The 44,571-nt window shown below is 62.8% G+C and carries 32 protein-coding genes; 10 read left to right on the forward strand and 22 right to left on the reverse strand.

Going from position 1 to position 44,571, the window contains the following annotated elements; translation table 11 throughout:
- From ACFMO7_RS09695 to ACFMO7_RS09710, 4 genes are all read right to left on the reverse strand, one after another.
- Positions 1-471 (reverse strand): hypothetical protein (locus ACFMO7_RS09695; protein ID WP_376795285.1); only part of this gene is annotated, 471 nt, incomplete at its 3' end.
- A 27-nt stretch (positions 472-498) separates the two neighbouring features.
- On the reverse strand, positions 499-2,286 hold the full coding sequence (locus ACFMO7_RS09700; protein ID WP_376795286.1) for a hypothetical protein: 1,788 nt from the start codon (positions 2,284-2,286) through the stop codon (positions 499-501).
- A gap of 47 nt (positions 2,287-2,333) precedes the next feature.
- Complete coding sequence (locus tag ACFMO7_RS09705; protein WP_376795287.1) at positions 2,334-2,726, reverse strand: hypothetical protein; 393 nt, start codon at positions 2,724-2,726, stop codon at positions 2,334-2,336.
- A gap of 365 nt (positions 2,727-3,091) precedes the next feature.
- The gene (locus ACFMO7_RS09710) at positions 3,092-3,889 is read right to left on the reverse strand and encodes a hypothetical protein (protein ID WP_376795288.1); all 798 of its coding nucleotides are present in this window, start codon (positions 3,887-3,889) and stop codon (positions 3,092-3,094) included.
- A gap of 518 nt (positions 3,890-4,407) precedes the next feature.
- On the opposite strand from ACFMO7_RS09710, the gene ACFMO7_RS09715 reads away from it, so the two are divergent.
- Complete coding sequence (locus tag ACFMO7_RS09715) at positions 4,408-4,635, forward strand: helix-turn-helix domain-containing protein (protein ID WP_376795316.1); 228 nt, start codon at positions 4,408-4,410, stop codon at positions 4,633-4,635.
- 23 nt (positions 4,636-4,658) lie between these two features.
- Here the strand turns inward: ACFMO7_RS09715 and ACFMO7_RS09720 are convergent, their stop codons facing one another.
- Positions 4,659-8,642, reverse strand: coding sequence for an Eco57I restriction-modification methylase domain-containing protein (locus tag ACFMO7_RS09720; protein ID WP_376795289.1), 3,984 nt, complete (start codon positions 8,640-8,642; stop codon positions 4,659-4,661).
- Between the two features lie 236 nt (positions 8,643-8,878).
- Between ACFMO7_RS09720 and ACFMO7_RS09725 the strand changes: the two genes are divergently transcribed.
- Entirely contained in the window at positions 8,879-9,622 is a 744-nt protein-coding gene (locus ACFMO7_RS09725) for an ABC transporter ATP-binding protein (RefSeq protein WP_376795290.1), read from the forward strand.
- 64 nt (positions 9,623-9,686) lie between these two features.
- Here the strand turns inward: ACFMO7_RS09725 and ACFMO7_RS09730 are convergent, their stop codons facing one another.
- From ACFMO7_RS09730 to ACFMO7_RS09765, 8 genes are all read right to left on the reverse strand, one after another.
- Positions 9,687-10,190, reverse strand: coding sequence for an HIT domain-containing protein (locus tag ACFMO7_RS09730; protein ID WP_376795291.1), 504 nt, complete (start codon positions 10,188-10,190; stop codon positions 9,687-9,689).
- 117 nt (positions 10,191-10,307) lie between these two features.
- Positions 10,308-10,754, reverse strand: coding sequence for a winged helix-turn-helix transcriptional regulator (locus ACFMO7_RS09735; protein WP_376795292.1), 447 nt, complete (start codon positions 10,752-10,754; stop codon positions 10,308-10,310).
- A gap of 572 nt (positions 10,755-11,326) precedes the next feature.
- Positions 11,327-13,894, reverse strand: coding sequence for a tetratricopeptide repeat protein (locus ACFMO7_RS09740; protein WP_376795293.1), 2,568 nt, complete (start codon positions 13,892-13,894; stop codon positions 11,327-11,329).
- A gap of 217 nt (positions 13,895-14,111) precedes the next feature.
- Positions 14,112-16,391, reverse strand: coding sequence for a tetratricopeptide repeat protein (locus tag ACFMO7_RS09745; protein WP_376795294.1), 2,280 nt, complete (start codon positions 16,389-16,391; stop codon positions 14,112-14,114).
- A 211-nt stretch (positions 16,392-16,602) separates the two neighbouring features.
- A complete protein-coding gene (locus ACFMO7_RS09750; RefSeq protein WP_376795295.1) occupies positions 16,603-17,916 on the reverse strand; it encodes a tetratricopeptide repeat protein in 1,314 nt (437 codons plus the stop codon).
- 349 nt (positions 17,917-18,265) lie between these two features.
- Complete coding sequence (locus ACFMO7_RS09755; protein WP_376795296.1) at positions 18,266-20,329, reverse strand: tetratricopeptide repeat protein; 2,064 nt, start codon at positions 20,327-20,329, stop codon at positions 18,266-18,268.
- Positions 20,330-20,659: 330 nt separating this feature from the next.
- A complete protein-coding gene (locus tag ACFMO7_RS09760; protein ID WP_376795297.1) occupies positions 20,660-21,955 on the reverse strand; it encodes an MFS transporter in 1,296 nt (431 codons plus the stop codon).
- 631 nt (positions 21,956-22,586) lie between these two features.
- Positions 22,587-23,807 carry a serine/threonine-protein kinase gene (locus ACFMO7_RS09765; protein ID WP_376795298.1) on the reverse strand — a complete coding sequence of 407 codons (1,221 nt, stop codon included), beginning with the start codon at positions 23,805-23,807 and terminating at the stop codon, positions 22,587-22,589.
- Between the two features lie 48 nt (positions 23,808-23,855).
- Between ACFMO7_RS09765 and ACFMO7_RS09770 the strand changes: the two genes are divergently transcribed.
- Positions 23,856-24,062: a hypothetical protein gene (locus ACFMO7_RS09770; protein ID WP_376795299.1), complete on the forward strand. Its 207-nt coding sequence runs from the start codon at positions 23,856-23,858 to the stop codon at positions 24,060-24,062.
- A gap of 206 nt (positions 24,063-24,268) precedes the next feature.
- On the opposite strand, the gene secG is transcribed toward ACFMO7_RS09770, so the two are convergent.
- Together secG and ACFMO7_RS09780 are read right to left on the reverse strand one after the other, a co-directional pair.
- A complete protein-coding gene (gene secG / locus ACFMO7_RS09775; protein ID WP_376795300.1) occupies positions 24,269-24,514 on the reverse strand; it encodes a preprotein translocase subunit SecG in 246 nt (81 codons plus the stop codon).
- A 190-nt stretch (positions 24,515-24,704) separates the two neighbouring features.
- The gene (locus ACFMO7_RS09780) at positions 24,705-25,280 is read right to left on the reverse strand and encodes a hypothetical protein (protein WP_376795301.1); all 576 of its coding nucleotides are present in this window, start codon (positions 25,278-25,280) and stop codon (positions 24,705-24,707) included.
- Between the two features lie 483 nt (positions 25,281-25,763).
- Here ACFMO7_RS09780 and ACFMO7_RS09785 point away from each other — a divergent pair, with 483 nt between their 5' ends.
- The 3 genes from ACFMO7_RS09785 to ACFMO7_RS09795 all read left to right on the forward strand — a co-directional run bounded on the left by ACFMO7_RS09785 (position 25,764) and on the right by ACFMO7_RS09795 (position 29,926).
- Positions 25,764-26,459, forward strand: coding sequence for an MBL fold metallo-hydrolase (locus ACFMO7_RS09785; protein WP_376795302.1), 696 nt, complete (start codon positions 25,764-25,766; stop codon positions 26,457-26,459).
- 409 nt (positions 26,460-26,868) lie between these two features.
- The gene (locus tag ACFMO7_RS09790; protein ID WP_376795303.1) at positions 26,869-28,578 is read left to right on the forward strand and encodes a CTP synthase; all 1,710 of its coding nucleotides are present in this window, start codon (positions 26,869-26,871) and stop codon (positions 28,576-28,578) included.
- Positions 28,579-28,585: 7 nt separating this feature from the next.
- Positions 28,586-29,926, forward strand: a complete 1,341-nt coding sequence (locus ACFMO7_RS09795) for a magnesium transporter MgtE N-terminal domain-containing protein (RefSeq protein WP_376795304.1) — start codon at positions 28,586-28,588, stop codon at positions 29,924-29,926.
- 186 nt (positions 29,927-30,112) lie between these two features.
- On the opposite strand, the gene ACFMO7_RS09800 is transcribed toward ACFMO7_RS09795, so the two are convergent.
- Positions 30,113-30,853, reverse strand: a complete 741-nt coding sequence (locus tag ACFMO7_RS09800; protein WP_376795305.1) for a hypothetical protein — start codon at positions 30,851-30,853, stop codon at positions 30,113-30,115.
- 98 nt (positions 30,854-30,951) lie between these two features.
- Positions 30,952-31,971 carry a ribose-phosphate diphosphokinase gene (locus tag ACFMO7_RS09805; RefSeq protein ID WP_376795306.1) on the reverse strand — a complete coding sequence of 340 codons (1,020 nt, stop codon included), beginning with the start codon at positions 31,969-31,971 and terminating at the stop codon, positions 30,952-30,954.
- A gap of 743 nt (positions 31,972-32,714) precedes the next feature.
- Here ACFMO7_RS09805 and ACFMO7_RS09810 point away from each other — a divergent pair.
- Both ACFMO7_RS09810 and ACFMO7_RS09815 read left to right on the forward strand, forming a co-directional pair.
- A complete protein-coding gene (locus ACFMO7_RS09810) occupies positions 32,715-34,067 on the forward strand; it encodes an MFS transporter (RefSeq protein ID WP_376795307.1) in 1,353 nt (450 codons plus the stop codon).
- A gap of 27 nt (positions 34,068-34,094) precedes the next feature.
- On the forward strand, positions 34,095-35,222 hold the full coding sequence (locus ACFMO7_RS09815; protein ID WP_376795308.1) for an aminopeptidase: 1,128 nt from the start codon (positions 34,095-34,097) through the stop codon (positions 35,220-35,222).
- 268 nt (positions 35,223-35,490) lie between these two features.
- Here ACFMO7_RS09815 and greA read toward each other — a convergent pair whose 3' ends face one another.
- Both greA and ACFMO7_RS09825 read right to left on the reverse strand, forming a co-directional pair.
- Positions 35,491-36,012: a transcription elongation factor GreA gene (gene greA / locus ACFMO7_RS09820; protein ID WP_376795309.1), complete on the reverse strand. Its 522-nt coding sequence runs from the start codon at positions 36,010-36,012 to the stop codon at positions 35,491-35,493.
- A 1,009-nt stretch (positions 36,013-37,021) separates the two neighbouring features.
- Positions 37,022-38,269 (reverse strand): alpha/beta fold hydrolase, encoded by a 1,248-nt coding sequence (locus ACFMO7_RS09825; RefSeq protein ID WP_376795310.1) that lies wholly within the window; start codon positions 38,267-38,269, stop codon positions 37,022-37,024.
- A gap of 360 nt (positions 38,270-38,629) precedes the next feature.
- On the opposite strand from ACFMO7_RS09825, the gene ACFMO7_RS09830 reads away from it, so the two are divergent.
- Both ACFMO7_RS09830 and plsY read left to right on the forward strand, forming a co-directional pair.
- Positions 38,630-39,502 carry a pantoate--beta-alanine ligase gene (locus ACFMO7_RS09830; protein WP_376795311.1) on the forward strand — a complete coding sequence of 291 codons (873 nt, stop codon included), beginning with the start codon at positions 38,630-38,632 and terminating at the stop codon, positions 39,500-39,502.
- A gap of 573 nt (positions 39,503-40,075) precedes the next feature.
- Positions 40,076-40,777 carry a glycerol-3-phosphate 1-O-acyltransferase PlsY gene (gene plsY / locus ACFMO7_RS09835; RefSeq protein ID WP_376795312.1) on the forward strand — a complete coding sequence of 234 codons (702 nt, stop codon included), beginning with the start codon at positions 40,076-40,078 and terminating at the stop codon, positions 40,775-40,777.
- A gap of 117 nt (positions 40,778-40,894) precedes the next feature.
- Here plsY and pgsA read toward each other — a convergent pair whose 3' ends face one another.
- From pgsA to ACFMO7_RS09850, 3 genes are all read right to left on the reverse strand, one after another.
- A complete protein-coding gene (gene pgsA / locus ACFMO7_RS09840; RefSeq protein ID WP_376795313.1) occupies positions 40,895-41,518 on the reverse strand; it encodes a CDP-diacylglycerol--glycerol-3-phosphate 3-phosphatidyltransferase in 624 nt (207 codons plus the stop codon).
- Between the two features lie 407 nt (positions 41,519-41,925).
- On the reverse strand, positions 41,926-42,993 hold the full coding sequence (locus ACFMO7_RS09845) for a M42 family metallopeptidase (RefSeq protein WP_376795314.1): 1,068 nt from the start codon (positions 42,991-42,993) through the stop codon (positions 41,926-41,928).
- A 218-nt stretch (positions 42,994-43,211) separates the two neighbouring features.
- Positions 43,212-44,528, reverse strand: a complete 1,317-nt coding sequence (locus tag ACFMO7_RS09850) for an NYN domain-containing protein (RefSeq protein ID WP_376795315.1) — start codon at positions 44,526-44,528, stop codon at positions 43,212-43,214.
- Positions 44,529-44,571 lie beyond the last annotated feature (43 nt).

Genomic DNA, 44,571 nt, shown 5'->3' on the forward strand with positions numbered 1-44,571 from the left:
GACGCGCTCAGCGACTTCGGGGATGTGCTCGATCACCACGCTGGAGCTACTCGAACTCTGGACCCAGGCGCAGCTGGCCTGGAGGGCATCGCAGAGCTGGCACCAGGCGGAGGCCCAGGGGTCGAGAGTGAAGGGAGGAACATAGTCATCGCCTCCGAGGGGTCTGCGGGGAGTGCTCAGCCAGAGGAGGTACTCAGGGGGGGAGGAGGCAGGGGAATCGAGCAGGGAGAAGTCAAGGAGAGTGAGTTCGGTGTCGAAGAGACGCAGGCTGAGGTGCTCAAGCAGATCGGAGAGGGAGCCATAGGTCAGGAGGGCGCCTGGCGCGGGGACCTGTAAGAAGCAGCCGATAGAGCGGTGATAGAACATGATGGCGCTGCAGTGGAGCCAGGTGGAGAGCGCGGTGCGCAGGACCTGCTCGCGGCTCTGGTCGCGGGCGGGCAAGAAGATGTAGATGTAGGTGTTACGGATCATAGAGCAACCTCCTGTCAAAAGGGTTGGTCAAGGGAGCAGGAAAGGCGTAGGGACAGCCCTGGGAGTCGGCGAGGGGCTGGGTGTGGGCGTTGGGGTCGGCGGCGGCGAACCGGAGGGGCCAGGGTCATCTCCACCCGAAGGAGGAGTAGGAGTAGACTGACTGGACGGCGATGGGGTCTCCTGCAAAGAGGGATCGCTGCACCAGGTGGTGCTACGGGGATAAGGGGCAGGAGCAGCCACATTGAGATCGATCTTGAAGGGGATGCCAGTCTCGCGGGATTTCTGCTCGATGGCGGCCCGGACGCTGTCGGGGATGCTGTCGGCCTGGAAGTAGAAGTCCACCTCCTTGATGCCGTTCTTTTGGGCGAACTCGAAGAGCTTGGGGATTTTCTTGAGCATATCCCTGATGTCGTGTGGATAGGTCATGCCGCTGGCTTTCAGCTCGACGAGAGTGGTGCCGCCATCGATAGTCAGGTCCAGGTCGGTCGCCGGACCCTCGCTAGCCGAGCTACTGGTATCCGAGCTACTGGTATCCGAGCTACTGATATCCGAGCTACTGATACCATGGGGTCCCTGAGTGAGGCGCCCCTGCATCAGCATCGCTATGACCCAGCTCAGCTCGTACCAGAGTCCCTTGTTACCACCAGCGGCATTCACGATGTCTGTAATCGTCAAGTCCGATCGAAAGAAGTAATTAAGCAGGCGTTCCAGCTGAGCTTGAATTCTTTTCAACAAGCCTGGGCCAATCATTTCTGGTCTGTACTGGTTGGCCAGACTGATGGCTTCCTCCTGCATGGCCTGGATCTGGGACAGGATGTCGAGGTAGTACTTGATCTGACGGACGGTGAGATTGCTGTGAACGTCGAGGAAACGCTCCCAGTTAACTGCCCTACAGTTATAAGATTGAATCAAGTTTTGGATGACCTGGGCGCGCTCCTGTGGGCTGAGCTGGCCACAAGGCTTATTGATGATGTCGGGAGGAAGAGGCTGAGCCGAGGTGAAGGTATCGCGAGAGAGACCGAGGCCGGCGGTGATCCCCAGAGAGGCGATGAGGGCGATCCATATGCCGAAGGAGCTTTGCGGCCCCTTGGGCGAAGGCGGCTCCGGCGGGAGCGGCTCCTGATCGGGGCCATTGTCCATGTCAGAGGTGTAGGCGTTGAAATGCTCCTGCTCTACCTCACTTACACGCTCTGGAGTGATGACGGCAGAGGAAGAGCTGAGCGTGACGGCGGCCGCAAGTCCAAGGGCGATAATGCTCGCCCCCGCGGCAGCAACATCCCAGGGAATGTCTAGACCTCCCTGCATGGCCGCTCCAGCGTCCAGAGTAACTGCTACCCCCTCTGCGCCAGAAGCTACCGCCTGAAGGCTCAAGGTCCCTGCTGCCAGTTGCACTTGCGAGGTCTGCGCCGAGGAGGATGACCGGGCTTGTTGCAAAAGGGTATGGAGGTCCTCCTCCAGGAGATCAGCCCGGCGCTCGCTGATCTGGGCGGCATCGGACAGGCGCCCGTATAGCTCGCCCGGAATGCTGCCACTAAGCTGCTGGGCCGCATCGAAGAATTGGCCGAACGTGTCGGCCAGGGCATCGGCTCCCGCTCCTTGCATGAGGGGCAAGCCATTGCTGCTTCTCCCCGAGAGGAGCGAGGCCAGTGCGCTGGCACAGTTCTGTACACAGGTGGTGTGAGTATGGTTGAGCGGGGCCACCTGCTGACGGAAAGCGCGCAAGGGGGCAATGACCCGCTGCTGCAGGTGCGCGATCAGTTGGGTAGGGTCCCCGTTGGCATTAGCGTGCAGGTAGGTGGGGGAAGGAATATCCATGTAGACCTCCTCGAGAGAGCGCTCAGGCGAGGACATCCAGGCACAGCTTAGGGAACGAGGCCATGATCGGGAAGGCGAGAGCCGCTGGCCGCCGAGGACGACTGGCTGGCCTCCTGGAAAAAGCTGGCCATTTGCCGATCGCTCTCTTCAAGGGCGTCGGCGGCCTGAAGCATGGCGCTGGCCAGGTCCCTGAGCCAGTCGTAGGAGGAGCGCAAACGCCGAACATAGGGGATGAGACAGGCACGCATGACCTCGGCCCAGGCAGGATCAACCTCGTTGTTGAGCCAGTGCTGCACCTGCTGCCAGGCGGCATCGTGTTGCTGATAGGCGAGGCTGACTTCAGCCAGGATGCGCGCCGCCGTCTGCTGCAGATGCTCGGGAGAATAGATAATCAAACTGGAAGAGGTGTCTGCCGGTCCAGTAAGGTTCGTAATACCCATCGATGTCTCTCCTGTTTTGTAGACGTTCAGCAGGGAAAAAAGATCTCCAGTCAGGAACTGTTGTTCAAGGTTCTCCGCTATTCCCAGGGCATCAGATAGCTGCCTGTGTAGATAGTATAAAAATGGATAGAGATGTGTCAATATTACTTATAGATGGAGACGCCCTCAGAGGTCGAAAAAGCTTCGGAGAGAGAAGAGGAGCTGAACAGTTGAGCGGCGCAGCAAGGTAGTTCGACAGCCGGCTCGGTAAGGGAGGCAAAGCAGGGGGGAAGGGAGGAAAAAGGGACGATGGAACAAAGCTGCCCATCGTCCCTTCTCTGCAAGAGGCAGAGATCCGATGACGACAAGAGAGCTCGCGGAATGGCTCAGGAAAGGGGGTCTGCTGATGTAAGCGGAGAAGTCGGGCCGTCTGAACTCCCGACGGAAGAGCGGGCCAGGAAATAGTCGCCTTCGCGGATACTGCCGTCGTCTCGCAGGTGGATCAGGCCACGATAGCGGCCGTGGGGAAGGGTCAGGCCCTCCGGTAAGGGGTGTAAGGCCCGTACCTGGCTGCCGGCCAGCTTCTGGCACAGTTGGGAATGGGCCAGGGCCAGGGCCTCGTCTTCGTTGGCTGCGTAGAAGAGCGAGAGCAGGTCAGCCGGGCCGGCGGCGCTGCAGGCCAGCAGCCAGAGGGTCTTGGGTGGACCCGAGGGATCTTCCGCTGCCTGGCTCTGAACCTCCGGCGGCGCGACCAGCCGGGTCGAGGCCGCTGCCGGGGCTGGCTCGGGAACGGGTAGGGGAAAGCAACTGGCTGCCAGCGGGGGCGTCAACGGCCCTGGCTCCCTCTCTTCTGACCAACCCTCACCCCCAGGCTCGCCCGCTCCCTTCCCAGGACCCGCCACCGACCCCGCCGGCGTCGCTCGCTCTCGCTCGCCTTCCTGGCCCTCTGCCTCCCGCTCTTGCAAGAGGCTGTCACCTCGCTCAAAGACCTGGTAGACCATCTCCAGAGCCTGCTCCGGCCCCACCAGCTCGCAAAGCCGCTGGTGACAGCGCTCCATGTTGCGCAGCCGGGCCTCAATGAAGGCGTGCTTGGCCCAGCCTCCCGCCGGGGCGTATAACGCCCTCCTCCCCGCAATGTATTCCGCTTCCAGCCGCTTGCGTAGCTCCGCTATTTCACTCGCCATCTCAAAAGCTTCTCCTTTCTCTTCTCTCGGCGTTCGCTGACCATCGTGGGCTGCTCCGTTTTCCTGACCCTAGTATAGAACATTTTGGAAATTTTTGCAATGCACAGGAAAGATTAGAAAGGAAAAGGAGATACCAGGAAGGAATAAGCAAGCATACAGTGACGGTTGTCCTGGAGTGGCCTCCTGGCCTATACTTAGGACGAGGTATAGCGATGCACAAGAGTGCAGAGAGCGGAATGTTGATGCAAGTTCGTGCAGGTAGATGAAGAAGTGGTATCTCCAAGAGAGTGAGCGATCAATCAACCTCTGGAAGCGGATAGGGGGAGTATCTGCTGCTCCTTGCGCCGCTCTCCAGCCATCTTACCCTTCGCAGCGGAGAGCGTTCTACTGCTCGCCTGTCATGACGAACGGTCCTGTTCATATCCTGATGAATGATCATGAGCAGGGAGGAGTCGCTCCGCCGCTGAAATGTTCTGCGTCAGGAGGTAGAGATCCCCATGCAACAGAGTGACGGTCTGATGACTGCGAAAGAGGCCGCGGCCTACCTGCGTGTGAGTGTGCGCACGCTACGGGGTTGGGTAAAGAAGGGCTTGATACCCGTGATACCCATTGGAACTCAGGAATATCGACTTGCAAAGAAAGACCTGGATCACTACATTGAAACGCAGCGGCAGATCTGGCAGCCCCGGAAGCGTCGTGGAAGTAATGGTAGAAAGCCTGAACCTGCTGATGGCCCTAATGATTGATATGGCCCCTGCCCGCTGACATCTCACCACTCGCCGTAGCGGTAGCGGGTTTCTGTTTCGATCAGGGAGCGTTCAGCCTTGTTCAGGTCGAAGAGGTCGTAGACGGCGTTATTGAGGTCTGTTTCGAGGCGGACAATCTCCGCCGTGAGCTGTTCGATCTTCTGACGGCTCTCGGAGAGCAGGTTCTCCCACGCGTCGCGCTCCCTGAGGGGGATATCCCGCTTGAAGGAGCGGCGCAGCTCTTCGCGGAAGGCATCGAAGGAAAGCGTCCACCACTCGCTGAGGCGCTCGCTTAGCCTGGCCTGGCCGGCGCCCAGGTCCGTAATGATGCGGTGCGTCGTGCGTTGGCGCAGCTCGTAGCGCTGGCGGGCGACCTCGGTGAGCTGCCGGGCCAGCGCCCCAAGCTGCTGGCGCTGCTCCTCGCTCAGCTCGGGAATGGGCAAACGCTCGATGTATTGTATTTTTTGCTGGTAAATCATTAATCCCTCTCGCTCGGCTAGTGGAGCACAGAGATTGGATATGCAAAACCAGATGACACGAGCCTGAAGGATAGCTAGAAGAGAGATGTCTGCAGCTTTCAGAATAAAGCCCTTATCATTGCAAAAGTAGCTGTGCTCGTCCCAAGAAAACCGTGGATACTTGGCCATGTCAGGCCAGAAGATTTTCGTTTCTTCGAAAGCCTGGTAATAATCGCACGGGCGCAGCTCCCACCAGAACTGGCCCTTGTCATACCGCTTCCGGGCGGCGCTGGCGAACGGCTCCAGATGGGCAGCCAGGTGAGGATAGCGCTCTGCAAACTGCTGCCAGGCAGCAGCTTCGCCCTGACTGGCCCCGGGGAAGGTACTCTGTGTCCAGCCGCTAGGGATACAGATCAGCCAGCGGCCCTCATTCTCCTGGTACCAGGGGCGCAGATCCTCCCCGCGCACCAGCGGCTTCAAGAGGGCCGAGCTGGCCGGGTCGGACTTGATCAGGCGCTCGCGCGTCGCCGTATCCACGATAAAAGCCTCGTTTAGCCCGGTCTTGATCCCGTAGTAAATGTGTCCGGCCACCACCTCCTTCAGCGGCCTGCCGCTGGCCAGCAGGCGGGCGAAGAGGCGGCGCGAGGCGTCGCCGCGCAGTTGCCAGCCGCTATCGGGCTGATCCTGGATCGTCACCGCAAAGCGCAGCTTCTCCAGACGCTCGGTGAAATCCCTGATCCCCTCGCCGCGCGAAAAGACCGCCACCTGCGCCTGTTGTCCTGGGGTGGGCGGCGCCTTGCGCACCACCAGGATCGCCGGACTGAGGTCTGGGGCATCGGCAAAGATGCGCGTATTGCCCAGATCCACGATCTCCTCGACCGTCGTCTGCGTCCGCAAAAACTGGCGCAGGGCCGTCGCATAATTGGCTCGCAGCCAGCTATTGCTACTGATATAGGCCAGGCGGCCCCCCGGGCGCAGCAGGCGCAGACCCTGCCCGAAGAAATAGACGAAGAGGTCGGCCTGGCCGTGGTAGACCGGGTAATGTTCCTGCAAGAAGGGCTTATCTTCCGCCAGCTTCTCCTGACGCACATAGGGCGGATTGCCGATCACCACATCGAAGCCCGCCTCGGCGCCCAGATGGCGGCCATCGGGAGCAAAGAAGACCTCGGGAAACTCCAGCTCCCAATGGAAGAACTGGCGTCCTCTGGCCGTCGTGTTCGCCTCGTCCCGCAGGCGGGCAAACTGTGTCTCAAGAGGGTAGGCTCCTGGCTTCCCCAAAACATAGGCCGCCAGCGAAGGCCAGAGATCTTCCCCGCTCTCCAGCCCGTAGAAGAGGGCCGTCGCCAGATTCAGCACCCCCTGATACCTGGCAATAAAGTGGCCGCGCAGGCGCTCGTAGATCGCCTCCTGATGCTGCACTTCTTCCAGCGAGCGACCCTCAGTCTCCTCGATCTCGCTCACCCACTGCAGGGCCGTCTCCAGATCGCTGCGGAAAGCGGCTTCCTCCAGCAGCACGAGTTGCCTGGGCACCGCCTCTGAGCCTGGGGCCTCGGCGCCGGCCTGGGCCACCTGAGCCGGCTGAGGCGCTGGCGACTGCGGGCGGCCCGCGCGCCCGTTCCCCTTTGTCCCCAGGCCAGTCCTGGTCCGCGCCGCCTGCCCGGCCAGCGGATAGCGGCCCCCCGCCGCCTCGGCCAGCCACGATCCCACCAGCGCATTGCCCGGGCGCAGATGGTGGTCCAGAAAGCTCAGCGGATAGCCGCGAGCCGCCGTCGCCAGCCAGAGCGACAGCTTGGCCAGCTCCACCGCCAGCGGATTCAGATCGACCCCATAGAGGCACTGCTGCGCCACTCGCCGCTTCCAATAGACTACATCCGTCTCGCCCGTACCCGCCTCTGGCAGCGCGCCCAGCTCCACCAGGTAGCGAGCCAGGAACTCCAGCGCCTCCACCAGAAAGTGGCCGCTGCCCATCGCCGGATCAAGCACATTCAGCCGCAGCACCGCCGCCACCCGCTCCTCGGGCGACTGAGCCTGAGCCAGCCGCTCCTCCAGCACCGGCCCCAGCGTACGCTCCACCATATACTTGACCACAAAATCCGGCGTATAGTAGCTGCCCGTCAGCTTGCGCTGGCCGCTATCGGTCACCAGATAGACCTCGCCTGGCTCATAGCGGCGAGCGATCGGGCGGCCATTGACGGCAGAGAGCGGCACCACCTCGCTGGTCGCCTGTAGCTCGGCCATCGGCTCCTCCGCCACATAGAGCGTATACTCCAGCAAGCCCTCGTAGATCGTCCCCAGGTGGCGCTCCGACAGATCGCGATAATCGATCGGCGCCTTGCGGTTGCGATCGGTGGGATCGGGAGCGTAGGCCAGCAGCTCCAGGGCCTCGCAGAGCGCCTTATCACCGACCTTGTAGCGTTCCAGGAATTCCGCCTTCTGCGGATCAAAGAGGCCGCCATCGAAGACGCTCACCCCCATCAAGCTATTCCCCGCATGCAGGCTCTCGAAGAGCGTCTTCAAATGCATCCAGACCAGAGCCACGTTCGGCAGAGCCGTCTTCTCCTGCAGAAGGCGCGCGGCCTGCTGGGCCAGCAGCCGCAGACTAAAGCGCTTGCTATAGACCGTTCCGCTCTCCACTGGGAGCAACTGGCGCGCCTCGGCGTAGAAAATAAAGAGCAGGCGGTAGAGCAAGATCAGAGCATTCTCGTAGACCAGGCGACGATTCTCCGGTGTCGGTGCCAGCTCGTTGCGCGGATACTGGAAGAGGCCCTGAGCGATCAGGCGCAGCGCATCGTAGACCTGCTCGCGCAGATTCTCGCGTACGCGCTGGACCGACTCCCCGCTGGCCGTCAGCAAGCGGTCCAGCGAGAGGGGATCGAAAGCATTGAAAGCTTGCGGGCGGAAGAAAGCGTAGAAATAGAGGAACTGCTCCACCGAGCCGCCCTCGATCAGCTCGGGGAGATCGACCTCGTAGAAGACATCCAGCTTATGGGCCGTTGAGCGATGATAGAGGCGCCACTTGCGCCCATTCGTCAGCAAGCCCCAGGAGAGGCCGCTATGCAACAAGTAGAAGAAGATCTGCCAGGAAGGATTTTTATTACTAAACGACTGCGACGACGAGCGCACCATCTGATCAAGGGGGCGGTCCCAATGCTTGGCATCGCCGATAGCGATCGCCCCACGCTCCGCGGCGTGGTCATCGAGCGGCCGGCCCTGGCTGGCCAGGCGATCCGCCTCCGAGGCGTAAAAGACATAGTCCGGCTGTTGCATCCCGCCGGGCACCTTCAGCGATGGCTGGACCGTGAACGTATGGCCGAGCGTCTCCAGGACCGGCTGAATCCACTCATGTTCTGTCTGGGCCTCATTGGCCGTTTTCTGCAGCGGGCGGAAGCGCTCATAGAGGCGGAGCAGCTTCTCCTGGACGGGCTTCGCCTCGGAGATCAGGTCCCGCCACTCGGCCCGCCGAGGCAGCACCTCATCGAGAAAATAGTCAGAAAAGAGGCTTCGATTATTATGACGAGCGATCAGCGGCAACTGCTTTGCCTCGGACACGTAACCAGACCCCCACTGGTGCAAAACTAACGATAGAGCAGCTCTCTTGTCAGCTAGTCCATCCAGACAGCTCAGTCTTTTACTATAGCACAGGCTGGCCAGGCACACAAGAAGCCAGTGGCACCCCTGCCGGACGCGCCGCTCGTCTTGCATCTGTCGTCGGCCTGGAGGGGGGCCTGTCGCAGGGGGGGCCTGGTCTGGCTCGCAGGTAGCAGTCGACAAAAAGGAGCGAAACGATGGAGCAGTCTCAGCGTGAGGCACATGATCCTGAAGAAGTCATCCTGCAAGTCAGAGACCTGCGAAAGTCGTATCAGACGCCGGAGGGAGCCATTCCCATACTGGGCGGGCTGACCTTGCGGGTCAGACGGGGTGAATTTGTCGCCATCACCGGTCCCTCTGGCTCCGGCAAGACCACCCTCCTCTCGCTCCTGGGGGCGCTGGATAGGCCGGACGCCGGCGAAATCTGGCTGGAGGGCCTGGCCGTCCATCGCCTGCGCGGAGCTGCCGCCGCCGACTTTCGGCGCCAGAGGATCGGCTTTATCTTCCAGCTCTTCTACCTCTTGCCCACCCTGACGGCCCTCGAGAACGTCATGGCGCCTCTGCTGCCCTACCGGCGCCGCCTCGACTTCGACCTGCGCGCGCGAGCCAGGGAGCTACTGGAGCGCGTTGGTCTGGGGGAGCGCCTCAACCATCCCCCGGCGCGCCTCTCGGGCGGAGAGCAGCAGCGCGTTGCCATTGCCCGCGCCCTCATCAACCGTCCGGCGGTGCTGCTGGCCGACGAGCCGACGGGCAACCTTGACCTGGCCAGCGGCGCCCAGGTGCTGGCTCTGCTGCGCGAGCTGCAGCGCAGCGGTCAGCAGACCCTGATCCTGGCCACCCACGACCCGGCCATTGCCGCCCAGGCTGGACGGGTCCTGCTGCTTGGGCCGGGTCCCCAAGACAAAGAGAGGCCAGCCGGGGCCGCTCTCTGGCCAGGCTGACGTTGGGAGCGAGCAAAGTGAAGTGCGCGGCGCGGGCATGAGGCGGCAGATGAGCCGCTGTGGCTCAGCCCTGGCGGACGGCCTCGATGGCCTCCTTGAGCTGGCGATAGACATTATCGAGATGCTCCGGGATCACCTTCACATCGGCGATCACCGGCATAAAATTCGTATCTCCCTGCCAGCGCGGCACAATGTGCAGATGCATATGGTCGGCGAAGCCGGCGCCTGCCACCTTCCCCTCGTTAATGCCCAGATTGAAGCCGTCAGGCTCCATCAGTCGGCGCAGGGCGCGCAAAGCAAGCTGGGCCTGGGCCATCAGCTCGGAGAGCGTCGTCTCCTCCAGCTCCGTGATGCTCGGCACGTGGCGGTAGGGTGCGATCATCAAATGCCCATTATTGTAGGGATAGAGATTGAGCATCATAAAGCAGTGCTCGCCGCGGTAGACGATATGATTGCGAGCATCGTCCTGGGCGGCGGGCTTCGTACAGAAGATACACTCGTCCGACCTGGCCTGTTCCTCCTTGGGCGTGATATAGGCCATACGCCAGGGCGCCCATAGGTTCTTCATGCGTGCAGTCTCCTTGCTTGCTGAGGTCTCCAGGAAGAGAAAGGAAGCGCAGCCGGGGCAGAAAGCGGACCGCTCTGGCGTGCGCGAAGACGAGTATAGCCGACAGAGAGGAAAAGATCAATCGGACTGGTGGTCGGGGCCGGAGCGCTCGGTCTCGCAGGAGGACGAGGGCGGCAGGGTCTCCTCGCAGCCCTCTGCCGCCGCTGTGGCCGCTGGCTGACACTCGCTGGCCTGGGCGTCAGCCGCCGAGCCGTCGGCGGCGCAGGGCAACTCGATCCACTGATTGGCCCAGGTCTGGATCGCCTCAATGACCGGCTTCAGGGCGCGCCCCTTCTCTGTGAGCTGGTACTCCACGCGCACAGGAATCTGTGGATAAACGATGCGCTCGACCAGGCCCTCCTGTTCCAGCTCGCGCAGGCGGTCGGAGAGCACACGATCGGAAAGGCCGCCTACCATAGCGGTCAGCTCGCTGAAGCGGCGGGGCCCTGGCAGGAGCGAAGCAATCAGCAGACCTGTCCAGCGCTTGCCGAGGATCTGCACCGCGTGCTCATAGCGGGGACACATCCGTGCAGCAGCCTTGAGTTGTTGTTGTTGTGCACCTGATGAGGTTGATAGTGACGACGTTGAGGACGCCGACGCACGTGATCTGGCCATGCTTCTCGTATGCTACTTGCTAGTGGCGCTGGCCGGGCCTGGCGGATTGAGGAAGCGGGAGGCACTGTGCGCGTCTGCAAAGGGGCCTATTCCCTTCTTCCCTCGCGCTTTCCTGCCCGGCTGGTGTACAGATAGTAGCCCGACCTGCAAAGGGTCGTAATCTCCGCGTCTACAGTATAGCATGTTCCTCCTGCTGAGGCAAGGGAAGGCTGCTCGCAGAAGGGGAGCGTTCCCTCATGCCGGCTCCCACCCGCTCAGGCGAGGCTCGCGGTTCCGCTGGCCTGCCCGTCCGGGTCGGGGCGAGGCAGCGAGAGACCGCTGATCCCTGCCCTGGGCCCCACCCAGTAGCCGAGGCGTGGAAGAGGGCGGGCCGAGCCTCTCTGGCTCGCTCACGAGCCGCCTGCCTGCCGGGAACGGAACGGGGCAGGGCCAGGGAAGCCAGGTCCAGCGGCCCGCCTCTTCTGCCCAGGGCGCTTCGCTCCTCAGTTCCCGCGCCGTTTCAGTGCCTGGCGGATCCGTTCTAGCTCGAAGCGGGCGCTCTCGCTAAAGTCCCTATTGGTAGGTTCAAGGAGGAGGGCCTGCTCCAGATCTTCGAGAGCTTTACGCAGCTCGCCAAGCTCTGCATAGAGACGGCCACGGTGATAATAGACAATGGCCGCGTAAGGGGCGAGCTGGATGGCCTGGTTGAAGTCGCTGAGGGCCCTGGAGAGATCGCCCAGTTCCTGGTAGACCAGGCCACGGTTGTTGTAAAAGGCTGGGTTATCAGGATCGAGGCGCATTGCCTGTTCATAGCCGGTTAAGGCCTGAGACAGGTTCCCCTGGCGCTTATAGACTATGGCGCGCCTGTTGTAAGCAGGGGCAAAGGTAGGGTTGAGGCGGATGGTCTCATTGAAGTCGGCGAGAGCCAGATCAAGATCGTTCTGCTCCTGATAGAGCAGCCCACGTTCATAGTAGGCCAGGGCATAGCCAGGATCGAGGCGGATAACCTGCTTGTAGTCGGCGAAAGCCTCAGCGCGGTCCCCCCTCTCGCTATGGAGCTGGGCGCGATAGAAGTAGGCTTCTATATTGTCGGGGGAGAGCTGAATAGCCTGGTTGAAGTCGGCCAGGGCCAGATCGTGCTGCCCCATATTCCGGTAGAGGTTGGCACGATGAAGGTAGACCTCGGCGTTGTCGGGAGAGAGCTGGATGGCCTGGTTGAAGTCGGCCAGGGCCTGCTCGTAGTTTCCCCGCTCGAGCAGCAGGAGACCGCGTCGGTAATGGTGATCAGGATCATCGGGGGAGAGCTGGATGGCCTGAGTGAAGTCGGCCAGGGCCAGATCGTGCTGGCCCATCTCCAGATAGAGGTTGGCGCGATGAACGTAGACCCTGGCATTGTCGGGGGAGAGCTGGATGGCCTGGTTGAAGTCGGCCAGGGCCTGCTCGTAGTTTCCCCGCTCGAGCAGCAGGAGACCACGATAGCGACGGGGATCAGGGTCATCGGGAGCGAGCCGGACGGCCTGCTGGAGGTCGGCCAGGGCCAGATCGTGCTGCCCCATACTCCGGTAGAGGGCGGCGCGATGAACGTAGATCTCGGCATTGTCGGGGGAGAGCTGGATGGCCTGAGTGAAGTCGGCCAGGGCCAGATCGTGCTGGCCCATCTCCAGATAGAGGTTGGCGCGATAAGCGTAGACCTCGGCATTGTCGGGGGAGAGCTGGATGGCCTGGTTGAAGTCAGCCAGGGCCTGCTCGTAGTTTCCCTGCGACTGGAGAAGGAAGCCCCGACGAGAGTAGGCGGAATCTAGATCGGGCTGCAGACGGATCGCCTCGCTGAGGTCGGCCAGAGCCAGATCGATCTGGTCCTGGACCTGGTAGATGGCGCTGCGCCAGTAGTATCCCTGGGCCCCAGAAGGATCGAGGCGGACGGTCTCGTTCAGATCAGCCAACGCCTGATCAGGCTCTTCCCGAACCAGGTGGCAGAGGCCGCGGCCCAGATAGGCTTCGGCGTTATACGGCGCCAGGCGGACGGCAGTATTCATGTCGGCCAACGCCAGATCATACTCATCGTACTCCCCGTAGAGGTGTCCGCGGCCCAGATAGGCTTCGGCACTATCTGGCGCGAGGCGAATAGCCTCATTGAAGGTGGCCAGAGCCTGCTCGTAGTCGCCTTGCTCCTGATAGGCTTCCGCGCGTTCGAGCAGCTCCGCGACCTCCGGCCCAGACGCAAGCGAAGCGGCGGCCTCCTGCAGAGCGGTCGCGAAGTCGCTCACGGAAGCGAAGCGCTGCGCCGGCTGGCGGGCCAGGGCGCGCAGCAGCACCTGCTCGATAGCCTCTCCAACTGTCGCATCCCCTTCGTCGAGCAGCAGAGGAGGAAGCCCCCGTCCATGGCGGTCTGGGCCTGCCGAAGGGGAGGGACTGGAAGCGGGCGGCTTGCCGACCAGCCACTCATAGACCATAGCTGCCAGGGCATACTGATCGCTGGCTGGCTCTGCCCGGCCCTGGAACTGCTCGGGAGCCAGGTAAGGCCAGAGAGCAGCAGGGTCGCTCGGCTGAGATGAAGAGACGGCCCGCTGGAGCGACTCCAGCGAGGCAAGACCGACATCGCCGAGCAGCAGCCGACCGTCAGCGTCCAGCAAGACATTCTCCGGCTTCAGGCGAGCGTGCGCCAGGCCAGCATCGTGGAGTTCTTGCAGAGCGGCGGCGAGCGCTTTCAGATAGTCTAGCACGGTTCTCAAGGGCAGACGAGAGCCGTAGGGATGGCGCGCGCGCAGGGAGCCGCCGGGAGCATAAGCCATCACCAGAAAGGGGAGCGAGCGCTCAGAAGCGAGACCAAGATCGAGCCAGGGCAGCGCGTGCGGCAGGGAGAGCTGCAACAGGGGGCGAGCCTCTTCCAGCAGGGCCTGACTCTGCTGCAAGGAAGAGGGCTGGCAGGCGGTGAGCAGCTTCAGGGCCACAGAGCGGGCGGGCTGCTGATCCCTATCCTCGGCCAGATAGACCTGGCCGAGCGGGCCGCTGCCCAACAGGCGGACAAGCTGATAACGGGCGAGGTGCTGGCCGGAGAGATCCGGGAGCATCGAGTAACTTCTCCTTTCCTTGGATACGACCGGGCTGGCGCAGGACGGGCAGGTGCGGAGTCGGAAGGACCAAGTGGAGTCGGTGCTCCGCAGTGTCTCGCGTGAATGGGGATAGCATAGCACACGCGGCCAGCCAGAACAAGTCGGGAGCTGGGCGGCTGGGCCGATCTGGTCGACCGATCGGTGGCGGCTGAGTCCTGAGGGATGGTCGACAGGCTTAGCTGCCGGGCGAGCCTGAGAGCTGGCGCACCCGCTGCAGGGCCTGCCAGATCTCCTCATCATCGGGGGCGTAGCGCCGGGCACGCTCCAGATCGGCCAGCGCATACTGGGGCCGTCCCTGCAGCTCGTAGAGGTGGGCCCGCTCCCTGTAGAAGGCGGCCTCTTCGGGACGGAGGCGGATGGCCTCGCTCAGATCGGCGATGGCCGCTGCCAGCTCGCCGCGGTCGGCGTGCAGCAAACCCCGATAATAGTGGGCCTCCGCCGTCTCGGGAGCCAGGCGGATGGCGGCCTCCAGATCGGCCAGGGCCTGCTCCAACTCGCCCTCTTCCAGCAAGAGCACGGCCCGATACAGGTAGGCCAGCGCCAGGTCAGGGTCAAGATCGAGCGCCCGCTCAAAGTCGGCCAGCGCCTCCTCGCTCTCACCGCGCTGCTGGCGCAGGTGGCCGCGCCTGGCGTAGTAGAGAGCCTGCTCGGGGGCCAGGCGGATGGCGGCCTCCAGATCGGCCAGGGCCCGATCGAAGTCGCCCAGCTCCTCGTAGAGGCTGGCGCGCTCGCTGTAGACCTCGCTTTCGCCGGAAGCCAGGCGGATGGCCTCACTCAGGTCGGCGAGAGCCTGCTCGTACTGGCCCTGACCTCTCAGGAGCTGGCTCCGTTGGCGATAGGCGGCGGCACTGTGAGGATCGAGGCGGATGGCCTGATCAAGGTCGGCGCGCGCCCCCTCCACCTGGCCGAGGGCGGCCCGCACGCTGCCGCGGAGCAGATAGGCCGAAGCGTCGGTCGGATCAAGACGGATGGCCTCATCCAGATCGGCCAGAGCCTGCTCGTACTCGCCGCGTTCCTGGTAAAGCGCGCCGCGATGGAAATAGGCCGGCGCGTGCGAGGGATCACGGTGCAGGGCTGCCGTGTAGTCGGCCAGGGCCTGCTCCGGCTGGCCCAGCTCCTCGTAGGCGTTGCCGCGATTAAAATAGGCCGGGGCATAGTCGGGATCGAGGCGGATGGCCTCATTGAGGTCGGCCAGGGCCTCCCTGGGGCGCCCCAGCTCCAGGTAGATGCGGCCACGGTTATTGTAGCTCACCGCCCGTCCCGGCTCGAGGCTCAGGACTGTCGTATAGTCCTGTAACGCCTCCTCCAGCCGGTCCTGCTGCAGGGCCAGAAAGCCGCGATGGTGGTAGGCTGTCGGATCGGAAGGAGCCAGGCGGATGGCCTGGTTGAAGTCGGCCAGAGCTTCTGCCGGGCGCCCCAGTTCGATGTAGACCAGACCGCGCCGATTCAGAGCGTAGACGTGGCGTGGGTCAAGGCGCAGCGCCTCACTGAAGGCCGTCAGGGCCTCCTGCCAGCGACCAGCGCGCGCCTGCTGGTTGCCTTGCTGGACCCAAAACTCGACCAGCTCGCGCACATTGGGCGCAGCCACCTCCACGGCGTTGGCGGCCCGGCTGAGCGCTTCTGCAAAGGTCCGGACGGAGGGAAAACGCCGGGCAGGGTCGACCTCCAGGGCCTGTGCCAGCACCTCAGCAAGGGCCGCGCTCAGCCCCAGCTCCGACGCCAGTCTCTCCGGCGACCGCCACGCCTGTTCCGCGCTCGCCTCCTGGACTGCCGGGGGCCTGCCCGCCAGCCATGCATAGCACATGGCCGCCAGAGCATATTGATCGCTGGCGGCGACGGGCTGGCCGGCGAGCTGCTCGGGCGCCTGATAAGGCGATCCAGGCAACCCGCCCCCCTCCTCCGTCGCCGCTGACGTCCTCGAACCTCTACTGTGGGAAGAAAAGCGCCGCACCAGAGGCCAGAGGCCCACCTCGCTCAGCAGGAGCTGCTCATTGTCGCCGAGCAGGACATTCTCCGGCTTCAGATTGGCATGCAGCCAGCCAGCCTCATGGGCGGCCTGCAGTCCGGAGGCGAGCTGCATCGCATAGTGCACGACCGTCGGCAGGGGCAGGCGCTCGCCCGGAGCGTGGCGCTGACGCAGGCTGCCGCCAGCACAATAGGGCATCACCACGAAAGGCAGACGCCGCTCGCGCTCGTAGCCGTGGGCCAGCACGGGAAGCAACTGGGCGTGGTGGAGCCGACCCAGGGCCTCTACCTCGCTGAGCCACAGCGGCAGCTCCACCTCACTCAGCGTGAGCGTTGGCAGCGTCTTCAGGGCCAACAGAGGTGAGGGCGATCCCTTCTTGCCCTCGGCGGCTCCCCGGACCAGATAAACCTGACCCAGGCTCCCCTGACCAAGAAGACGCACCACCTGATAGCCCTCAAATCCTGTCCCTGTCAAATCCTGCTCCGGCATAGACATTCCTCTGGTCCCCCCTTCCTGGCAAACGGCCTTAGTCAGCTCCTGCTCGGCAGGCCGGCTTCCCCCAGGCCCTCTCCCGGCCCAGGACGCTTCCGGATAGTCCTCTCCCCAGCATAGTATAGAGAACGTCCATCACCGAGGCAAGCTGGAGCAAAGAGCCTGCCCGGCGGCTTAGCCCCCTCTCCATCCAGCCTTTCGGCCTGCCTTAGCGCTGCTGGCGGCGGCTGGCCTCGCGCACCATCGCCAGGGCCTGTCTGATCTCCGGGTCTTGTGGATTGAGCTGATAGGCATGCTCCACGTCCGCCAGCGCCTCCCGCAAATTGCCGAGCATGGCCTGAGTCAAACCGCGATGCACGTAGGCCGGCGCGTAATTGGGCCAGGAGCGGATCACCTCACTGAAATCGGCCAGCGCCTGTCGAAAGTCCCGTAGCTCGCTGGCAAGCTGCCCGCGCAGGAAAAAGGCCCGCGCGTAGTCTGGGCGCAGGCGGATGGCCTCGTTGAGGTCAGCCAGGGCCCCTTGACGATCCCCCAGGCGCAGCCGCACCTCGCCGCGATTGGCATAGGCCGGAGCGAAGTCCGGGCCCAGACGGATAGCCTCATTGTAGTCAGCCAGGGCGCGCTGCAGGTCGCCCTGCTGAAAGTAGATATCGCCACGATTCAGCCAGGTCGCAGCGTTCGTTGGATCGAGGCGGATGGCCTCATTGAAGTCTGCCAGGGCCCGCCCCAGATCGCCCAGGCGCTTGTACAGATCGCCACGATTGTGATAGGCCGAGGCCGTGCCAGGGGCCAGACGGATGACCTCGTTCAGATCGGCCAGGGCCTGCTGTAGCTGGCCCTGGTAGAGAGCGACCAGAGCGCGCCCCTGATAGCCTCCGGCCTCGTGAGGCGCCAGACGAATGGCCTCGTTGAAATCAGCCAAAGCCCGCGCCAGGTCGCCCTGTTGCAGATAGAGATTGCCGCGGCGCAGATAACTCTCCCCATCCTGGGGATTAAGGCGGATGGCCTCGCTGAAATCGGCCAGCGCCTGGCCTGGGTTCCCTAGCTGCAGAGAGAGCATAGCGCGGTGAACATAGGTCAGCGCCCGCTTCGGCTCCAGGCGAATGGCCTCGTCCAGATCAGCCAACGCCTGCGACAGCTTGCCCTGGTGCATCAAGACCAGCGCACGGCTATGGTAGGCCCGGGTCAGCCCGGGATTGAGGCGGATGGCCTCGTTCAGGTCGGCCAGCGCCTGTGACCAGTTCCGCAACTGAGTATAGAGAAAACCGCGCGCGTAATAGACCTCCGCATAGTCCGGCCGAAGCTCAAGCGCCGCAGCGAAGTCCTTGAGCGCCTCAGTCACATTCCCTTGCTCCGCATAAAGGCGCCCACGTTCAAGGCGCGCCGCCGCATCGGCAGGATCGGCCTGGACCTTCTGCGTCAGCGCCGCCAGACGTTTCTCCGGCGAGGTGGCAGCATGCTCAGGCGGTGCCTGCTTCTCTCGCTCTTCTGGCGAACCGTGACCTGAAGAAGGAAAATTCACCTTATGCTCCTTTCCTGACCTGTATGCTATCGTACTTCACAGTTGACAACGTGAGAGAAGAATAGCGAGCCTGTCGACCCAACACGGGACTACCCTCATGGGAAAGCAAGATCTCCATCGATCGCGCAGCCGCTGGCGGCCTCGGCCTGGACCTCATCGGAATAGGGCGGCCAGGAGCGAGAAACCGGTCGGAGAACGCCAACAGTCGCCGGCCTGACAGCCCGGCCTGTGGCCCAGGGAGAGAAGAGGAAGAGATCGCAGCGCTGCCAAGAGTCGGAGAGAGCAACAGGCGGCCAGCGGCCTGGCGAGGGAGCGACCTCGATGGAAGGCGAGGACCGGACGGACAGGTTCAGCGGGCCTCGCGCCGGCGCTCCTGGTGCAGGCGATAAAGCGCTTCCTCGCGACTGGCGCGCACCAGCCGATTGCCCGGGTCCAGTTGCAGAGCGCGGTCGTAGTCCAGCAGCGCCCGCTGATAATCGCCCAGGCGGAAATAAGCCACACCGCGATGGCGATAGCCCTCCGCATCGTCGGGGCGCAGCTCCAGGGCGCGATCATAGTCCAGAATAGCGCGGCGATAGTTGCCCAGGCCGGCGTAAGCCAGGCCGCGGCAGACATAGGTACGCGCCAGGCAGGGGGCCAGCTCCACAGCGCGATTAAAATCGGCAATCGCCTTCTCATACTCCTGCAGAGCATCGTGAGCCATTCCACGCCTGATATAAGCCTCTACATAGCCCGGATCAAGCTCCAAAGCCCGGTCAAAGTCCACGATAGCCTGCTCGTAGTCCTGCATCTCGTAGCGAGTCAGGCCGCGATTATAGTAGACCAGCGCGTAGTCGGGCTGGATCTCCAGGGCGCGCTGGTAGTCCTCCAGGGCCTGCTCATACTCTTGCATATTGCGATATACAGTTCCGCGGTTATTGTAAGCATTAGCGTAGAGGGCGTCCAGCTCGATAGCGCGTGTCAGATCGGCCAGAGCCAGCTCATGCTCGCCGAGAGCATCGTAGGCATTGCCACGGTTATTGTATGCCAGGGCGTACTCAGGGTTGAGGCGCAGGGCCTGGCTGAAGTCGGCGATCGCCTGCTCGAAATTGCCCAGGCAGCAATAAGCGTTGCCACGATTATTATAGGCATCGACGTTGCTCGGATCGAGCTGCAGCACGCGCGTATAGTCGGCGACCGCCTTCTCGTACTCCTGGAGGCGGCGATAGGCGCGCCCGCGGTTGAAATAGGCTTCCAGGTAGGTCGGATCAAGCTCCAGAGCGCGGTCGAAATCGGCCAGGGCGCGTCGCTCATCGCCCAGGGCGCAACGGGCATAGCCGCGCCCGTTGTAGGCCATAGCCTGGCGGGGATTCAGCTCCAGGGCGCGATCGAAATCGGCCAGGGCCTTCTCATACTCCTGGAGCTGCAAATAGCAACTGCCACGGTTCAGATAGGCATCGGCGTAGGTCGGATCCAGCGAGATGGCCTCGGCGAACGCCTCGGCCGCCTCCTTATAGCGTCCCTGAAAATAAAAAGCCACCCCATCATCGAAGCACTCCTGGCGACTGCGTGGCTGGATGCGCGGCACATAGTTGAGCACCAATAGCGAGCGGGCGGCACGTTCCAACTCCTGAGCGAACTCGCGCACGCTCGCAAAGCGCCCCTTGGGGTCCTTCGAGAGGGCGCGCATAATCACGTACTCGATCTCGGGCGACAGGCCCGGCACGCGCTCCAGCAGCGGGGGCGGATGCACCTGAGAATGCTGGGCGTACAGCTCGTAGAAGGAGCCATCGAAGGGGGGATCCCCGCAGAGCCACTCGTAGACGATCACCGCCAGGGCATACTGATCGCTCGCGCGGCTCGTGCGGCCCATAAACTGCTCGGGGGCCATATAATGGGGCGTCCCGGCGATCCCGGCATTCTGCTGCTCCAGAGGAGTCTGACCCGGGGGCGTCTGCACGATGACCGAGATCCCGAAGTCGGTCAGCAGGATGCGATCCTCCTGGTCCAGCAGCATATTTTCCGGCTTCAAGTCGCGGTGAATCACATTTTCATCGTGGGCGTACTGCAGAGCATCGGCAAGCTGGCGCACGTAGTGCAGCACCAGCTCCAGCGGCACGCGCGTTCCCTGCGGGTGGCGCTGGCGCAGGGTCCCATTGGGTGCGTAATCCATCACGATAAATGGCACCCCCAGCGCCTGCTCAACGCCGAAATCCTGGACCGCCACAATGTGCGGATGCCGCAGGCGAAAGAGGCGGGCCTCATTGACCAGGTGGCGCAGCGCCTCGTAGTTCAGGCCGGTATGCAGGACCTTGACCGCCACGAGGTGTTTGCGCTGAGTGTGCTCTCCTAGGTAGACCTGGCCATAGTTGCCCTGCCCAAGCAAGCGGAGGAGAAAATAATTATCGAGTTGTCTACCCGAATGATCAACCATCGTGCCTGTTCTCTTGCCTGTGCTTGCAAGCCCTATGCCGGGCGGACTTCCCCAGATGCTGCCGGTATGAAGGCGGGGATGCTGGCTATGTCTGGCCCCTGGCTGACAATCTACCTGCATACTTATTGTAGGAGAGAGGGCAAAGCTCGTCAAGTACTCGTAAGACTCTGAAAGTGCCTGCTGCTCAGTTCTAGCGCGGCCACGTTTCCATAACGTCATGTCATACAAGATCACTGCATGACTAGTAGCTAAGAATTTGTGAGTTGTGCATAAAAAAGCGACAGGTCGGCCGGCAGAGGGGAGGGGCCGCCCCCTGCCGACCGGGCCGCCTCACCGCGCTCGCGTCCCCGCCCCCTTCTTCTGTCGCCTGACCTGCCATCCCCGCCTGGACCAGAAAACAAAGCGGTACAGGGCGGCGAGCGCCAGGCCGCCGGTGGCCGCCAGCCCAAGCCCGCGATAGAGGGTCCGGTAGCTCATTTCTCCCAGTCCCAGGCCGAAGAGCGGGAAGAGCGCCACCATCGCCACACTAAAGAGGCCCGTCTGCAAGGAGAGCACGGTGGCTCGCTGGGCCTCGGAGCAGCGCTCATTGAGCCAGGTGCTCATCACCGGTTGCCAGAGGGCGTAAGCTCCCTGGAAAAGCACCAGAAAGCCCGCCAGGCTCAGCGCCGCCAGCGATAGACTCATCACCAGCAGCCCACTGGCCAGCATCACCAGCAGCAGAGGCAGCAGTCGGGCGCGCCCCAGGCGAGCCAGCAGGACGGGTGCCAGGGCCGTGCAGCCGAAGCTGATAAGCTGGCTGACAGCGATCACCAGGCCCACCTGAGACAGAGTCAGCCCCAGGTCAACCAGATAAAGCTGGTGGTAGTAATAAATGGTCAGGCCACAGCCCTCGACCAGTCCCGCCAGCAGCAGCAAGCCGACCAGCAGGCGATCGTCCCGCACGGCGCGCAAGCCTTGCTGCAGATGTCCCAGCGGCTGGCGCAGGCTGGCGCCGCGCTCCTCGGGAAGCGCCAGCAGGGGCAGCATCGCCAGAAGGGCCAAAGCCGCCTGCGCCACGAACGGCAGCGCCTCCTCTAGCTGGCCGCAGACGCCTCCCAGGCTCGTGCCCGCGGCCTCAGCGACCAGCGCTAGCAGATACATGCGACTGATCAAGCGGCTATAATAGCCCTGCTGCTGCCGCTCGTCAGCCACGCAGCGACGCGCCAGACCCCAGAGCAGGGCCTCCTCCGCCCCACCGCGGAAAGCAAAGGCCAGACCCCATAGCCCAAAACTGAGCACAACGGATGGCCAGAGCGGAAGTGCCAGACAGAGCATGGCCGCCGCAGACAGACCACAGTACAGAAAAAGGCTACGGCGGCGCCCCAGCAGATCGGCATAGATCCCCGCCGGAACCTCTGCACACAACTTTATCACATGCAGGGTCATCTCCAGTAAGCCAATAGCCACCAGACTGTAGCCGTGGTGGGCCAAATAGATCATCCAGACCCCGCTGCTCAGGGTCGCATTCGTCGCCAGATTATAGCCATCGTAAGCCAACAGCAGTCGCCAACGCCCGCCGCGTGTCAGCCCAGCCCGCGCGGAGACTGGCCCTGCCTGGTCCCCCTGAACCTCGGTCCTCGTCTCCATTGTCTCTGTCGCTCCTTTCGATCCTTCCTGCACTCCCCACAATCTGTCGACAAGCAATGACAGTCTTTAAGCCTGCAAGATGTAAAAGGAATGCCTGACGCAGCGACGCTGGAGATCTGGAACGAGGCCAGAGCAGGCCGGAAGAAGACCCGCCCAGCCGCAGAGAGCGTGCCTGCTCGTCTGGGGCGAGACCGGGTCAAGCTGGAAGAAAATCGCTGAAGGGCAGATAGAGAGAGGAAAAGGGCCGGGAGCTGGCGAGCGATCCGATCGCTATCGCCTTCTCCAGGTGGAAGCGTCCAAAAGCCGTACCAGAGCAAAGCCCAACGGAAAGAGCCAGATCCACCCAGACCAGAAGCCAGGCCGGCGGAGAGCCTGCGCGGGTGGCCGCCTGGATGCTGGCCCGTTTAACGGCGTGGCGCTGCTCCTCTCTCTCTGCCGCCCAGGCTGCGCCAGGTCTGGGCGGCTGGAGCATGCGCGATCTGGGTCGGGCGGATGGCGTCGCTGCGCAACGAGGCCGTGCGCAGGCCGACGCTGGTAGAAAGACCTGTGAGGGTAGCCATAACGGCTGAATGGTAGCACAGTGACGGAGGGCCTGTCAAGGAAGGAGGCGCAGAAGCCAGGCGCCCTCAGCTTAAAAGGACGCGGGAGCGCCTGCCGGTGAAAGAAGGGAGGAAGAGGCGTGACCCTGGCCCTGCTCTTGCTCCTGGGGGAGGACCGGTGTGGCCTGAGCTGGCGCCTGGGGCGGATGGACGGTTGGCCGACTCACGGGCAGCGGGCAACCGGGCAGCAGCGAGCGACTTGGATGCTGCTGAGGTGCCAGGGCCAGCCAGGCCAGGCCGCCGCCGAGCAAGCCACTGGCGGCCAGGCTGGTGATCCCCACCACCAAGGCGCGGCGCGAGGGACGCTCGATCAGGGGCCGGGAGACCTGGGGGCGCGGGCGCAGGGTCCGTCCCAGGGCCTGCTCGTAGGCCCGCACAAATTCCAGCACCGTAGCGAAACGCGCCTCCGGCTGCTTCGCCAACGCTCTCTCCACGACGGCCACCAGAGCCGGCGGCAGGGTCGGCATACGCTGACGCAACGACGGTGGAGGAGCATGAACGTGCTGAGCCAGAACCTCGGCGGGCGAACCGCGGAAAGGACACTCGCCGCAGAGCCACTCGTAGACCACCACTCCCAGTGCGTACTGATCGCTGGCAAACTGCGGCTGACCGGCCAACTGCTCCGGCGCCATATAAGCCAGCGTTCCCGCGATGGCCTCGGCCGCCTGCCAGCTCTCCTCTCCCTGCCCCGGTCTGGCCAAAGCCGCAATTCCGAAATCGCTCAACAAGATCGAGCCATCGCCCCCAATCAGCATGTTCTCCGGCTTAATATCACAATGAATGCAGCGCTGACGATGAGCGTAGTCCAGAGCCGCCCCGATCTGCTGCAAATAGAGCAGAATCGTCGCGGGATGCAGGCGACTGCCGCGAGGATGGCGCTGACGTAAAGTCCCGCCAGGCGCGTACTCCATCACCAGAAAGGCCACACCGCTCTCCTCGAGCAGAACGAAATCGAGAATGCTCACAATATGGGGATGGCGCAAGCGCGCCGCCAAACGGGCCTCCTCCTGGAAACGTCGAAGCGGCTCGGGACTCGGGCAGGGGCGTAGCAGCTTCAGGGCCACCGCCGTCCCCAAATAGCGATGCTCGCCCAGGTAGACCTCGGCAAAGCCTCCTCGGCCCAGCAGACGTACCAGGCGATAATGGCCCAGCTCGCGCGGCACCTCCGGCGGCAGCAGCTCCTCCGCCGCCTCGCTGCCAAACCCGTCCCCCTCGCGCGCCTCACTTGAGAAACTCAGCGGTTGCTCCATCATACTCGCTTCCCGCTCCTTGCTTGCCTGCTATGATTGTAAAGAGCGGCGATGGAAGATGTCAATGTACCAGCGCGGAAGCAGCAGTCTGGAGAAGCGCATAGCATCGCAGTCGACTTCAAAGATCCCGGACAGCGTTACATCTATGAATCCATTTATATCTATCTAACGTTTAAGGACAAGCGCAGCCATTGTCCGATTCTGTCTCTGGCGAGCGGACGGGCAGGGGAAGAGGAAGCGGATTTGGGGGGTTTTTAGGTGATAAAAAGCCAAAAAATGCGAAAAAGTTGACAGGAGAAAGAGAGACCTGTCCGCTCCGGAGGAAGGCGCTGAGCCTGGTGGGGGGACAGGGGGGGATGGTGGGGCGGGGAGCAGCCTGACTGTCTGAAGCAGCGCTGAGCTGTTGAAAGGGGAACGGCCTTCCCACGCGCCCCTGAGCCAGGTTCCTGGGCCGCCCGCCTGGGCTAGGCGGGGATCATCATCATGATCACCGAAATCAGGGCGAAGAGGGCCACAAAGGCAATCGTCAAATTAAAGATCAGGCGCTCCACCCCGCGGCGAGTCTTAAAGACCGAGCCTGTGCTGACGCCGCCGAAGATGCTTCCCAGGCCGGCGCTGCGTGCCTGCAGCAAGATAAAGAGGATAACGGCCACCGACAGGATGATCTGGATCACCCGAAGAGCCGGGGCCCAGGCTTGCAACGTATTCAAGGTTCTCCCTCGCTTTCATCGCAGGCCATTCAAATGGCCAAACCTTTGCGACGATTATATCACAGACGCCTGCAGGCGTCGAGATGGGGGCGGCCGGGCAGGAGAGAATCGGGCTGCTCGGGCCGCAGTGGCCGCGGCAGGCAGATAGACAGGCAAGCAAGCAAGAAAGAGCGGCCAGCCCGCTTAGTCCTCACTGAGCAGGAGCGGCGGACGTGATCTCCTGTCTACCGCTCACCGCTCGCCCCTGCTGGTGGAGCAGGCGATGGCAGTCTGGACAAAGCACCTCATAATTGGTGCGCTGGTAGCGAGCCAGCAGTGTCCGCAGCGGACGGCGGGCGTGCAGCTCCAGCCGGGTCGTTGAGCGAGCGCAGCGTGGGCAGCGTCCAGCGGCCTGTTGCTGGAGCTGTCCCTGAATGCGGCGCACCAGGCGATTATTGCAGGCGTCCAGGCTTACATGAAAAAGCATTCCTGCCAGCACCAGCCACAGCCAGCGCTGGCGCGTGAGAGCGGCCAGCGCCGCCAGGGCGCTCAAAGTCAGCGGTTGATGCAACGGCTTTGGCAGGGGACCGCGCTGGCGATGGGGCGTGCGCAGATAGCGCAGGGCCTCGCGCAAGCTCAGGCGCCGGCGGGCCGCCACGAACTCCAGATAATGGTCGACATCGATCAGAATGCTGGCCGCGTAGGGCAGCCAGACCTCATCTTTCAGCCACGGCAGGGCCACCAGGGCCGCCGCCGTCGAAAATGCCACATGTTCCTCCAGGCGCATAGGGGCATCCTATTCAGATGTTGCGCGAGTTGTAGCCGCGCCTCGCCTTGTTGCGCTTTCCCGCCCTGAGCGCCGTGCCGAAGCAAAAGGAGCGGAGCAGCTCTTCTCGCCCGGCCGGAAACTCCGGCCAGGAGCCGGCGGCCAGCGCCTGGGGGGAGCGCGCTTATCGCCGCAGTATAACCCGCAGGCCCAGGTCCCGTCAAGCAAGCTGGCCTGTGGGGGGAGCGGGCCATGCGGGGGAGGGCTAGAAAGGGGATGGATATCCAGCAAAGAAAAAGGCTCGATTGGTACGGGCTTCCCTTGTAGAAGACCTATCCCTGTGGTACAATATAATCCGGGCGAGGACTGCAGTCCCCGCCCGAACTTATGTTTTCCATTCAGAAACAGACGACCAGCAAGGCAACGCGAGGGGAGTCTGCCAGGCATGAGCGCGTGACTGACGGCTACCCTCTTCTTGAATTTAGCGGGAGCGGACACCTCCGGGTGTCCTCACATTTTGCAATGGAGATTTCCTGGCTCGGCCACTCCTGTTTTCAGTTGCGAGGAAAACAAGTCACGCTCATCACGGACCCGTTCGCTCCCCAGACGGAAGTCGCCCCGCAGCAGAAGGAGCCTCTGCGCCTGGGTAAAGTCAGCGCCTCGATTGTCACCATCAGTCACGACCATCCCAACCACAACTATGTCCGCGCCGTCCAGGGGAATCCCCGTATTGTGCGCGGGCCGGGCGAGTACGAGATCAGCGACGTGCTGATCACTGGCGTCGCCTCCTATCATGACAATCAGCGGGGGCGCGAACGTGGGCGCAATACCATCTATGTCATTCACATAGATGGCATCGTCGTCTGCCACCTCGGCGACCTGGGCCACATCCTGCAAGAGGAGCAGCTTGAGGAGGTCGCCGATGCAGACGTCCTGCTAGTGCCCATCGGGGGCGCGCACACCCTCACCGCCGCGCAGGCGGCTGAAGTAATCAGCCAGGTCGTGCCGCGCATCGTCATTCCCATGCACTACTATCCTCTGGCGGCCGACGACTCGCAGTCGCTGCCTGAAGCGCTCGTGACCTTTTGCCGCGAGATGGGCGTGGACTCGATCAGTCCCCAGCCCAAGCTCGTCATCTCGCAGAGTAACCTGCCAGCAGAAACGCAGGTCGTCATCCTCTCCTGCCGCAGCCTGAGCTGAGCGGGGGCTGTTGTGTAAGTGAGGAGGCTGCCAGGTTCAGGTCCGGTCCGGCTGCCGCTCTTCTGAAGCGAGAGTAGCCGCCGGCGGGCTGGCGGGCGTCTCGTCTGTATGGGCGGACAGGCGAGAGGAGCGAGGCGGCTCGGCTGTCCTCGCCTGTCCGGGGTGCCACTTTGCTGACCTGATCTGGCCTGACCTGACCTGCCTGGGCCTGGCTCAGGAAGAGCACCTCGTCAGCGGCAAGCGGCCTTGAGTGAGGCTTCGCCGGAACCTGAACCTGGCTCTCTCCGTGCCTGCTGTGCGCCAGGCCAACCCTGCCCTGGCCAGGCAGTCTGTGAGTAGAGGAGCTGAGTGAGCGAATGAAGACGGTCTCATACGCGATGGTAAAGGCTCCACACGAGGAGGAGTTCTTATGTCAAAATTTATCTTTGTGACCGGCGGTGTGGCGTCGTCTGTGGGCAAGGGTATTAGCGTCGCATCCATTGGGCGCCTGCTCAAGAACCGCGGGATCTCCGTCTCCATCATGAAGCTTGACCCCTACATCAACGTCGACCCCGGCACCATGTCCCCCTATCAGCATGGGGAGGTTTTTGTGACCGACGATGGAGCGGAGACCGATCTTGATCTGGGCCACTACGAGCGCTTTACCGACGAACCAGCGTACCAGGCCAATAACGTCACCACCGGCCAGGTCTACGCCACCGTCATCAGCAAAGAGCGACGGGGCGAGTACCTGGGGGGCACGATTCAGGTGATTCCCCATATTACCAACGAGATCAAGGAGCGCATCCACAACGTGGCTCGCCGCTCGGACGCCGACGTAGTCATTGTCGAAGTGGGTGGCACCGTCGGCGATATCGAGGGCGAGCCATTTTTGGAGGCCATTCGTCAGATGCGCAAGGACGTGGGGCGGGCCAATGTCCTCTATCTCCACGTCACCTTGCTCCCCTACCTGGGGGCGACCCGCGAGCTAAAAACGAAGCCGACCCAGCACAGCGTCAAGGAGCTGCTGCGCGTTGGCATTCAGCCCGACGTCATCCTCTGTCGCTCCGACTATCCCGTCAGCGAGGAGCTGCGCGAGAAAATCGCCCTCTTCTGCAATGTCGAGACCCGCGCCGTCGTCCCCCTGCTCACCGTTGAAACCATCTATGAGATCCCCCTGATTTTGGAGGAGGCCGGCCTCGGCGACTACCTGGTGCAGGCCCTCTCTCTGCCGGGCCACGCCCCCCAGATGGAGGAGTGGCGCGCCCTGGTAGAGAAAATCAAGAAGCCGCGCCCGGCCCTGACGGTCGGTCTGGTGGGCAAGTACGTCGAGCTGCACGATGCCTATCTCTCGGTGGCCGAGGCCCTGCGCCACGCCGGCTGGTATCACGACGTCGACGTCCAGATCAAGTGGATCAATTCCGAGGCGCTGGAAAAGATGGGCGAGGCCTATACCGAGGCCCTGGAGGATGTCCACGGGATCGTCGTGCCCGGCGGCTTCGGCCCTCGTGGGGTTGAAGGCAAAATCAAAGCCGCCGGCTATGCGCGCCGCAGCCACACGCCCTATCTGGGCCTCTGTCTCGGAATGCAGGTCAGCGTCATCGAATTTGCCCGCAACGTCCTCGGCCTCGAAGGGGCCAACAGCTCGGAGTTCGATCCTCACTCCCCTCATCCCGTCATCGACCTGATGCCAACCCAGCGCCACATCTCAGAAAAAGGTGGCACCATGCGCCTGGGCAACTGGGTCTGTTGCCTGATCCCCGGCACCCGCGCCTACCAGGCCTACGGCGAAGCGATCGTCTTCGAGCGCCATCGCCACCGCTATGAGTTCAACAATGAGTACCGCAAGCGCATGGAAGCCCACGGCCTGGTTATCAGCGGGCGCTCCGCCGATAACAGCCTGGTCGAAATTATCGAGCTGGCTGACCATCCCTGGTTTGTCGCTTCCCAGTTCCATCCTGAGTTTAAGAGCCGTCCGAACCGCCCCCATCCCCTCTTCCGCGACTTCATCGCCGCCTGCAAGCGGCATGCCGGCCTGGGCGCAAGCGCGGCGGAGACCAGCGATGGCGTGGCTCGCGTGGGCGCGGTCCGCACTCCCGAGGGCGTAGCTTCGGATTCGCGACTCGAAATGTCGAAATAAAGGCAAGATGTTATATTTGAGCCATCTACTCGGTGCACCTGTGGAGGATCCCCAGGGTGCGCGCGTTGGAAAACTCACCGATGTTCTGGTAGCGCCCGCGCAAGCGCGCGAAGAGCCTGGTGGGCCTACCTACGCCAGCGCGCTGCTGGTAGAAGGCCAGGACGGGCGTCTCTGGCGCGTCACGCCCCTGGCGGTCCAGGTACATGATCAGGCCCTAATCTTGCGCATGGCCCTGCCCGAGCTGCCGCCTCCCGCCGCCGTGGAGCAGGAGATCAGCCTGGCGCGCGAGGTCCTGGACAGGCAGGCGGTCGACCTGGAGCGGCGGCGCCCGGTGCGCGTCAACGATGTCTGCCTGGAAGCGGACTGGCGCATTGTGGGGATCGACACCAGTCCCTGGGGGCTGCTGCGGCGCCTGGTGCCGGCCTGGCTCCTGGGGGCCAGGGGGCGCGAGGCGCCGGGCCACCTCATTCCCTGGGAGCGGCTCGAACCATTGCGCGAGGGGGAGCCACCGTCGGAGGAGACAGAGGAGGGTCGGACAGAGAGAGGGACAGGTGAGCGCCGAGGAGGGCTAGAGGGGCTGGCGCAGCAGGAGCTGCGGCGCCAGCCGAGCGGTCCCCTGGCCGAGCTGCGCCCCGCCGACATCGCCGACATCATTCACCAGCTCACCCCGGCCCAGGGGGCGCGTCTCTTGGAGGGCCTCGACGACGAGACCGCCGCGGACATTCTCCAGGAAGTAGACACCGAGCGCCAGACCTACATCCTGGAGAAACTCAGCGCCGCGCGGGCCGCCGCCATTCTGCAGGCAATGGAGCCGGACGAGGTCGCTGACCTGCTGGCGCGCCTGCCAGAGGAGCGGGCCCAGGAGCTGCTGCGCCTGCTCACTCCCGAAGAATCCGAGGATGTCCGTGAGCTGCTGGAGTACGCCGAGGACTCCGCCGGTGGCCTTATGACCACCGACTACCTGGCCCTCAGTAGCAGCCGGAGCAGCGCCGAGGCCCTGGAAGCCCTGCGCCGCCATATCCTCGACCAGGACGGCCAGGCCGTCTACATCTACGTCGTCGACGACGAGGAGCGCGACGAGCCGCGCCTGCTTGGCGTGGTCTCGATCTGGAAGCTGCTGGTGGCCTCGCCTGAGCAAAGCCTGCAGGAACTGATGCTGCGCGATCTTGTCACCGTGCGGCCCGAGGCCGATGCTCGCAGCGTCGCCGAGGTCATTGCCAAATACAACCTGCTGGCTGTGCCGGTCGTCAACGACGAGGGGCTGCTACGGGGCATTGTCACCGTTGATGACGCTATCGACGTCCTGCTGCCACCGGAGCGTCGCCGGAAGCCGCCGCGTCGCTATTGAGTCGGAGGAGAGGTTCCAGCGAGACAGGCGGATCAAGAGGAAGGGAAGGAAAACAGAAGAAGGTACAGAAAAAAAGCCCTTCCCTGACAAAAAAGAAAAGAGAAGAGCAGGGGAATAGAGAGAAAAAAGACGGCTTATTGTGCAGATGAGGGTAGGTCAGGCAGGTGGTCTGCTCTCTCCCGGAGCTTACTCGGGAAGAGAGCAGACCGCGCTCAAGGCTTCAAGCACATGCACAATGTCCTGGCAGACATCGACCATGACCCGAGGTAGCCATTCTTCGGGATGTGGGTCATCGGCCACAATCTCCGCCTCGCTCTCCTCCTCTTCGTCGTTGTAGCGATGACTCCAGCTGAGACCTGGTGTATGACCCCCGCTATAGTGGTAAGGAGAACTCTCAAGGAGACCGCGCAGACCCTCTGGGTGCCAGATCGGGAGCTCCACGCGCTGCTGCAGCGTCAGCGACTCTGGCACGAGCCGATGGTCCTGCAGAGTCAGCGTGACACCGGGCCGGGTCTCGACCGTGCGGCTGCTGTGCTCGCTGGCGCGCAGCCTGAGCATCTGGGTCAGAGAGAGGAGCGTCTCTTCCGAGAGCGTTGTGCCTTTGAGAGAAAGCGAGTAGGAGAGATCCAGCACCAGCGCGGGGATCTCGCGCGTACGCAGGTGCGGACAGTCGGCGTGCGGCTCGTGGAAGAAATCGCAGACTCCCCGAGGTCCTTCGAGAGAGAGCGCGGTATCCAGACTGCCCCAGCTAAAAGAGACGGTGCAGATGCTGGAGTTTTCAACCTGTTCGCAGCTTCCGATGTGACAGGTGCAGGCAAATTCACGTTCCATGGTGCGGGAGTTGATCCAGTACTCGGGATGTGCCGTCAGCCCGACCTCCGCAGCCGCCTTCAGGAAGAAACCGGTCACATCTTCAAAGGTTAGCATGAAACGCTCCTTGCTGCCCCTGGTTGGGGCAAGTATGCCCGTGGCACCCTGATAAGATGCCTCTATATTATGAGCGTTCCCGATAGGATGTGTCAATATTAGACAGGATAGCTCTCACGCCAGTCGCGGAAGAGGGCGCTGATCGAGCGCCCCTCGTGCAGGCGCTCGATCGTTTCCGCCAGCAGGGAGGCGACGGAGATCACCACGACCTTGCCGCCGAGAGTCTTGCCGCCCAGCGGGATCGTATCGGTAGTGACCACGCGCGTGATCTCGGGCATGCAGAGGCGTTCTTCCGCCGGCGGCGTCAGCACGGCGTGGGTGGCGACTACCGTGATGTCTGGCTGGGCCCCGGCCTCGAGCAGGGCCTGAGTGCAGGTGATGATCGTCCCGCCAGTCGAGATGATATCGTCCACGATGATGGGCCGCTTGCCGGCGACCTCGCCAACGATCGCGCTGACCTCCACATCCTGGGCGTGGTTCCCCCCGCGCCGCTTGTGCATCACGACCAGCGGAATGTTGAGCATGTTGGCGTAGACATCGGCCACCTTGACGCGCCCGGTGTCTGGCGTCACGACCACGGCGTCGCTCAGGTCGATGTGCTGGCGCAGGTATTCGCCCAGCAGCGGGATGGCGGTCAAATGGTCCATGCCGATGTCAAAGAAGCCCTGAATGGCCGGCGAGTGCAGGTCAACGGAGACGACCCGGTCGGCTCCGGCTGTCGATAGCAGGTTGGCGACGAGTTTGGCGGTAATCGGCTCGCGCCCCGTGGTCTTCTTCTCCTGGCGCGCATAGCCATAGTAGGGGATGACGGCGGTAATGCGTGCGGCCGAGGCGCGACGGAAAGCGTCGATCATCACGAGCAGCTCCATCAGGTGCTCGTTGACCGGGTGGCAGGTCGACTGCACGATGTAGATGTCCCTGCCGCGCACGCTCTCCTGGATCTGCACGTGGCATTCGCCGTCGGCAAAACGATGCAGCTCCCGCCTCCCCAATGGACGCCCCAGGCAGCTCGCTACGGCCTGCGCCAGCTCCGGGGTGGCCGAGCCGCTGTAGATGTCCACGTCAATTGGCGGGCCGCTCCGATTCGGCCTTCTCGCTGCCGCTGCGCTCTCTGTCATGAATGGTCTCCCCCCTCTTAGAAGCCACAGAACCACTGTGGCTGGCCATACCCGCAGTGGTTACCCCTCTATTGTAGCATGTCTCGCTAGCTGCCAGCCAGCCTTCTTTTTCCCTGCCGAATTGCAGAGATAGCAGGCTATCCCTGCCAAACCGCTGAGCTGATGATCTTGCTAGAAAATGCCTTGACAACATGGCCATCTGTACTTTATCTTTTTGCATGATTGCAAATATTGGTCGATAAGAATAGATCAATGCCTGAGTATTGCGAACCATAGGTAGCTAAAAGGCTCTGCCAGATCTACATGATCGTTGCTTTGCTGCTTTTGTTCGGCTGAGAAAAGGCGTAGCTACCGGAGGTGGCTCCCTCCCCTTGCGGGAGAGCGTTCCCCGAGCTGGCTGGCCAGTCGGCCGAGCAGGGCGTAGTCGGGAGAGCCTGAGTCAGTGCTGCCTGAGTGCATGTCGCTCTTCTGGGCCGGTTGCCTTGGCCGGCCGGGCCTGGAGGGTCATGGCTGTCTTTCCGTGCTGCTGGCCGATCTGGCTGGGCTGGGGTGCCACATTCCCTCGTTCTCGCGGACATCTCCGAGGCGGCCCTTGACGGGGTCGAGGTGTCCCCCTGTGCTCGCTCGTTTGCCTGAAGCGCGCTCCCACCGGGCCACCGGCGGGAGCACTGACTGGACATGGTCTTGCTTTGTCTGCATTGGATGCAATAGGTAGCTACTGCGACAGAGAAAGGAAGTTCTGCATGTCTTTAGATTCGCAGCAATCGACCACACCGCAGTCAGTAGAGCAGTCGCCGGGAGAGCTTCCTCCCGTGGGCTTGCTGCGCAATCGCAACTTTCTTTTTTTGACCGGCGGCCAGATCATCTCCTATCTTGGGGATTTTGTTTACAGTGCCACCCTGCAGATCTGGGTCTACGCTCAGGCGGGTACGGCGGCCTCGGTGAGTGGTATCTGGGCGGCTCAGTATCTGACCTATGTTCTGGTTGGGCCGATCGCTGGCGTCTTTGTGGATCGCTGGAATCGCCGCCAGACCATGATCGTTTCCGACCTGTTGCGCTGCTTTATCGCTCTATGGCCGCTGTTGGTGCCGCCGGCCCTGCGCTTGCCGACCGTCTACCTGGCGGTCTTCCTGATTGGCAGCCTGGGGCGCTTCTTTATGCCTGCCCGCTCGGGCGTGCTGCAGGTCATTCTGGCCGAGCAGGACCAGCCGAGGGCGGCCTCGATTCTGCAGTCGAGTTTTGCTTTTGCGATCATTGCCGGCCCGAGTCTTGGCGCGGGCCTTTACTTCCTGGTGGGTCCCTACCTCGGCGTCGTGCTCAACGCTGCCTCCTTCCTGGTCTCGGCCCTCTGTATTATGGCGCTGCGCGTCTCGGCCCAGGCCCTGCATCCGGGTGCCCGGCGTCGGCCAGAGGCGGGCGAGAGTGGCGCTGGCGCCGTCCGGGCCGTGCTGAAGGAGCTGGCCGAGGGCTTTCGCTTTGTGCTTGGCTCGCGTGTGCTCTGCGTCCTGATGATCCTCCTGGTAATCAACTGGTTTGGGGTGGGCGCGCTCAATGCCCTCGACATCGTTTTTATCAGCCAGCGTCTGCATGCCAATCCTGAACTCTATGGCCCGATGGCCACGGCCAGCGGGGTTGGTCTGCTCATCGGCTCCCTGATCGCGGGCGCTTTGAGCAAGAAGCTCTCTCCGCGCTCCGTATTGACCGGCAGCGTCTTTCTGACGGGCTTGGGCATCGTGGCCTTCGGTCTGCAGGTCTGGTTCCCGCTGGCGTTCTTCTTCTACTTTCTGACGGGCCTGCTCCAGGGCGGCATCGAAGTTGGCTATATGGCGCTGCTGCTCCTCTGCTCCCCGCGGACCCTGATCGGGCGGGTGGAAGCCGTCATTCAGACCAGCATGTTTATCGCCAGCGTGCTTTCGATCGCTCTGGGGGGCTATCTTGCCCAATTCATCCCGGTGTATATTCTGTTTATTATTGGAGGCTGGCTGACGGTGCTGGCCGGTCTCATTGGCTGGTTCGGGCTACCGACCAGAATCGAGCCTGCCGCTGCGCCGCCGGGAGCCACAGAGGCGGGATCGGAGCGGGCAGCGCAGGCGTGACGGTGTAAGGAGGCAGAGAGCAAGACTATGACCGATCCTCGTGTCGAGCGCATGGCGCGCGTGCTCGTCCACCATTCGCTGGAACTGCGTCGGGGGGACCGCCTGGCGATTATCGCTACCCCATTGGCGGCCCCTCTCATTCGTGAGGTTGCACGTGAAGCCGTGCGCGCCGGCGCCCATGTTTCTACCCTGTTGCAGCTGCCAGGTCTGGCTGAGATTATCCTCAAGGAGGCCAGCGAGGAACAGCTGACCTTTGTGTCGCCGCTGCGGCGTTTGGTCTGGGAGGAGTTTGAGGCGCTGCTCAGCATCGAGTCGGAGGAAAACACCTGTGAGCTGAGGGGCGTTGATCCGGCTCGCCTGGCCCTCTCGCGCCAGGCGTCGCGCGTGTTGAGCCAACGGCTGATGGAGCGTACCCGACCCGACCAGCGCCATGCCCCGGGGTCGCTGCGCTGGACAGCCACAATGTTCCCAACCCCGGCCTATGCCCAGGATACAGGGATGTCCCTGAGCGACTTTGAGGACTTTCTCTACCGGGCCTGCTTCCTGGATGACGAGGACCCGGTGACCCGTTGGATGGAGCTGCACCAGCAGCAGCAGCGCCTGGTCGCCTGGCTCAGCGAGCGCCAGGAAGCGAACGTCGAGCTGCGCGGTCCCGATGTCGAGTTGACGCTGTCCTACAAGGGACGGCGCTTTGTCAGCGATGATGGCCGCTATAACTTGCCCGGTGGTGAGATCTTTACCAGTCCGCTGGAGACCTCGGCCAACGGCTGGATTCGCTTCCGCTTCCCCTGCAGCTATCAGGGGATGCAGGTTGAGGACGTGCGCCTGCGCTTGGAAAACGGGCTGGTTGTGGAGGCTCAGGCCGCCCAGGGTCAGCCTCAGCTAGAGCATATGCTGGCCCTCGATGAGGGCGCCCGCCGTCTGGGCGAGTTCGCTATTGGCAACAATTATCGCATCCAGCGCGTTACCAGGCAGCCCCTCTTTGATGAAAAGTTTGGGGGGACGATTCATCTGGCCCTGGGGGCCTCCTATCCTGAAACCGGCGGTCTGAATCAGTCGGCTCTGCACTGGGATCTGGTGTGCGATATGCGTCAGGACAGCGAGATTCGCGTCGATGGCCTCCTCTTCTACAAGGATGGCCGCTTTGTCATCTAGCCCTTAGCCAGTTCGCCGGCTGGTTCGCGGACTGCAGGGGCCTGATCGGAGAGGCAGGCAGGCAGACCGACAGGGAGACAGGCAGGCAGACCGACAGGCTGGCTACCCACCTGCTAAAGCGAGCAGGGTGGCGATCAACGCCTGCTCACGCGCTGGAGGAAGAGCGCGCGCGGCGGCGGAGCCACCCTGCTTTCGCTGCTTGGGCATCGGAAGGGCGGGAGCCGGCGCTGCCCTGGGGCGGGTGGCCAGGCTCCGCCAGCGTGCTTGCTTAGAGCATTGGGCGTACCGACAGAATCTTGTAGGTCGTCACGCCACCCGGCGTTGAAACGCTCACCACGTCGCCCGCCTTATGGCCGAGCAGAGCCTTGCCGACTGGAGACTGGTCGGAGATCAAACCGGACTTGGGATCGGCCTCGTAGGTCTCTACGATCTTGAAAGTGCGTGCTGCGCCGCTCTCGGTCTCAACTTCTACCTGCATACCGATACGCACGACTGGAGGGCCTTCAAGATCGTTGTGCATATCGGCGGTCATGATCTCGGAAGAGGCCAGCAACTTCTCCAGCTCCAGAATCTCGCCTTCTACCGCAGCCTGCTGGCGCTTGGCCTCCTCGTAGGCGCCGCTTTCGCTGATGTCGCCGGCTTCTTTGGCATCATGGATGAAGTCCGCGACCTCCTGGCGCTTGACCGTGCGCAGGTATTCCAGGCGCTCTTTCTTCTTGCGATATCCTTCAGGGGTCAGAAAGTAGACCTTGCGCTCGGGTGTTACATCGCTCTGTCCACCAATACTCATATTAGACTCCTACTCCTCTCTGGTCTTAAGGCTCGTGATCGAAGCGTGATTCGTTCGCGGTTGCCTCTCCCAGATCTTCACGATCGCTAGCTAACACTGGCTTGGAAGCGTCCGGTCCATTGATCCGTGGGACAGCTCGCAGCCTGATTCCCCACACTCGACAGGCTGTGGGCTGGGTCGGCTCAGCTGACGCTCTGCCCGCTCTGGCGCGGCTGGACTGCCCTGCCGATGGTCCCCCTCCGATCTCGGCTGGCCTCATAGCAGTCCCTCTCTCTGCGCTCAGCGGCTCACCTGACTCGCGGTAGGGTCGCTGGGATGGATGCCTTTCTGCCTGTCCATCCGCTTATCTGACGCTCTTACTGGCTTGCTTGCCCTGGGCGGGGCCTGGCCGTGGCCATAGCGTGAACGGCCTGCCCGGGGCAGGCTTGTCTGCAGAAGGCGAATCCGTAGCCTCTCCCACCAGGCGGACCCGGTGGGTTGCTAAAACCGGGGAAGAGAACAGGCATGCTTCTGTTGCAACTGGTCGCCAGGCCGCGGCTGACGTCTGCGCGGCTCGGCGATCACGATCCGCTGTGCATGCATCCGTGCAGAGTTTGGGGCAATTGCTGCCACGTGGTTGGGCCGTCTCTCAGGGTCCCTCTAGGGCTGCTCAGCGCGCAGCAGGTGCTACGCCAGGTGCGCAACACATGACAGAGATTATACGGTCTTAAAAACCGGACGTCAAGTCAAATCAGGTAGCCATTTTTGCTATGGGATTGTACTCAATGGGTCCACATGCTCCGCCCGTCAGGCTGAGCGCGCCAGGCCCAACAACTGACGGCTCAGGTGGCCCGCGCAGCTCGTGGCTTGACCGGCCTCCAGCTCCTTCCTTTGCTGCTATGCCATTCCTCCTTCTTATCTTTACAAACGGCCAACGGGCGCCATTCCGTCGCGCTGCTCCAACCGATGCTGTGATCCACACCCGCCAGAGACCACCGCTGGCCGGTCGTCGTCACGCTGCCTGGATGGATCAACGACGACCGATGCGGTACATGCGTGTCCCGCAGCGCGCGCAGGTGCCCTGCAGAGCCGGGCGCCCGTTCTTCAGGATTGTCTCGCTGACATTGAGCATCAAGCTCTTCTGCTTGCATTTGAGGCAGTACGCTTCGATGGCGGAGGCCGTTTCGGCGGGCGATGGAGTTGGGACCTCCGCGCTTGCGCTGGTTGCTGGCTCGCTCTCTGCGGGCGGGTCGGCCTCTTCTCCCTGGCCCGCGCCTGGGGCGCGACCGGAAGCCTCCTCGGAGGACCGGGGGGGCGCTGGCCACTCACTCAGGCGGGCGCTGATCAAGGCGGCTGCCTGGCGATCAACGGTATAACCCTGGGAAGTGATCCGGAGCAGCTCGGCTCTGGCCGTTTGCCCTTGCGGCTCGCTGCTGGCCTCTTCTCCCCGTCTGCCTGAGTCTGCCTGTACCACCAGCACGGGATAGGGAAGGGAGGCCACCGCTGCCCAGCGGCTGCCATCTCTCTCCGCCCGCAGCTCGCCGCTCAGCCAGGCCAGAACAGCATGCTCCGCGCCGAATTGATGGGTTGTGGCATAGCCATAGTCCAGATCGCTGCGGGACTGCCCCGCCGCCAGCAGGGAGCGAAGAGCGACCCGCGTGGTCAGCAGACAAAAGGTGAGCAGGCCCAACAGAGGGAGATGGGCCAAAGAAGCAAGCAGCTCTCTTAGCCAGGGGAGGCCCTGCCAGCGCAGTCCCGCCTCTTGCTCTGGCCAGAGCAGCACCAGGCCACGGCATCGCTCGGGGATGCGCTGCGCTGCCTCCAGGACATACTGGCAGCTTGCTCCGCGGGCCACTAGCAGAGCCGGCTCGCCGACCACCTCGCGCAGGAAATCGCTCACCAGGTCCGTATAGAGCGACCCGTTGTAGGGGAGCGCGGGCCGATCGGAGAGGCCAAAGCCCAGCAGGTCAGGAGCATAGACCCGATAGCGCTCCGCCAGAAGGGTTGCTAGCTCTCGCAGCTCATAAGCGGAGGCGGCCAGCCCTGGCGCGTGCCAGAGGACCAGCGGCGGCGCCTTCTCTGGACCAGCCAGGGTGTAGAAAATGTGGCCGTGCCGCCAGCGGTAGAGCCGCGCCTGACCCGGCAGGGCACTCTCGAGCAATTGAGGCGTCACAAGGCGGTGCCAGACAATGGCCAGGCTCGCCCCAAGGCCCGCTAGCAGGCTGACCAGGGCGCTCAGGCGCAACAGCCATTTCAGGCGGGACAGAGCGTTCTTCATGGGTGAGACGCAGACCTCCTCGCTGAGTAGTATAGCATGAGAGGTCAGGTGGCGCTACTTCTCGCAGAACCGGCCTGGGGCGGCCTGGCAAGACGGCCAGCCGGCTCGTCACCTGTGACACGGCCAAGGAGAGACAGGGATAAGGTGGCCAGTCAGACTGCCGCGACAACAACGGCGCCAGAAGAGCCAGGCTGCTCTGCCTCTCAGACGCCGGCTGGTGGCTAAGAGCGGGCCGGCTCCCTGACTAGTATAGCATGGTAGGTCAGTTGACGCCGCCAGGCAGAGCAACTACAATACGCGCCACATAATGAATAATAGAGATACATTTTTATACAAATGGGCGCAGCCCGGGGAGAAAGTATGCGCGTGATTCATGAGCTGTGGGAGATGACTGAGACGGCGCGTGGCTGGCTGTCTGGGGGAGCCGTGGCCCTGGTACCGACGCAGGGCAGCCTGCACCCGGGGCACCTGGCTCTCATCGAGGCGGCCAGGCGGGAGTGTGAAATCTGCGTTGTCAGTCTCTTTGCCGATCCTCTCCAGTTCACCTCACCCGAAGAGTTGGCTCGCCACCTGCGCGAGCAAGGGACGCGCGAGCATAACCTGCGACTGCTAGAGCGGCTGGGGGTCGACGTGGTCTTCGCACCGGAGCGAGAGGCGATGTATCCGGCGGACTTTGCCACCTATGTCTCTCCGGCTGGGACACTGGCCGAATGCATCGAGGCCCAGCTTTATCCCCAGCGCTTGCGGGCTATCGCCACCACTGCCTGCAAGCTACTCATGCTCGTCCGTCCCGATATCACATATATATTACGCAGTGATGTTTATACCGTTGCCCTGATGCGTCGCCTCGTCCAGGACTTTAATATCGATGTCAGTATTGCTGTTCTGCCCGAGCAACGGGACGCCGATGGGCTGGCCTATAGCGAGAGTTATCCTTTATTGACCCAGGAGGAGAGGCGCGCTGCTCGTAGCGTCTACAGCTCCCTGTTGACCGGTTTGGGATTGTTACTTGCGGGCGAACGGCGACCGGAAGCGGTACTGCAGGCGATGGAGCAGGTCATCAAGGCTGAGCCTCTGGCGAGGCTGGAATATGTCGCGCTGTGCGATCCTGAGACGCTGGCGGCCCTGGAAGGACTGGCTGACAGAGCGCTCTTGCTGGCGGCTGCCCGTATCGGCGGCATCCGCCTGCTTGATAGCCTGCTCTGGTCTCAAGACCAGTCCTCTGCCAGCTAGCGTCCATCCTGAGCTTGCGTGCTCCCAGGCCCATGGCAAGAGTGAAGCTGGGAGAAGAGACCTCTGGTGATCCCGGTGAGCCAGCTCTACTTTCTGTGGCTTGACCCGGCCTCTTTCTATTCTCGCCTGAGTTGTAGTTTGAAGAGGTTTTCTCCCTTCTTCCGCCAGCGGCTGCTACAGCGTTATTTATAGTTGCCAGCCATCCCAGGGCCACAAAGACCCCAGGCTCTCTCTGCACCTCTCCAGGCAGGTGGCAAAGGTAGCCTGTGGTCGGAGCGTGTGGTCTACAGTGGGAGGATGAGCGACCAGGCGGCACACCTCCCCTGGAGGACTAAGCGGTGCCGGCCCTCCCTCATCCTGGAACTGGAACAGGAAGAGGAAAACTGTCTTTCGTGTCGGAAGCCGGGACGTGAAAGGGCCTGAAGGGAGGAGCAGGGAGGAGAAGAGGCTCGTGCTGGGACTGGTTAGCTGGAATCCAGCGGACATTGTGACCTATAATAAGGGCGCGCTACGACGCGCCATCAAGAGGTGCTAGCTAGCTCCGACTTCACAGAGTCAACGAAGGAGGCTCCTATGCCGCTAACCGCTGATCAACCCATCTTCATCGCGCTCAGGCTCCTGCTCATCGCGGTCATTGGCTATCTCTGGGGGTCGCTGCCGCCAGGCTACTGGATGGGCAAGATCCTGCGTGGACGAGACTTTGATATTCGCAACTATGGCAGCCGCAAGACGGGAGCGACCAACGTTAGCCGTGTCCTTGGGATAGGGCCAGCCATCATCGTCATGGTCCTCGACCTCTCTAAAGGTATTTTGCCGATGCTGCTGGCCGTCTACGTTCCCTTCTTTCATGTCTTGGGCTGGGGTCCCCTGCTAGCCGGCTTAGCGGCCCTCATCGGTCACCGTCACCCCATTTTTATCGGCTTCCAGGGGGGGAGAGGCGTGCTCACGGGGGCCGGCTCGCTACTCTTCGTGGCGCCCCCAGTCTCCTTCCTTATCTTTGGCATTGGGGCAGTCTTCACCATTAGCACCATCGCGCTCTCTCGCTATGTCTCGCTCGGCTCGCTGGTGGGCTGCGTCACAGTCATGGTCTGTGGCGTTATCTTCGGGCTTCTCGGCTGGCTGCCCGTGCCGGCCATGATCTTCATGATCGTTGCCCCCCTGCTTGTGATTCTCTTCCACTCCGACAATATCGAGCGGCTCCTGGCCGGAAAAGAGCGCAAGCTCGGACAGAAGGAGGTGGTGGCCTCGCCTGGTGGAGCAGCCTCCTCGCGCTAAACCTGGCGGGAGGTGAGCGAGGCAAGCAAGGCTGGAGAAAGGACCGGTGGGTCTCTCTCTCCCTTGCCCGCTGCTCTCTACGGGCTGGCCTGGACTATGGCTAAGGCGCCTATCGATCTAGGCGCGCAGGCGATCCTCCTTGCTCTGCAGGAGAGGCAAAGCCCGCAGCACATACTCTGCTCCTGACATAATCGTCCAGAAGGTGGCTAATAAAAGAGCAATATCTGCCAGCAGATTCAACAAGCTGCTCAGGCTCCAGGCCGCGGGGGAGGATGTCAGGATAGGCGTGGGAATGAGAGCCAGACGGGGATCGCCGACTCCGTGGGCCAGGAGGATACCGCCGATAGCCAGCAGAGTAATAAAGGTTTTTTGCTTTCCCCAGCGTCCCGCGGCGATCACGGTACCCTGGGCCGCAGCCATTGAGCGCAGGCCCGTGACCAGGAATTCGCGGGCAACGATGATCACAACGATCCAGGCTGGCACCAGGCCGATCTGCACCAGAGCGATCAGGATACTGGAGACAAACACCTTGTCAGCCGTCAGATCGAGGAAGACGCCCAGCGATGAGACCAGATGATAGCGGCGTGCCAGGTAGCCGTCGAGCAGATCGGTGATAGAGGCCAGCACAAAGAAAACCGTGGCCACGAAAAAAGCCCAGTGCTGGTTGATCAGCACCAGGACGAAAATAAGCAGGGTGCTGGCAATCCGGCTGAGGCTCAGTAGATTGGGAACATGCTGCATAGTCCAGCGGTCTCCTTACGGCGTTGGGTACTCACATTATAAGCAAAGTGCTGATGCTTGGGTAGGGCGCAGCCACGGCTCTATCAGCCCGCAGCGGGGGGAACAGCCTTCGAGGCTCAGCCAGCTTCAGCCTGGGGAGGCCGACCAGCTTGAGCAACGCCTACCGGGGGCCAGGCCCGCTGGAAGTCCGGCTTCCTGGCTCTACTCTGTCAGCGGCCTCCTCTAGAGAAGTGGACACCCCGGGGCGAGGAGCGCAGAGCCCCGTGGGGAGACCGCTGGACCTGCGCCGGCGCTGCCTTCACCTCGCTCCCTCGGCCTGGCCAATGGACGTGTCCCCCCGGCGGCCAGAGCGAGAAGGGAAGGGCCGGACCCACGGGTCCGGCCTCTTGTCTTGTCCAGGTCGCTCGCTAAGGAATCAGACTGACCTCGGCGCTCAAGGCCAGCACAAAGCGAGTCAGCAGAGCTGCCGTCCTCTCGATGTCCTCCAGAGAGACGATCTCGGAACCAGTATGCAGATAGCGACAAGGGATACTCACCAGGCCCGTCGCCACCCCATTGCGGCTCACCTGCAGCAGATCCGCATCGGTGGCCGTGCGTCCCGGAGTAGGATCGAGCTGATAGGCCAACCCGGCCTGGCGGGCCGCCTCTACCAGCAAAGCGTAAACGCGCGGATTCACATGTGCCCCAATGGTCAGCACCGGCCCTGCGCCAAGCCGGATGTCACCGACCTCCTGCTTAGAGGTCTGAGGATGATCGGCAGTAGGCGTCACATCCACAGCAATGGCCAGCTCTGGCTGAATCGCGTAGGCGCTGGTGCGCACGCCGCGGGAGCCGATTTCCTCTTGAACGGCTGAGACCACGTAAAGAGCCGCCTGGAGCTGCTCACGCTGGGCCGCCACGCGCCTCAGCGTTTCCAGGACCGCATAGAGGCCGGCCTTGTCGTCCAGACCGCGCCCAGTCACCAACTGGCCGCGTAGGGGCTGCAACCGGGCCGCGCGGGTCACCACCGTCCCCGGAGGCGCCAGCTCCTCGGCCTCCTGCTTACTGCTGGCCCCGATGTCGATCCAGAGCTGTTTCAGGGCCAGAGCCTTGCCGCGCTCTTCAGGCTCCTGCAGATGAATCGGCCTGGTTCCGATCACACCGAGCAGCGGACCGGAAGCCGTATGCAGCAGCACCCGTTCGCCGGGCAGCGTAGTCGGATCGAAGCCTCCAATCGGAGCAAAGTAGAGGAAACCCTGCTCATCGATATAGCGCACCAGCAAGCCCAGCTCGTCGCAGTGCGCGGTAAGCATCAGACGAGGACGTCCCTCGGGGTGCAGGGCCGCGATCACATTCCCATGTACGTCGGTCGTCACTGTGTCGGCGTAGCGAGCACACTCGCGGCGCACCACCTCCTGAACAGGCTGCTCGAAACCCGAGGGACTAGGGCGCTCGGTCAACTCCTCGAGCAGAGAGAGCTGAAGATCTTCTCCCATGACAGTACACTCCAAGACAGCTAAGGTCGGACCCCCAAAAAAGAAACAGGCATGGCAAGGGGGGAAAGATCGCTCAGGCGGAAATGAAAGCGCCTGGCGCTTTACAGCTACCAGGCGCCTGGACCTTGAGCAAAGCGAATGGGTAGCGCTCTAGGCGCGTGTATCGGCGACGAGAGGGCGGCGCTCAACAAGACGAACCTCCCTGTGCTTTCCCAGGATCAGCGCACGAATTGCTTCAGCACCTCTTCCACCTCGGGGTGGGAGCGATTGAGGCGCAGATCTTCGGCCCCTGTAGCATCGGTCTGGACCAGCAAGATCCCACGCTGGATGCAAGCGTGGAGCAGCTCACGCGCCGATTCGCGTGTCAAGCGACCGCGAAAGCGATTCTTTGGGTTCAGCGGGTCGCCGATGAAATTCGCCACGCCCATCACTGTACGCCAGGACCAGTTGCGGTCGATGTAGTCAAGGAATTGCAGGAACTGTGGGTCCAGCACATCGATCGGCGGCTGCGCATTGACAGCGGGCATATGGGGATTGGTACCTGGGTGCACTGCGGGCATGTGCCCTGTGCTGCCCGAGGAGACGGCGGGGACATAGCCGCTGCCGGTATTCGTCGCAGAGGTCGAAGCGATGCCAGGGACCAGAGGGACGAACTGGTTCGCGCTGCTAATCAGATCCCGGCTGACGGTTCCCGGTATCCCAACAACAATCACCGTTTTATTAAGGCGTAACTTCAAGCGAGCGCAGATGCGGGTAAAGTCCTTGTCGCCCGTCATCAACACAAAGGTAGAGATCGAGGGGCGGTCGAAGACCGTCTCGATGATATCCATCAGCATGTTCAGGTCGACGGTACTCTGGACGATCGTACTTTGCACGATTGCATTCGTGCCGGGTCCGATAGCGGGCAGGTGGCCGGTACCGCCGCTATGCTGCTGATGGGAATATCCCAAAGGACCAGACCCAGAGCCGCCATGATGGTGGGAGAGGGGGCCGCTGGGAGGCTGGCCGTGTGGGGAGGTGTAGGGGAAACCCTGGCGAGGCACCGGCTGGTAGGCGGTATCCTCGTCGCTGGAAGAGCGCGACTCTATATCCGCGCGCGATGCTGCCTGATCCTGCTGGTAGCCAGACCAGCCGTTCTCCTGGTGGGGCTGGACTGCGGGGAATGGTCCGGTATGGCCGCTATGGGCGGAGCCCCCCGCAGACCACTGGCGCTGATACGGACCTTCAGAAGCGTAGCCGGGCACTCCGAGCGCGCCTGTTGAGGGATTCCCTGGAGGATAGTGAATCGTCCCAATGCGGATGCGGTCACGCTGCTTGGCCGGGCAGTCAACCCGATCGATCATCGCCGCGGTCAGGCTGCCCTTGAACAGCTCTGGCTGACGCGACCAGTCCGCATAAGCGCGGGCCACCATGACAGTTCCATAACGGCGAGCGACGGCGATCAGCTCCTGCGGATCAGGCTCTCGCCGCTGGATATTCAGCATACTGTAGCGAATGTTCTCAAAGTCAATGAATAGAGCGATCTCTTCTGGCACAATCTTCTCCTCTCATGGGGAGAAACCGCGCAGACCAGGATTG

Source organism: Thermogemmatispora sp., from assembly GCF_042408735.1.
Classification (GTDB): domain Bacteria; phylum Chloroflexota; class Ktedonobacteria; order Ktedonobacterales; family Ktedonobacteraceae; genus Thermogemmatispora.

Bases quoted from the DNA above. Each gene is read 5' to 3' on its own strand.
- ACFMO7_RS09700 (WP_376795286.1), bottom strand. From the start codon at position 2,286: ATGGATATTCCTTCCCCCACCTACCTGCACGCTAATGCCAACGGGGAC.
- ACFMO7_RS09705 (WP_376795287.1), bottom strand. From the start codon at position 2,726: ATGGGTATTACGAACCTTACTGGACCGGCAGACACCTCTTCCAGTTTG.
- ACFMO7_RS09710 (WP_376795288.1), bottom strand. From the start codon at position 3,889: ATGGCGAGTGAAATAGCGGAGCTACGCAAGCGGCTGGAAGCGGAATAC.
- ACFMO7_RS09715 (WP_376795316.1), top strand. From the start codon at position 4,408: ATGACTGCGAAAGAGGCCGCGGCCTACCTGCGTGTGAGTGTGCGCACG.
- ACFMO7_RS09725 (WP_376795290.1), top strand. From the start codon at position 8,879: ATGGAGCAGTCTCAGCGTGAGGCACATGATCCTGAAGAAGTCATCCTG.
- ACFMO7_RS09730 (WP_376795291.1), bottom strand. From the start codon at position 10,190: ATGAAGAACCTATGGGCGCCCTGGCGTATGGCCTATATCACGCCCAAG.
- ACFMO7_RS09735 (WP_376795292.1), bottom strand. From the start codon at position 10,754: ATGTGTCCCCGCTATGAGCACGCGGTGCAGATCCTCGGCAAGCGCTGG.
- ACFMO7_RS09740 (WP_376795293.1), bottom strand. From the start codon at position 13,894: ATGCTCCCGGATCTCTCCGGCCAGCACCTCGCCCGTTATCAGCTTGTC.
- ACFMO7_RS09745 (WP_376795294.1), bottom strand. From the start codon at position 16,391: ATGCCGGAGCAGGATTTGACAGGGACAGGATTTGAGGGCTATCAGGTG.
- ACFMO7_RS09755 (WP_376795296.1), bottom strand. From the start codon at position 20,329: ATGGTTGATCATTCGGGTAGACAACTCGATAATTATTTTCTCCTCCGC.
- ACFMO7_RS09760 (WP_376795297.1), bottom strand. From the start codon at position 21,955: ATGGAGACGAGGACCGAGGTTCAGGGGGACCAGGCAGGGCCAGTCTCC.
- ACFMO7_RS09765 (WP_376795298.1), bottom strand. From the start codon at position 23,807: ATGATGGAGCAACCGCTGAGTTTCTCAAGTGAGGCGCGCGAGGGGGAC.
- ACFMO7_RS09770 (WP_376795299.1), top strand. From the start codon at position 23,856: ATGGAAGATGTCAATGTACCAGCGCGGAAGCAGCAGTCTGGAGAAGCG.
- ACFMO7_RS09780 (WP_376795301.1), bottom strand. From the start codon at position 25,280: ATGCGCCTGGAGGAACATGTGGCATTTTCGACGGCGGCGGCCCTGGTG.
- ACFMO7_RS09790 (WP_376795303.1), top strand. From the start codon at position 26,869: ATGTCAAAATTTATCTTTGTGACCGGCGGTGTGGCGTCGTCTGTGGGC.
- ACFMO7_RS09795 (WP_376795304.1), top strand. From the start codon at position 28,586: ATGTTATATTTGAGCCATCTACTCGGTGCACCTGTGGAGGATCCCCAG.
- ACFMO7_RS09800 (WP_376795305.1), bottom strand. From the start codon at position 30,853: ATGCTAACCTTTGAAGATGTGACCGGTTTCTTCCTGAAGGCGGCTGCG.
- ACFMO7_RS09805 (WP_376795306.1), bottom strand. From the start codon at position 31,971: ATGACAGAGAGCGCAGCGGCAGCGAGAAGGCCGAATCGGAGCGGCCCG.
- ACFMO7_RS09810 (WP_376795307.1), top strand. From the start codon at position 32,715: ATGTCTTTAGATTCGCAGCAATCGACCACACCGCAGTCAGTAGAGCAG.
- ACFMO7_RS09815 (WP_376795308.1), top strand. From the start codon at position 34,095: ATGACCGATCCTCGTGTCGAGCGCATGGCGCGCGTGCTCGTCCACCAT.
- greA (WP_376795309.1), bottom strand. From the start codon at position 36,012: ATGAGTATTGGTGGACAGAGCGATGTAACACCCGAGCGCAAGGTCTAC.
- ACFMO7_RS09825 (WP_376795310.1), bottom strand. From the start codon at position 38,269: ATGAAGAACGCTCTGTCCCGCCTGAAATGGCTGTTGCGCCTGAGCGCC.
- ACFMO7_RS09830 (WP_376795311.1), top strand. From the start codon at position 38,630: ATGCGCGTGATTCATGAGCTGTGGGAGATGACTGAGACGGCGCGTGGC.
- plsY (WP_376795312.1), top strand. From the start codon at position 40,076: ATGCCGCTAACCGCTGATCAACCCATCTTCATCGCGCTCAGGCTCCTG.
- pgsA (WP_376795313.1), bottom strand. From the start codon at position 41,518: ATGCAGCATGTTCCCAATCTACTGAGCCTCAGCCGGATTGCCAGCACC.
- ACFMO7_RS09845 (WP_376795314.1), bottom strand. From the start codon at position 42,993: ATGGGAGAAGATCTTCAGCTCTCTCTGCTCGAGGAGTTGACCGAGCGC.